The organism is Pseudomonas sp. W4I3 (genome assembly GCF_030816195.1).
GTDB lineage: Bacteria > Pseudomonadota > Gammaproteobacteria > Pseudomonadales > Pseudomonadaceae > Aquipseudomonas.
Genome location: NZ_JAUSXS010000001.1, coordinates 630822 through 687387 on the forward strand (window position 1 = coordinate 630822; position 56566 = coordinate 687387).

The window sequence follows — 56566 nt, forward strand, 5'->3', positions numbered from 1 at the left end:
TGCGGGCATTGGTATGCGTGATCCAGCAACTGACCTGTTTAGGATGCTGTTCCTTGGAGCCCATGAACGACATGACCGGGATCGGTGTATCGCCGGCTTGTTCGGTCATGACCGAGAAATCCACAGAACGCCCGTCAATTCGCGGCGGGGTTCCGGTTTTCAAGCGGCCGACACGCAGTGGCAACTCACGCAGCCGTTTTGCCAAGGCAATCGAGGGCGGATCACCAGCGCGACCACCGGAGTAGTTCTGCATGCCGATGTGGATAAGTCCGCCAAGAAAGGTACCAGTGGTCAACACCACGGATTCTGCGAAGAAACGCAGACCCATTTGCGTGACAACACCGCGCACCTGGTCTTGCTCGACAATCAGGTCGTCCGCTGCCTGTTGAAATATCCACAGGTTCGGCTGGTTTTCCAGGGTTTCGCGCACCGCGGCCTTGTACAGGATGCGGTCAGCTTGTGCCCGAGTGGCGCGTACGGCCGGACCTTTACGGCTGTTGAGCACACGAAATTGAATACCACCTTTGTCGGTAGCCATGGCCATCACGCCGCCAAGGGCATCGATTTCCTTGACGAGATGGCTTTTGCCGATACCACCGATGGCAGGGTTGCAACTCATGGCACCGAGGGTTTCCACGTTATGCGTCAGCAACAGGGTTTTTACGCCCATGCGTGCTGACGCCAGTGCTGCCTCGGTACCGGCATGACCGCCGCCGATGACGATCACTTCAAAACGGGAAGGGAAATCCACCACGCACCTCGTGCCTGCTTATGTAGGTAATCAGGAATTGTTTGTTGAAAGAGTTTTAGAGCTTTGGCGGCAAGTATAGGGACTTAGCCCTTCCTAAAGAACCCTTTGCACAAGATTTAACCAGCTGTGGATGAATCAGGGACAATAGAAATTAAAAGAGAGAAATTTATTAAATCTTTGTTTTTATGTTTATTTATACTGAGCTTACTTTCTGTGGATAGATTGCTACAGGCCTTCATCTACGTAGTGTACAGAGATTCAAAAGTCTGTGGCCATGTAGCAATGAGCGGCTTGGATAAGTGCATTAAGCCTGTGGATTAAAGCGATGGTTATCCACAGGGCGGGTTTTACTCAGGTTTCAGGCGTGGTTATCAACCGGGCACAAGGAGGGTTATTCACAGGGCTTAACCTCGGAAAAAAAGCTGAATCAAGGTCCAACGACCGATGGAATCGATGCTGATTCGTCCTCAAGACATCTATTGTGGGAATACACGCGGGCAGTTAATAATAGCGATTATCATTAACTCACTTGTCGCGCCTATGTCCCCTCCTTCCCACACGGCAGCTGTGCAGCGCATCTACGAGCAACACCATTCGTGGCTGCAAGGGTGGCTCAAAGGCAAATTGCATGACGCCTGCGATGCGGCCGATGTAGCCCACGATACGTTCGTGCGTATTCTGAGTGGACGGAATGCCGTGCAGATTCTCGAACCACGGGATTACCTGGCGACTATCGCGAGGGGTCTTGTGATTGATCGCTATCGCCGGCATGCCATTGAGCAGGCTTATAAACAAACCCTGGCTGAGCGTCCTGAAGCCATTGCCATCAGTGAAGAGGACAAGGCGATCATCATTGAAACCCTGGTGGCTGTGGATAAGGCGCTGTCTGGTTTGGGTGAACGAGCACGCCGGATCTTCATGCTGTCGCAAATCGAAGGCCTGACTTATCAACAGATCGCCGATCAATTGCAGGTGTCGTTGACCACTGTGAAGAAACACATGATTCGCACTTTGACCGAGTGTTCACTGATCATGGCCAGTCTTTAATGTCGGCGCCCGATCGTAAGACATTCGAGGCGGCTGCCAGTTGGTACGTGCAGTTCCAGGCACAATCGCCGACGCCCGCCGAGCGTCGGGCCTGGCAACAATGGCTCAATGGAGACCCTGCCCATCAGGCTGCCTGGAACCAACTGGAGCAGCTTCAGCGCAGCCTCGGCGCCCTGCCCCAGGACTTCACACGCCGCGCACTGACCGCCACGCAACAACGCCGCCAAGTGCTCAAGTGGATGCTGGTACTCGGCGGCACCGGGTATCTGGGCTGGAATATTCAACAACAGACGTCCTTGGGTAACGTATGGGCGGATTACCGGACGCCTGTGGGTAAACGACGACGAGTCGAACTGGTCGATGGCACGCAGGTTGATCTCAATACCAATACGGCCATTGATGTGGTGTTCGACGCGCGCGAGCGCTTGATCCGGCTGCGCGAGGGTGAGGTACTTATCCACAGCGGCAAGCGGGGCGGGCAAAGACCCTTGTATGTAGAGACTCGTCACGGTCGCGTCGAGGCGCTGGGCACTCGGTTTACGGTGCGTCAATTCGCGGATTCCACTCGAGTGGGTGTTCTGGAAGACCGGGTCAAACTGTCCCCGGTTGATGAGCCGGACCACAACCGAACGCTTGGTGCCGGCGAAAGCGCGGATTTTGATCGACGCCACATAAGCGTTACCCAGCGTTATGGCGGCACACAAGCGGCCTGGGTCGACGGCCAATTAGTCGTGCTCGACGCCAGACTGGGCGACGTCATCAATGAATTGGCGCGCTATCGACCGGGCTTGCTGCAATGTGACCAAGCCTCGGCTCGCCTGCGTGTTTCAGGCGCGTTCCGGCTGGATGCCACTGATGCGGTACTGGCCAACCTGCAAGCAACCCTGCCGATCCAGGTGAACTACTTCACGCGCTATTGGGTGTCGGTGAAACGAATCGGTTGAGTGCAAAAATATAATCACAGGGGGTTATCTTTTTTTGGCCTGGTTCGGCCCTGCAGGTAATCACGACGCTACCTTCAGGGCTTACCGACCTATGTGCCTTCCCTCCAAGCTACGCCAGCGGCTTTCCTGTCATGCCATCAGCTACGCATTGCTGCTAACCACCACGGGCGGTGCGTTGTTATCCCCAACTGCCATGGCCGCCAGCACGACGCAACACTATGCTATCGCTCCCGGCCCACTGGACAGAGCGCTAAGCCAGTTTGCCGCCAGGGCCAACGTGATTCTGTCCTTCTCGCCCGAGCAGACTTCGCGCCTGACCACGCCCGGATTGGACGGCGATTATTCGGTGGATCAAGGTTTCGTGCTGTTGCTACGAGACTCTGGTTTGCAAGCAGTTGCCCAGGCGCCCGGCAGCTATGGTTTGCAAGCCGTGCCCACGGGGCCGCTCACCCTGGCACCGACAACCGTGAGTGCCTATCAACAGACGGGATTGAGTCAGGACAGTGCTGGGGACGTAGGCTACAAAGCGCAGAACAGCCGCATTGGCACCAAGACCAGCACGCCACTGTCAGAGACGCCTCGTTCCGTATCGGTGGTGACCGGGCAGCGTATCAAGGACCAGAAATCGCAGACACTGACCGAAGTACTGGGCTATGTGCCCGGCATTTTCGCGCCGCCTTTTGCCGCGGGTGACGGGCTGGCAGGCGATCTCTTTTTCATTCGAGGCTTCAACGCTACGGACTACGGCTACGGTCTGCTCAGAGACGGACTACGCGTGCAAGGCAATCGGTACGACACCACCAGTGAGCCGTATGGCCTGGAGCGCGTCGAAGTGTTCCGCGGTCCGTCTTCGCTGCTCTACGGTGAAAACGCCCCGGGCGGTTTGGTCAATCTGGTCAGCAAACACCCAACCGCCAATCCACAGGGCGAGGTGCAATTGGGGTATGGCTCAAACAACCGACGCCAACTCGGTGTGGATATCTCAGGGCCGCTCAATGACAGTGACAACGTCCTCGGCCGCCTGGTGATGCTTGGCCGCAAATCCGATACCCAGACCGACCACGTACCGGATGATCGTGTTTACATCGCGCCCTCTCTCACCCTGAATTTCGACGATTACAACACCCTGACCCTGTTGGCCAACTACCAGAAAGACCACACTAACCTGGAGCTCGGCCTGCCGGCTGCAGGCACGCTGCTCAGCAATCCCAACGGTAAACTGTCCAAGCACACCATGCTCGGCGATCCGGATTGGAATACTTTCGAGCGCGAATCCTGGAGCACCGGCTACGAGTTCAGCCACAGCTTCAACGACGATTGGCAGTTCCGCCAGAATTCGCGATACATGCAGTCACGCATCAACCGCCATGAAACCTGGCCGAGCGCGCTGAACAACCGCGGCTTCGGCACCCAACTCAACATGACCGCCTACGATCGCTACAACAAGTCGATGGTCTATTCCCTGGATAACCAGCTCGAAGGCAAATTCCAGATTGGCGGCCTGGAAAATACGGTGCTGTTCGGCGCCAGCTACGACCGCACCTCGTTCAGCCAGGACTGGGATGCGGGTTTCGCCGGTACCATCAATGTGTATAACCCGGTGTACCTGCGGGACCCGCTCACGCCAATCGCCGTGCAGAACACCTTGCTTGAGCAGCAGATGAAAGGCGTTTACGCCCAGATCCAGAGCAAGTACGACCACTGGCTGTTCTTGCTCGGTGGCCGACAGGACTGGGTCGACAGCGATTTTCGCGACAAGGTGAACAAGGCCAGCGACATCAGCACCGACGACCGCAAGTTCACCTACCAAGGCGGCGTGATGTACCAGTTCGACAACGGCGTGACGCCGTATGTCAGCTATTCCACCGCGTTCGTCCCGGTACAGCAGATCTCCAACGCCGGCTCGCCGCTGAAGCCGATCACCAGCAGCCAATATGAAGTGGGTGTGAAGTACGAGCCAATCGGTTGGGACACCGCCATGACGCTGTCGGTGTACGACTTGCGCAAACAGGACGATACCTACCTGGACGCCACCACCAACAGCTATCGCCAGGTAGGTGAGAGTCGGGCCAAAGGCGTGGAAGTGGAAGTGAACAGCAACCTTACGCCGAACCTGAATGTGACGGCGGCTTACACCTACACCGACGCACGCATTACCAAGGATTCCGCCACTTCCTTGGTTGAAGGGCACCAGATGACCGGCGTCCCGCGCAACCAAGCGTCGGTGTGGAGCAAGTATCGCTTCCTCGACGGACAACTCAAGGGCCTGTCCGTGGGCGGCGGCGTGCGTTATTTCGACAGCACCTTCTCCTACACGGCACCTACGCTGTACGGGAAGTTGGATGCCGGCAGTGTCACGTTGGTAGACGCATCGGTGGGCTATCAGATCGACCCGCACTGGTCGGTGGATGTGAACGCCAAGAACCTGTTCGACAAGGAATATGTGTCCGGTTGCAACGATGCGGGGCGCTGCTATTGGGGTGACAGCCGTACCTTGCTGGGTACGGTGTCGTACAACTGGTAACGAACAGCCTGGCTATTTGCCGATGCAGAAGCTGGAAAAGATTCGCCCCAGCAAATCATCGGAGCTGAAGGCACCGGTAATCTCACCCAACAGCTGCTGCGCCTGACGCAAGTCTTCGGCCAGCAGCTCCCCTGCGCCCGCCAGGGTCAGCTGTGCCCGCCCATGCTCCAGCGCTGCGCTGGCGTGGCGAAGCGCCTCCAGATGCCTGCGACGCGCACTGAAGCTGCTTTCTGAGGTTTGCTCATAGCCCATGCAGGCCTTCAGATGGTCACGTAGCAACTCCAGGCCATCCCCTGCCGATTTGGCACTGAGGCTGATAGTCACGTGGCCATCCTCGCTGGTTTCCATGGCGATGGCTTCACCTGTCAGGTCGGCCTTGTTACGGATCAAGGTGACTTTGGCCGGGTCTGGTCGCCGTTCGAGGAATTCGGGCCACAACGCGAAAGGGTCCACAGCCTCGGGGGCGGTTGCGTCCACCACCAACAACACTCGATCTGCTTCGCCGATGGCTTTGAGCGCGCGCTCCACGCCGATCTTCTCCACCTGGTCGTCGGTATCGCGCAACCCCGCTGTATCAACGACGTGCAACGGCATGCCGTCGATGTGGATATGTTCGCGCAGAATATCGCGAGTGGTGCCGGCAATTTCAGTAACGATCGCCGCTTCGCGCCCCGCCAAAGCATTAAGCAGGCTGGATTTACCGGCGTTGGGACGTCCCGCAATCACCACGGTCATGCCATCGCGCAACAATGCGCCCTGCCCGGCTTCTCGCAGCACTGTGGATAACTCCTCACGGACTTTATCCAGCATTGCCAGGACGTGGCCATCGGCCAAAAAGTCGATTTCCTCTTCCGGAAAATCAATGGCTGCCTCGACGTAGATGCGCAGGCTGATCAACTGCTCAGTCAAGTTATGCACACGCAAGGAAAAAGCCCCCTGCAACGAACGCAACGCGTTGCGCGCAGCTTGTGCAGAACTCGCTTCGATCAGGTCGGCAATGGCTTCGGCCTGGGCCAGGTCGAGCTTGTCGTTGAGGAATGCCCGCTCGCTGAACTCGCCCGGCCGGGCCAGGCGGCAGCCCAACTGCAGGCAACGCTGCAGCAGCATATCCAGCACCACCGGACCACCATGTCCCTGCAGTTCAAGGACATCTTCACCGGTGAAAGAGTTAGGTCCCGGGAAGTACAGGGCCAAGCCCTCGTCCAACACGCTGTCATCCGCATCGAGAAACGCGCCGTAATGGGCATACCTCGGTTTCAGGTCGCGCCCGCTGATCGCTTTGGCGGCCACGCTCGCGAGCGGCCCGGAAATTCGAACGATACCGACACCGCCGCGACCTTGAGCGGTGGCGACAGCAGCGATGGTTTCACGAGGAGCGCTCATCAGCATGTTCCAGAATTAAAATGTCGGAAAGCAAAACGCCCCACTAGGGGGCGTCTTGAGTGGTTATCCACAGAGTAAATTACGCCTCGGCTTTTTTGGTAGCCGCTTCGATTTTACGTGTGATGTACCACTGTTGGGAGATCGACAACACGTTGTTGACTACCCAGTACAGCACCAGGCCCGCTGGGAACCACAGGAAGAAGAAGGTGAAGATGATTGGCATCATTTTCATCACCTTGGCCTGCATCGGATCCGGCGGAGTCGGGTTCAGGCGCTGCTGGATGAACATGGTCGCGCCCATGATGATCGGCAGGATAAAGAACGGGTCTTTGATCGACAGGTCAGTTATCCACAGCATGAACGGCGCCTGGCGCATTTCCACGCTTTCCAGGAGAACCCAGTAAAGCGACAGGAACACCGGCATCTGCACCAGAATCGGCAAGCAACCGCCCAACGGGTTGATCTTCTCTTTCTTGTACAGCTCCATCATGGCCTGCGACATTTTCTGCCGGTCGTCACCATGTTGCTCTTTCAGCGCAGCCAGTTTCGGCGCGACGGCACGCATGCGCGCCATCGACTTGTAGCTGGCGGCTGACAGTGGGAAGAAGATCCCCTTGATCAGCATGGTCAGGAAGATGATCGAGAAGCCCCAGTTACCCACAATGCTGTGGATATGTTGCAGCAGCCAGAAAATCGGCTGGGCAATGAACCACAGGAAGCCGTAGTCCACAGTCAGTTCCAGACCTGGGGACAACTCCTTCAGCACGGCCTGGCTTTTCGGGCCGGCGTACAGGGTAGCGCTGGTTTCAGCCTTGGCGCCTGGTGCGACGGTCAGCGCCGGGCCAGTAAAGCCAATGATGTAGTTGCCCTGGCTGTCCTTGCGGGTTTGAACCAGGTTCGCGTCACCCTTGTTCGGGATCCACGCGGTCACGAAGTAGTGCTGCAGCCAGGCTACCCAGCCACCTTGAACGGTTTCCTTCAACGCGCCCTTGTCGATGTCTTTCATCGACACTTTTTTGTACGGCTCGTTACTTGTCCACAGGGCGGCGCCCAGGTAAGTCGCGGTGCCGGTGGCGGTGCTGGAGGAAGGATCGGAGCTGGCGTCACGCTTGAGCTGGGCAAACAGGTTGCCGCTCCAGGCTTTATCGCTGGTGTTGTCGATCAGGTAAGTCACCTTCAAATCGTACAAACCACGGGTGAAGCTGAAACGCTTGATGTAATTGACGCCGTCGAGGCTGAATTTCAGGTCGACGTTCAACTGGTTCTGGCCATCAGCCAGTTGATAAGTCTTCTGTTCGGTCGAATAAATCGGACGACCGGTAGCACGTGCATCCGGACCGTTAGTGCCGGTCAGGCCGCTTTGTGCCAGATAAGTACGTTCACCGCCGTTATCGAACAGCTGGAACGGAACATCCGGGTGGTCTTGGCGACGTGGATAAAGCGGCAGCTTCAGCTGTGCGATATCACCACCCTGTGGGTCGATAGCCAGGTCGAGCACATCCGTTTTCACGTGGATGAGATCTTTGTTGGTGACCACTGGCGTTTCTAACGGGGCACTTGTCTCGCCATTCGCGCTGGGAACATCGGCACTCGCGGACGCATTGTTACCCAGCGGGGTGTCCGGAATAGCCGGCGCAGCCTGATTGGTAGCAACATTCTGAGTCGGCAGGGCAGCCTGGCCGTAGTCTTGGTTCCATTTCAGGACCATGACGTAGGACACGATTGCCAGGGCGACGATCAGGATCGTGCGTTTAATATCCATGATTACTCGGCCATCGAAGAAGAACGGGAGGTAGGGATAGGCGGAACCGGGTCATAACCACCGGGATTCCACGGATGACAGCGACCTAAACGACGAAAGGTCAGCCAGCCACCGCGCAGAAGACCATGATTTTCTATGGCCTCTAACGCGTAGCAGGAACAACTGGGGTAGAAGCGACAGTGGCTGGCCATCAGAGGACTAATGGCATAGCGATAAAACTGGATCGGAACGAGGGCCAGTTTACGCATCGGTACTGTCTACCCCTACAGTTTCGGTGCTGACTGCTGGTGCTGGTTTGTGGGTACGCGCCAGACGTTTCCAGAGCTTGCCGAAATGCTGAATCAATTCGGGGTTTTCTACATCCCCCAAGCCTTTGCGCGCGACGATAACAATATCCCAACCAACCAGAGTTTCCTGGTGGAGGCGAAACGATTCGCGCATCAGACGCTTGAGGCGATTGCGCTCAACGGAGAGCTTTACGCTCTTCTTGCCGATCACCAACCCGAGACGGGGGTGATCAAGATCGTTGTTACGCGCAAGGAGCAGGAGATTTTTCCCCGGAACCTTGCCGGTGGGGGAGTCAAAGACTGCCTTGAAGTGCCGGGGGGTTAGCAGACGCTTTTCCCGACTGAAGTCCTGACTCACCACCAGTACCGGATTATCAAACTGCCAGACGCGCACGACCTTTGGCGCGGCGACGCGACAGGACAGCACGGCCGTTCTTGGTAGCCATGCGAGCACGGAAGCCGTGAGTACGGGCGCGTTTGATGGTGCTTGGTTGGAAAGTACGTTTCATGGCGTTGTTACCTGGTTCGTCCACAACGGGCCGGAATGGCCCCCGTTTTAAGAGACCGGCGATTCTAGAGAAAGCAAGCCTCTAGGTCAATTTCCAACCAGCTTTTCCTTGAATTAGATCTGTTGAGGCCACGCTACCCTTTTCTGCTCGCCTGCCGCTCATGAGCAATGCCATAGATATAGAAATAAAGAAGGAAGGTATTTAAAGCTTTTCTGTAAAGCTTATAAAAGCTAGAGAGCCATTAATCTGTGGATAACTGCCTTCAGGCCATATACTTCAAGCTGTACAGAGGATGACAACACGGGGGAGAAACGGTGCTCTGCCTGTGCTGCGCTATCGGATAAGCTGTGTGTGGAATGGGTTGTTATCCACAGGCCAGTTACCCACAGACTTTCACCCCCAGTTGTGCAACGAGCTTACGCGTGGTTATCCACAGAGCTTACCCACTGACCACTGGTCGTCTTTTTTGCGGTTAAGACGTTGATTTTGGCTGCTCTGTGAGCAACCTACATGTGGATAAGTGGGCGGCTGATCGCTACAATGGCGGCTGTTTTTGCCTCACCGGCTTTCAACTTAGGGGATATCCGTGTCAGTGGAACTTTGGCAGCAGTGCGTGGAGCTTTTGCGCGATGAGCTGCCTGCCCAGCAATTCAACACCTGGATCCGTCCGCTACAGGTCGAAGCCGAAGGCGACGAGTTGCGTGTCTACGCGCCCAATCGTTTTGTTCTGGACTGGGTCAACGAGAAGTACCTGAGCCGCGTTCTCGAATTGCTCGACGAACATGGCAACGGCATCGCGCCCGTGCTCTCCTTATTAATAGGCAGCAAACGCAGCTCAGCGCCTCGCGCCGCTCCGAATGCGCCATTGGCTGCCGCTGCATCGCAGTCCCAGCCTGCACCAGTGGCTGCCGCTCCCGCAGCGACGCCCGCCAAATCCTCTGCGCATAAAAACTCAGCGCAGAACGAGGAGCCGTCGCGCGACAGTTTCGATCCCATGGCCGGTGCCAGTTCTCAGCAGGCGCCCGTGCGTGCCGAACAGCGTACGGTGCAGGTCGAAGGTGCGCTCAAGCACACCAGCTACTTGAACCGCACCTTTACCTTCGAGAATTTCGTAGAGGGTAAGTCCAACCAACTGGCCCGTGCGGCCGCCTGGCAAGTGGCCGACAACCCCAAGCACGGTTACAACCCACTGTTCCTTTATGGCGGGGTTGGCTTGGGTAAAACCCACTTGATGCACGCTGTGGGTAACCATCTATTAAAGAAGAACCCGAATGCCAAGGTGGTCTACCTGCACTCGGAGCGCTTCGTCGCCGACATGGTCAAAGCCCTGCAACTCAACGCTATCAACGAGTTCAAGCGTTTCTATCGCTCCGTTGACGCGTTGCTGATCGATGACATTCAATTTTTTGCGCGCAAGGAACGTTCCCAGGAAGAGTTTTTCCACACGTTCAACGCCCTGCTTGAAGGCGGCCAGCAGGTCATCTTGACCAGTGACCGTTATCCAAAAGAGATCGAAGGCCTTGAAGAGCGCCTGAAGTCGCGATTCGGCTGGGGTTTGACCGTTGCCGTAGAGCCACCTGAGCTGGAGACCCGCGTCGCGATCCTGATGAAAAAGGCCGACCAGGCCAAGGTCGATCTGCCCCACGATGCCGCATTCTTTATCGCTCAACGCATCCGTTCCAACGTGCGTGAACTGGAAGGCGCACTCAAGCGAGTCATCGCGCACTCGCACTTCATGGGGCGCGACATCACCATCGAGCTGATTCGTGAATCGCTGAAAGACTTGCTGGCGCTGCAGGACAAACTGGTGAGTGTGGATAACATCCAGCGCACCGTTGCCGAGTACTACAAGATCAAGATTTCCGACCTGCTGTCCAAGCGCCGTTCGCGTTCGGTAGCGCGTCCGCGTCAGGTGGCCATGGCCCTGTCCAAGGAACTGACCAACCACAGCCTGCCGGAAATCGGCGATGTGTTTGGTGGTCGCGACCACACCACGGTTTTGCACGCGTGCCGCAAGATCAACGAACTTAAGGAATCCGACGCGGATATTCGCGAGGACTACAAGAACCTGCTGCGTACACTGACTACGTAATGACACCAGCGCAGCTTATTAAGGCAAGGGACTAGACCATGCATTTCACCATTCAACGCGAAGCCCTGTTGAAACCCCTGCAACTGGTCGCAGGCGTCGTCGAGCGCCGACAGACCTTGCCGGTGCTTTCCAACGTATTACTGGTGGTCGAAGGCCAGCAGTTGTCCTTGACCGGTACCGACCTGGAAGTCGAGCTGGTTGGCCGCGTGCAGCTCGAAGAACCCGCCGAACCCGGCGAGATCACCGTGCCGGCGCGCAAGCTGATGGATATCTGCAAAAGCTTGCCGAACGACGCGCTGATCGACATCAAGGTCGACGAATCGAAACTGGTCGTCAAAGCCGGTCGCAGCCGTTTCACCCTGTCCACGTTGCCAGCCAACGATTTCCCGACGGTGGAAGAAGGCCCGGGTTCGCTGACCTGCAGCCTGGAGCAGAGCAAACTGCGTCGTTTGATCGAGCGCACCAGCTTCGCCATGGCTCAGCAGGACGTGCGCTACTACCTTAACGGCATGCTGCTGGAAGTGTCCGAAGGCATCATCCGCGCGGTTGCGACTGACGGCCACCGTTTGGCGATGTGTTCGATGCGCGCCGATATCGGCCAGCCGGATCGTCACCAGGTCATCGTGCCGCGTAAAGGCATCCTCGAATTGGCGCGCTTGCTCACCGAGCCAGATGGCAACGTCAGCATCGTTCTGGGCCAGCACCACATCCGCGCGACGACCGGCGAGTTCACCTTCACTTCCAAGCTGGTCGACGGCAAGTTCCCGGACTACGAGCGTGTGTTGCCTAAAGGCGGCGACAAGCTCGTACTCGGCGATCGTCAGGCGCTGCGTGAAGCGTTCAGCCGTACTGCCATTCTCTCCAACGAGAAGTACCGGGGTATTCGTCTGCAATTGGCCAACGGTCAGTTGAAGATCCAAGCCAACAACCCGGAACAGGAAGAAGCGGAAGAAGAAGTTGGCGTTGACTACAACGGCGGTTCGCTGGAAATCGGCTTCAACGTGAGCTACCTGCTGGACGTGCTGGGCGTGATGACCACCGAACAGGTTCGCCTGATTCTGTCGGACTCCAATAGCAGCGCGCTGGTACAAGAATCCGATAACGACGACTCGGCTTACGTTGTTATGCCGATGCGCCTGTAATCATGCTCAGCAGAAGCTAGATGTCCCTCAGTCGCGTCTCGGTCACCGCGGTGCGCAATCTGCACCCGGTGACCTTCTCCCCTTCCCCTCGTATCAACATTCTCCATGGCGCCAACGGCAGTGGCAAAACCAGCGTGCTGGAAGCCATCCATCTGCTGGGGCTGGCCCGTTCATTTCGCAGTGCGCGCCTGTTACCGGTGATTCAATACGAGCAACTGGCGTGCACAGTATTTGGCCAAGTTGAATTGGCTGAAGGTGGGCATAGCGCACTGGGGATTTCACGTGATCGCGGCGGGGAGTTTCAAATTCGCATTGATGGGCAGAATGCGCGCAGTGCGGCGCAATTGGCGGAAATTCTGCCATTGCAGTTGATCAACCCCGACAGCTTTCGCCTGTTGGAAGGCGCGCCGAAAATCCGCAGGCAATTCCTCGACTGGGGAGTGTTCCACGTGGAACCGCGTTTCATGGCCACTTGGCAGCGCCTGCAGAAGGCCCTGCGGCAGCGGAACTCGTGGCTGCGGCATGGTACACTTGACGCCGCTTCACAAGCGGCGTGGGACCGGGAACTGTGCCTGGCCAGCGACGAAATAGATGAATACCGCCGTGCCTATATCAAAGCCTTGAAACCAGTCTTTGAGCAGACCTTGAGCGAGTTGTTGGACCTCGAGGGGCTGACGCTGAGTTATTACCGTGGTTGGGACAAAGAACGCGAGCTGAGTGCAGTGCTTGCGACGTCCCTGCAGCGTGATCAGCAAATTGGCCATACCCAGGCCGGACCCCAACGCGCTGATTTGCGCCTTCGATTAGGCGCTCATAATGCTGCGGATATCCTGTCCCGCGGTCAGCAAAAGTTGGTGGTGTGTGCATTGCGTATTGCACAAGGGCACCTGGTTAGCCAGGCGCGACGCGGCCAATGTATTTATCTGGTGGATGATTTGCCGTCCGAACTCGACGAGCAACACCGCCGCGCGCTATGCCGCTTATTGGAAGACTTACGCTGCCAAGTGTTTATCACCTGTGTAGACCACGAATTATTGAGGGAAGGCTGGCAGACGGAAACGCCAGTCGCTTTGTTCCACGTGGAACAAGGCCGTATCACCCAGACCCACGACCATCGGGAGTGAAGGCATGAGCGAAGAAAACACGTACGACTCGACCAGCATTAAAGTGCTGAAAGGTTTGGATGCCGTACGCAAACGTCCCGGTATGTACATTGGCGACACCGATGATGGTAGCGGTCTGCACCACATGGTCTTCGAGGTGGTCGATAACTCCATCGACGAAGCTCTGGCCGGTCACTGCGACGACATCAGCATCATCATTCACCCGGACGAATCCATTACCGTGCGCGATAACGGCCGCGGTATTCCGGTCGATGTGCACAAAGAAGAAGGCGTCTCGGCGGCAGAGGTCATCATGACCGTGCTCCACGCCGGCGGTAAGTTCGACGACAACTCTTATAAAGTTTCCGGCGGTTTGCACGGCGTAGGTGTCTCGGTAGTGAACGCTCTGTCCGAAGAGCTGGTGCTGACCGTACGCCGCAGCGGAAAAATCTGGGAACAGACTTATGTCCACGGTGTGCCACAGGAACCGATGAAGATCGTCGGTGAGAGCGAAACCACCGGCACCCAGATCCACTTCAAGCCCTCGGCTGAAACCTTCAAGAACATCCACTTCAGCTGGGACATCCTGGCCAAGCGGATCCGTGAACTGTCGTTCCTCAACTCTGGTGTCGGCATCGTCCTCAAGGATGAGCGCAGCGCCAAGGAAGAGCTGTTCAAGTACGAAGGCGGCCTGCGTGCGTTCGTTGAATACTTGAACACCAACAAGACTGCGGTCAACCAGGTGTTCCACTTCAACATCCAACGTGAAGACGGCATCGGCGTGGAGATCGCCCTGCAGTGGAACGACAGCTTCAACGAGAACCTGTTGTGCTTCACCAACAACATTCCGCAGCGCGATGGCGGTACTCACCTGGTGGGTTTCCGTTCCGCACTGACGCGTAACCTGAACACCTACATCGAAGCCGAAGGCTTGGCGAAGAAGCACAAGGTCGCCACCACCGGTGATGATGCCCGTGAAGGCCTGACTGCGATTATTTCGGTCAAGGTTCCGGATCCCAAGTTCAGCTCGCAGACCAAAGACAAGCTGGTGTCTTCCGAAGTGAAGACTGCGGTGGAACAGGAGATGGGCAAATACTTCTCCGACTTCCTGCTGGAGAACCCGAACGAAGCCAAGCTGGTTGTCGGTAAAATGATCGATGCCGCACGTGCCCGTGAAGCGGCGCGCAAAGCCCGTGAAATGACTCGCCGTAAAGGCGCGCTGGACATCGCCGGCCTGCCAGGCAAATTGGCTGACTGCCAGGAGAAGGACCCTGCCCTCTCCGAACTGTACTTGGTGGAAGGTGACTCTGCTGGCGGTTCCGCCAAGCAGGGTCGCAACCGCCGTACCCAGGCTATCCTGCCGTTGAAGGGTAAGATCCTCAACGTCGAGAAAGCGCGCTTCGACAAGATGATTTCCTCACAGGAAGTCGGCACCTTGATCACGGCACTGGGCTGCGGTATTGGCCGTGACGAGTACAACATCGACAAACTGCGTTATCACAACATCATCATCATGACCGATGCTGACGTCGACGGTTCGCACATCCGTACCCTGCTGCTGACGTTCTTCTTCCGTCAGTTGCCTGAACTGATTGAGCGCGGCTACATCTACATCGCCCAGCCGCCGTTGTACAAAGTGAAAAAGGGGAAGCAAGAGCAGTACATCAAAGACGACGACGCCATGGAAGAGTACATGACGCAGTCGGCCCTGGAAGATGCCAGCCTGCACTTGAACGACGAAGCTCCAGGTATCTCCGGTGAGGCGTTGGAGCGCTTGGTTAACGACTTCCGCATGGTCATGAAAACGCTCAAGCGTTTGTCGCGCCTGTACCCTCAGGAGCTGACCGAGCACTTCATCTACCTGCCGGCCGTGAGCCTGGAGCAACTGGGCGATCACGCCGCCATGCAGGATTGGCTGGCCCAGTACGAAGTGCGTCTGCGCACGGTGGAGAAGTCTGGCCTGGTGTACAAAGCCAGCCTGCGCGAAGACCGTGAACGTAACGTTTGGCTGCCGGAGGTTGAACTGATCTCCCACGGCTTGTCGAACTACGTCACCTTCAACCGCGACTTCTTCGGTAGCAACGACTACAAGACGGTCGTCACCCTCGGCGCGCAATTGAGCACACTGCTGGATGACGGCGCTTATATTCAGCGTGGCGAACGCAAGAAGCAGGTCAAAGAGTTCAAGGAAGCCCTGGACTGGTTGATGGCTGAAAGCACCAAGCGTCACACCATTCAGCGATACAAAGGTCTGGGTGAAATGAACCCGGATCAGCTGTGGGAAACCACGATGGATCCGGCGCAACGTCGCATGCTGCGCGTCACCATCGAAGACGCTATTGGCGCGGACCAGATCTTCAACACCCTGATGGGTGATGCGGTCGAGCCTCGTCGTGACTTCATTGAGAGCAACGCGTTGGCGGTTTCTAACCTGGATTTCTGATCAGGTACTCGGCAAAAACAAAAGGCCAACGCTAAGCGTTGGCCTTTTTTATGGATGTTTGCTCAGCATTTTATAAATGCTCCACGTGGAACATATCCTTTTTCAGCTCTCAGCCGACGCTGCCACACTCTCCAATCGATACCCGTACCCATAAATCGTCAGCAACTGCCATCCTCGATCCGCCGTCAGCCCGAGCTTGTTACGCAATCTGTAGATATGGGTATCCAACGGCCGAGACGAGACCATTTCCTCATGGCTCCAAAACCGCTCGTACAGATATTCGCGAGACAGCGGACGGGCGAGGTTGGCAAACAAGCAGCTGGCCAAGCGGTATTCGCGTTCGGTGAGGTTGATCGGTTTGCCGGCGCGTGTGACCGTCAGCTCGGCATCATCGAAGGTCAGATCATTGAAGCTTTGGAGTTCATTAGTGGCGGACTTTTGCAGTCCATGCCTGCGCAGGACTGCGGTTACGCGAGCTTTGAGTTCGTTAGGGCGAAAGGGTTTGCTGACGTAATCATCCGCTCCACTGTTGAGCGCCATGACGATATCGCTCTCGGCATCGCGGCTGGTGAGCATGATCACGGCGGGCGGTGACTCCATGTGCTCACGTGTCCAGCGCAACAACGCAATTCCGGTGATATCCGGGAGTTGCCAGTCGAGGATCAACAAATCGAAGGTTTCACGGCGCAGTTGGCGTAGCAGGTCTTCCCCGCGCTCGAAGCAATGCAGAGACCAGGACTGCTCCGAGGTGCTGGGAATTTGTCGCAGTGTCTGTTCCACCCGCCTCAACTCAGCGGGCTCGTCATCCAGTATTGCGACACGCATGAGTGGGTCCTTCCTGCAAAAATACGGCAGCTTAATCAGAGGCACACTGTGCAAGCACAAATAATAGCCTCTGAATCTGAATAATTATGGTGGGATACAACGAGGCTCAAATCTCTCGGTACGCTGATATCAAAGGCCAGTAACCTATCGATACTTCTCGCCCCCTAGAGGAAAGATACCGGCTCCTGCTTATGAGGAAAAGGATCGATGTACGGTATTGTGGCCGCTTGGTCGTCCACTAAGACCGAAATAAGCTTCACTGGTTGCAACACCTCTGATGCGTTTCATCGTGGCCACCTGGAGGGAGACCGGGGCTTATGACACTTTCATCTGACGATCATTGCTGCTTTTTCAGGCCTGTGGCGGTGGCCCTGTGAAACTATGGGGCGAGGCTGAAAAGCGCCAGCCCACCCGGGCGCAGCTGCTGTTTCACGGGCTAGTGCGGGAATGGCTGTTGATCGGCTTGGTTTTGTTGCCTTTTACGGCCTACCTGTCCTTGAGTCCGGGCCTGGCGTTGAACAACCCACTTTATGACAGCCTGCGCCAATGGGCACCGTTACCCGTAGACCCACGCATTGTGCTGGTGACCATTGACGCGCCAAGCCTGGAAGAACTCGGCCCATGGCCCTGGCCTCGCAGTGTGCATGCAGACTTGATCGAACGCCTGAGCGCTGCCCAGCCTGCTGGCATCTTGTTCGATGTGATCTTCAGTGAGCCCAGCGAAGGCGTGGGTGATCACCGATTGGCCGAGGCCGTGTGCAGGGCGGGCAATGTGGTATTGCCCATCGTGACTGATAGCAGCGTGGGGTCGAGGCAGATTGGAGAGTCATTGTCGCCCTTGCTCAAGTGCGCCAAGGGCATCGGGCATATCAACGTCGAATCGGATAACGATGGTGTCGTGCGCAGTCTCTATCTGCGTGAAGGCCCACCGGGAAGCACACTTCCGCAATTGGCCTGGCTGGCATTCGCGTTGAATGGGGAAACATCGGGAATGCCGGGTACGCCCCAAGAGCCCCGAAGTCACCAATGGCATCAGGAGCACGAAATTCGCGTCCCTTTCACCTCTACGGATGATCGCTTTGCGAGTGTGTCCTATGCCAGCGTACTGCGTGGCGAGGTGTCCTCCGAATGGTTACGCGGGCGCCTGATTCTGGTCGGCGCCACCGCCTACGGAATGGGCGAAAGTTTCGTTACGCCGCTCTCCTCTACCGGATCGACGGCGGGCGTCGAGATCCTAGCCAACGTGCTCAACGGCCTACTGCAAGGTCGCAGCATTGTTGACCTGCCGGGTTGGCTGGCGGCGCTGATGGCGACGTCACTGGTGGCGTTGTTGCTGGGCCTGCTGCTGTATCGCCCGCGTTATGCGTTATGGATGACGCTTGGCGGCATGGCTACATCGTTAATGATTTCGTGGGCGCTGCTGAGCTTTGGACACTGGTGGTCGCCGGCGGCCTGTCTGATTGGGTTATTGCTCAGTTACCTGATATGGAACTGGCGGCGCTTGAGTGTGATCCTCGCCTACTTCGGCTGGGAACTGGCTCGGCTGGATAATGAACCCAAAGTCTTGCCAGAGCGCCGCCGCGCACCCGCAAGCAAAGGCGATGTGCTCCAAGGGCGTATCTTCGCCCTGGAGCAGGCAGTCAGCCGCACGCGGGATACCCGGCGCTTTATGGCCGATGGTTTGGAATGCCTGCCGGTAGCGACGCTGATTACCGATCCACAGGGCCGTATCCTGTTGGCCAATCGCGTCGCCCGTGATGTATTCGGCAATGATCTGGTCAGCGAAAACTTCATCGAACAACTCGCCGACCTGGGGTATCCCCCGTTGAATAACGGCATTCGCCCTGCCCTCTCGGAGTTGGAATTAGTCGAGTTCCGTGACATCCACCAGCGCAGTCTGCGAATGGAGCTCGCGCCCTTGCTTCCGGCGGAAGGTGACTTCGCGCTCGGTTGGCTGCTGAGCCTCACGGACCTAAGCAAGGAGCGTGAAGCCCAGCAGCACCGCGAAACCATGCTGCGCTTTCTGTCTCATGACTTGCGAGCACCGCATTCGGCAATTCTCGCTCTGTTGGACGTGCATGGCAGCGAATCGCCAGTCTTTGCCCAGATAGAACAGCAGGTCCGACGCGCTTTGAGCCTCACTGAGTCCTTCGTGCAATTGGCCAAGGCCGAGGCTGACGGTTATCACTTCCAGCCCACCCTGTTCGCCATGCTCGTGATGGATGCTTTCGACCAAGTGGCGGTCATCGCCCAATTAAAGAACATTCACCTGGTTCACGACCTGGATGAAGCAGACGAAGGCATGGTGTATGCCGATCAATCGCTGCTTACCCGTGCGCTCTTCAATGTGCTGGAAAATGCGATCAAATATTCGCCGCCCGATACCACCGTCACGTTAAGCCACGGCAGCGCGCAAGGATGGCTGGAATGCCGCATCAGCGACCAGGGGCCGGGGATTGCGCCTGATGATCTGCCGGAGCTGTTCAACCAATATCGGCGCTTCGATTCGGCGCAGGGCAGTGACGGCCTAGGGTTGGGCCTGACGATGGTAAAGGCCGTCGTAGAACGCCACCGCGGGCGTGTTATCTGTGAAAGTCAGCTGGGCACGGGCTCGACGTTCATCCTGCATTTGCCCCAGTTGGAGGATTGAAAAGCGGGCTTTTCGGCTGTGCATAAAAAACCGGTCTCAAGGACCGGTTTTTTTATGCCATAAAAACTTATGCACGTTTTTCGAGATTTTATGAGCTTCAGAAATATGCAATTAAATCAGAGAGTTATGACCGTAAACGGACAATTCGCCAACAAACCGTGCACAGGTTATCCACAGAAGCTCAAATCTCCGGCGTCTCGACTACCACAGGCTCCGGCGGCAATGAACCCATGGCCCTTTGCTGCGCTTCATTCCATGCAGCGGCACGGTCATTCAATGCGGCAATGGCACGTGGGCCCTCGCCTTCTGCATACATCGGCTCGCCGATCACTACGGTAATGGTGCCTGCACGTTTCGCCCAGCCGGTCTTCGGCCAGTACTTGCCGGCGTTATGGGCAATTGGCAACACCGGCAGGTTGGCGTTGACCGCCAACGCAGTACCACCGCGTGAGAACTTGCCTACGGTGCCAAACGGCACGCGCGTACCTTCTGGGAAGATCAGCACCCAAACGCCATCTTTAAGCAGCTCGTCGCCCTTCTTCGCGACATGCTTGAGCGCCGCCTTCGGATTGTCACGGTCGATCGCGATCGGACGCAGCATCGCCATCGCCCAGCCGAAGAACGGCACGTACAGCAGCTCACGCTTGAGCACCTGGCTCAGGGGCGAAAAGTACGCCGAGAGAAAGAACGTTTCCCAGGTGCTCTGGTGGTTCGACAGAATCACACAGGGCCGGTCCGGGACGTTTTCGGCGCCCTTGACCTCGAAACGGATGTCCAGGAATACCTTGGACAGCCACAACGCGCAGCGGCACCAATACACATTGATGAAGCGATAGCGCGCCTTGAAGGGCAGGAAAGGTGCAATAAAAAAGCTCAGGGTGCACCAGAGAAACGAACTGGTGCCCAGCAGCAGGTAAAAGAAAAAGGTTCTGATGGCCTGCAAGATCGACATGGCGGCATTTACCGTTGCGGGACACGGCCCGCCTGTTAAAAGCGCACTCCCGAACAATCCTTGGTCAGGAAGTCGAGGGCGGCTAGTTGTTAATAAGTTCTGCGGCAACCGCCGCCAGATCGTCAAAAATCAAAGTGCCTACCGGCAGGTTTTTCGCCTGGGTCTTTTCGCCTTTCCCGGTTTTTACCAAAACTGGCTGAGAGTCGACGGCCTTGGCCGCCTCCAGGTCACCGAGACTGTCCCCGACGAACCATATCCCAGCCAAGGGCACCTTGTAATGTTCTGCAATAGTTTTCAACATGCCGGGCTTGGGTTTGCGGCAATCGCAGCCCTCATCCGGCCCGTGGGGGCAGTAGACCACCAGCCCCACGTCGCCGCCCTGCTCCGCCACCAGCGTGCGCAAGCGCGCGTGCATGGCGTCCAGCGTAGCGATGTCGTAATAACCGCGGGCGATGCCGGACTGGTTAGTGGCAATTGCCACGGTCCAGCCGGCTTTACTCAACTGCGCGATGGCCTCGATCGAACCGGGCAATGGAATCCATTCCGCCACCGACTTGATGTAAGCGTCGGAGTCGTAATTGATCACCCCGTCCCGATCGAGAATCAGCAGTTTCAACATGATCAGCCCAGTACGGAAATGTCAGCGATATTGATGAACAGCCCACGCAGACGCGCCAGCATGGCGTAGCGGTTTTTGCGCACGCCGGCATCCTCGGCATTGATCATCACCGCTTCGAAGAACGCATCCACCGGCTCACGCAGCGACGCCAGGCGCGCCAAGGCTTGCGCGTAGTTACGCTCGGCGATCAGCGGTTTCACGGCGTTTTCGGCCTTGGCGATGGCCGAATTCAGCGAGAACTCCTTGGCGTCGGCAAACAGGCCTGGGTCGACTTCGGCAGTGCCGAGGTTGTCGGCCTTGCTCAGCAGGTTCGATACACGCTTGTTCACGGCGGCCAATGCATCGGCTTCCGGCAGCTTGCGGAACGCCTGTACGGCTTGTACGCGTTGATCGAAGTCCAGCGCCGAACCCGGTTGCAGCGCACGAACCGACAGGTAGACGGAAACGTCCACGCCTTCGTCTTCGTAACGTGCACGCAGGCGGTCGAACACGAACTCCAGCACTTGCTCGGCCAGGCCGGCTTGCTTGACCTTGCTGCCGAACTGGCCGACTGCGAACACCACGGCCTGGGTCAGGTCGAGGTCCAGCTTCTTGTCGATCAGGATGCGCAGCACGCCCAAGGCCGCACGGCGCAGGGCATACGGGTCTTTGCTGCCGGTGGGCAGCATGCCGATACCGAAGATACCTACCAGCGTGTCCAGCTTGTCGGCGATGGCGACGGCCGCACCGGTCAGGGTGCCTGGCAGTTCGGCACCGGCGCCACGTGGCATGTACTGCTCGTTCAGCGCCAGGGCCACATCGTTCGGCTCGCCGTCGTTGAGGGCGTAGTAGTAACCGGCCACGCCTTGCATCTCAGGGAACTCGCCAACCATCTCGGTGGCCAGGTCGCACTTGGACAGCAGGCCCGCACGGGCGGCCCAGGCAGCGTCGCCGCCAATGCGTGGCGCAATGTAGGCCGCCAGCTTGGAAACGCGCACGGCCTTGTCGTAGACGCTGCCGAGTTTTTCCTGGAACACCACGTTCTGCAGGCGCAGGTTGAAGTCTTCGAGCTTCTGCTTCTTGTCTTGCTTGAAGAAGAACTCCGCGTCGGTCAGGCGTGGGCGCACGACTTTTTCGTTACCCGCGATGATCTGCTGCGGGTCCTTGCTTTCGATGTTGGCCACGGTGATAAAGCGCGGCAGCAACTTGCCGTCCACGTCCAGCAGGCAGAAGTACTTCTGGTTGTCCTGCATGGTGGTGATCAGCGCTTCTTGCGGCACATCCAGGAAGCGCTCTTCGAACGAGCACACCAGCGGCACAGGCCATTCAACCAGGGCGGTCACTTCGTCGAGCAGACTTGGCGGCACGATGGCGGTGCCTTCCTGCAGGCGCGCCAGCTCTTCGGTGCGCTTGCTGATCAGCTCGCGACGTTCATTGGCATCGGCCAGAACATAGGCGGCGCGCAGGTCATCGAGGTAGTTGGCCGGCGAGGTGATGCGCACGCTCTCTGGATGATGGAAGCGGTGACCACGCGAGTCACGGCCGGCCTTCTGGGCGAGGATGGTGCAATCGATGACTTGGTCACCGAGCAGCATCACCAGCCATTGGGTCGGACGTACGAACTCTTCCTTGCGTGCACCCCAGCGCATGCGCTTGGGGATTGGCAGGTCGTTCAAGGAATCTTCGACGATGGTCGGCAGCAGGCTGGCCGTTGGCTTGCCGGGAATGACCTGGCTGAAACGCAGTTTCGGGCCGCTCTGGTCAATTTCGCTCAGCTCGACGCCGCACTTCTTGGCGAAGCCCAGTGCCGCTTGAGTGGGATTGCCTTCGGCGTCGAACGCGGCCTGACGCGGCGGGCCGTCGAGGTTGATGTTGCGGTCCGGCTGCTGGGTTTCCAGCGCCGTGAGCAATACCGCCAGGCGGCGCGGCGCGGCATAGACCTTCTTTGCGGCGAACTTCAGGCCGGCGCTCTGCAGGCCTTTTTCGATACCGGCCAGGAAGGCATCGGCCAGGGTGTTCAGTGCCTTGGGTGGCAGCTCTTCGGTGCCCAGTTCAACCAGGAAATCTTGAGCACTCATTGTGCAGCCTCCAGCTTAGCCAACACTTCATCACGCAAATCCGGGGTTGCCATCGGGAAGCCCAGCTTGGCGCGAGCCAGCAGGTAGGCTTGGGCGACGGAACGCGCCAGGGTGCGTACACGCAGGATGTATTGCTGGCGCGCGGTCACCGAGATAGCACGGCGCGCATCCAGCAGGTTGAAGGTATGGGAGGCCTTCAACACCATTTCATAGCTCGGCAACGGCAGCGGCTGGTCGAGTTCGATCAGGCGCTTGGCTTCGCTTTCATAGAAGTCGAACAGTTCGAACAGCTTGTCGACGTTGGCGTGTTCGAAGTTGTAGGTCGATTGCTCCACTTCGTTCTGGTGGAACACATCGCCGTAGGTGACTTTACCGAACGGGCCGTCAGCCCATACCAGGTCGTAGACCGAGTCCACGCCCTGCAGGTACATGGCCAGGCGCTCGAGGCCGTAGGTGATTTCGCCGGTCACCGGGTAGCACTCGATGCCGCCCGCTTGTTGGAAGTAAGTGAACTGCGTCACTTCCATGCCATTGAGCCAGACTTCCCAGCCCAGGCCCCACGCGCCAAGAGTCGGCGACTCCCAGTTGTCTTCGACGAAACGGATGTCGTGGACCAGCGGGTCCAGGCCGACATGTTTCAGCGAGCCCAGGTACAGTTCCTGGAAGTTGTCCGGGTTGGGCTTTAATACCACCTGGAACTGGTAGTAGTGCTGCAGACGGTTCGGGTTCTCGCCGTAGCGGCCGTCAGTCGGGCGACGACTGGGCTGCACATAAGCGGCGTTCCAGGTTTCCGGGCCGATGGCCCGCAGGAATGTAGCGGTGTGGAAAGTGCCGGCGCCTACTTCCATATCGTAGGGCTGAAGTACCACACAACCTTGCTCGGCCCAGTATTGCTGGAGGGCGAGGATCAAGTCTTGGAAGGTACGCACGGCTGGCGTAGGCTGGCTCACGAAATTCACCTGTTACTTGGGCTGCGATTTAAAGAGCGGGAGTATACCCGATTCGGCCCCGCCACCACTCCCTGGAGCCTTATGCCACGCTGCTTTTGGTGTTCTGAAGATCCGCTGTACATGGCTTATCACGATCAGGAGTGGGGAACGCCGCTGCGCGATGCGCAGGGTTTGTTCGAGTTGCTTTTGCTCGAAGGGTTCCAGGCGGGCTTGTCCTGGATCACCGTTTTGCGTAAACGCGAGCATTATCGAAAGGTCCTGTTCGGCTTTGATGCGCAGCGCCTGGCGAAGCTGACCGACGCTGAGATCGAGGCGCTGATGCAGGACCCAGGCATTGTGCGTAACCGCCTGAAGCTCAACGCTACACGCCGCAATGCCGCAGCCTGGCTGGCGCTAAAGGACCCTGTGGCTCTGCTCTGGTCGTTTGTGGGCGGCGTGCCCAAGGTCAATCACTTCAAGGATCGCAGCGAAGTCCCGGCGATTACCCCCGAGGCTGAAGCGATGAGCAAAGCCTTGAAAAAGGCCGGCTTCACCTTTGTCGGGCCGACCATCTGCTACGCGTTCATGCAGGCTTCGGGCATGGTCATGGACCACACTCAGGACTGCGACCGTTACGCGGACTTGGTCAACGCCGGTTAGAATGCGCGCTTTGCGCACCACACACGATCAGGAGTGACCTGTGGAAAAGTTTAAAGGCGCCTTGCTGGTAGGCGCTCTTCGGTTGTTTGCGCTGCTGCCCTGGCGCGCCGTACAAGCCGTCGGCACGGCCATCGGCTGGATCATGTGGAAAACCCCCAACCGCTCCCGTGAAACGGTGCGGATCAACCTTTCCAAATGCTTCCCGGACATGGACCCGGCCGAGCGCGAGCGCCTGGTGGGACGCAGCCTGATGGACATTGGCAAGTCCCTGACCGAAAGCGCCTGCGCGTGGATCTGGCCGGCCCAGCGCTCCATCGACCTGGTGCGCGAAGTCGAAGGCCTGGAGGTGCTGCACGAGGCCTTGGCATCGGGCAAAGGCGTGGTGGGCATCACCAGCCACCTGGGTAACTGGGAAGTGCTGAACCATTTCTATTGCAGCCAGTGCAAACCGATCATTTTCTACCGCCCGCCCAAGCTCAAGGCCGTTGATGAATTGCTGCGCAAGCAACGCGTGCAGCTGGGTAACCGCGTGGCGGCGTCCACCAAGGAGGGCATCCTCAGCGTGATCAAGGAAGTGCGCAAGGGCGGCCAGGTGGGCATCCCTGCCGACCCCGAACCGGCTGAGTCCGCCGGGATTTTCGTGCCGTTCTTCGCCACCCAGGCGCTGACCAGCAAGTTCGTGCCGAACATGCTTGCGGGCCACAAGGCGGTGGGCGTGTTCCTGCACGCCCTGCGATTGCCGGACGGCTCGGGCTACAAAGTGATCCTGGAGGCGGCCCCCGAGGACATGTACAGCACCGATACCGCCACGTCCTGCGCGGCGATGAGCAAGGTGGTGGAGCGCTATGTCGGCGCCTACCCGAGCCAGTACATGTGGAGCATGAAGCGCTTCAAGAAACGCCCGCCGGGTGAAGAGCGCTGGTACTGATTCACACCTGACTCAAGACCACCACAAAACCAATGTGGGAGGGGGCTTGCCCCCGATGGCGGTAGTCAGTCAACCATGCATTGACTGATACACCGCTATCGGGAGCAAGCCCCCTCCCACATTTGAGTTTTGCTCAGGCCTGGCGGTCGAGTTTCTTCAGGAACACCGTCATCTCTTTTTCAGCCTGTTTGTCGCCATGGGCCTGTGCCGCTTCAATGCCCTTCTGCCACGCCTGGCGCGCTGCTGCTGTATCGCCCAGCCCTTGCTGCGCCTTACCCAACAACTTCCACGCCGCCGAATACTTCGGATCGAACTCGACGCACCGGTGCAAATGCTCCGCCGCCCTGGCGTGGTCGTTCAGGTCCAGATAACCCTTGCCCAACCCGAAGCGCAGCAGCGAGTTGTCCACACCCTTGGCCAGCATTTTTTCCAGGGACTCCAGCATCGCGTCGCTCCTTGATCAGAAAAAGCTCAACCCTACGTGGAACAGCTTCTCCACATCGCGGATATGTTTCTTGTCCACCAGGAACAAGATCACATGGTCACCGGTAGCGATCACCGTGTCGTCGTGGGCAATAATCACTTCCTCATCGCGAATGATCGCGCCAATGGTAGTACCCGGCGGCAACCCGATATCGCGGATGGCCCTGCCGATCACCTTGCTCGACTTCGAGTCGCCATGGGCAATCGCCTCGATGGCCTCCGCCGCGCCACGGCGCAGGGAGTGCACACTGACGATATCGCCACGGCGTACGTGCGCCAGCAACGTACCGATGGTCGCCAGTTGCGGGCTGATGGCGATGTCGATATCGCCGCCCTGGATCAAATCGACGTAGGCCGGGTTGTTGATGATGGTCATCACCTTCTTCGCCCCCAGCCGCTTGGCCAGCAGCGAAGACATGATGTTGGCCTCGTCATCGTTGGTCAGCGCCAGGAAGATGTCCGCGTCGGCGATGTTTTCTTCCATCAGCAGGTCGCGGTCCGAAGCACTGCCCTGCAGCACCACGGTGCTGTCGAGCGTGTCGGACAAATGCCGGCAGCGTGTGGGGCTCATCTCGATGATCTTCACCTGGTAGCGGCTTTCGATCGCCTCCGCCAGACGCTCGCCAATCTGCCCGCCGCCCGCGATGACGATGCGCTTATACGTCTCATCGAGCCGGCGCATTTCGCTCATCACGGCACGAATGTTCGCCTTGGCCGCGATGAAAAACACTTCGTCATCGGCTTCGATCACCGTGTCGCCCTGGGGCAGGATCGGCCGGTCACGGCGGAAAATCGCCGCGACGCGGGTTTCCACATTCGGCATGTGTTCGCGCAGTTGGCGCAATTGCTGGCCCACCAGCGGCCCGCCGTAGTAGGCCTTTACCGCGACCAGTTGGGCCTTGCCTTCGGCAAAGTCGATTACCTGCAAGGCACCCGGGATTTCGATCAGGCGCTTGATGTAGTGAGTGACCACCTGTTCCGGGCTGATCAGCACGTCCACCGGAATCGCATCGTTGTCGAACAGGCCGGCGCGGGTCAGGTAGGCCGCTTCGCGGACGCGGGCGATCTTGGTCGGGGTGTGGAACAGCGTGTGGGCGACCTGGCAGGCGACCATATTGGTCTCGTCGCTGTTGGTGACCGCGACGAGCATGTCGGCATCGTCGGCGCCGGCTTGACGCAGCACGGTCGGGAACGACGCACGCCCTTGCACCGTGCGGATGTCCAGGCGGTCGCCCAGGTTGCGCAGACGCTCGCTGTCGGTGTCGACCACGGTGATGTCGTTGGCTTCACTGGCCAAATGCTCAGCCAGCGTGCCGCCGACCTGCCCTGCCCCAAGGATGATGATTTTCATCCGGTCACTCCCTTAAGCCCTTCAGCCGCGTGCGGCGGCGATCTTGATCAGTTTGGCGTAGTAGAAGCCGTCGTGCCCGCCTTCCTGCGCGAGCAATTGGCGGCCGTGGGGCTGCTTGATGCCGGCGGTGGTCGCAAGGTCCAGTTCCCGAGCGCCGCTAGTGCGGGCGAGGAAGGCTTCGATGACCTCGGTGTTCTCGGTGGGCAAGGTGGAACAGGTGGCGTACAGCAGCACGCCGCCGACTTCCAGGGTTGGCCACAGCGCGTCGAGCAGTTCGCCCTGCAGCATGGCCAGGGCGGCGATGTCGTCGGCTTGGCGGGTCAGTTTGATATCCGGATGGCGACGGATCACGCCGGTTGCCGAGCACGGCGCATCCAGCAGAATGCGCTGGAACGGTTTGCCGTCCCACCAGGTGGCGGTGTCGCGGCCGTCGGCGGCGATCAGGTCGGCGCTCAATCCCAGGCGTGCGAGGTTTTCCCGCACGCGCACCAGGCGTTTGGCTTCCAGGTCGACGGCCACTACACCGGCGAGGTCTTTTTCGACTTCCAGGATGTGACAGGTCTTACCGCCTGGCGCGCAGCAGGCGTCCAATACGCGCTGACCGGGCGCCAGGTCGAGCAGGTCGGCGGCCAGTTGCGCCGCTTCGTCCTGCACGCTGATCCAGCCATCGGCAAAGCCCGGCAGGCTGCGCACGTCGGCGGCGGCTTCGAGCACGATGCCGTCGATGCTGTACACGCACGGCGTGGCATTGATGCCGGCCTCGCTGAGCAATTGCAGGTAAGCGTCGCGGCTGTGGTGGCGACGGTTGACCCGCAGGATCATCGGCGGATGCGCATTGTTCGCTGCGCAAATCGCTTCCCATTGCTGCGGCCAGAAGGCCTTCAAGGATTTTTGCAGCCAGCGCGGATGCGCGGTACGCACCACCGGGTCATGTTCCAGTTCGGCCAGCAGCGCTTCGCTTTCGCGCTGGGCGCGGCGCAGCACGGCATTGAGCAAGGCCTTGGCCCAGGGTTTTTTCAGCTTGTCGGCGCAACCAACCGTCTCACCGATGGCGGCGTGCGCCGGCACACGGGTGTAGAGCAGTTGATAAAGGCCGACCAGCAGCAGCGCTTCAACATCGGCATCGGCCGCCTTGAAAGGTTTTTGCAGCAGCTTGGCCGCCAGCGCCGACAACCGCGGCTGCCAACGCGCGGTGCCGAAGGCCAGGTCCTGAGTGAAACCGCGATCACGGTCCTCGACCTTATCCAGCTGGACAGGCAGTGAACTGTTCAGAGAAGCCTTGCCGTTGAGTACGGCGGCGAGCGCCTTGGCGGCGGCCAGACGCGGATTCATTGAGCGGTCACTCCAAGGATCGTGCCGGGGGCGAATTTCTCACGGCGGCTGTTGAACAGATCGCTGAAATTCAGCGCCTTGCCACCGGGCAGTTGCAGACGTGTCAGGCACAACGCCTGTTCACCGCAGGCGACCAACAAGCCGTCCTTGCTGGCTCCAATGATTTCGCCGGGTGCGCCTTTGCCATCGGCCAGGGTGGCAGCGAGTACTTTCAAGGCTTCGCCGTTCAGCGTGCTGTGGCATATAGGCCAAGGGTTGAAGGCCCGCACCAGGCGCTCCAGCTCTACGCCGGGGCGGTTCCAGTCAATACGAGCTTCGTCTTTGTTCAGTTTGTGGGCGTAGGTGGCCAGGCTGTCGTCCTGCCCTTCGCCTTCCAGGGTGCCGGCAGCGAGACCGGCGATGGCCTGGATGACGGCGGGCGGCCCCATTTCAGCCAGGCGGTCGTGCAGGCTGCCGCCGGTGTCCTGAGCGGTGATCGGGGTGGTGACTTTGAGCAGCATTGGGCCGGTGTCCAAGCCTGCTTCCATGCGCATGACGGTCACGCCGCTTTCGCTGTCGCCCGCTTCTACCGCGCGCTGGATCGGAGCCGCTCCGCGCCAGCGTGGCAGCAGCGACGCGTGGCTGTTGATGCAGCCCAGACGCGGGATATCAAGCACGGCCTGGGGCAGGATCAAGCCGTAAGCGACGACTACCAACAGGTCCGGCTTCAATGCGGCCAGCTCAGCCTGGGCCTCGGCGTTGCGCAAGGTGGGCGGCTGCAGCACGGGAATAGCGTGCTCGAGCGCCAGTTGCTTGACCGGGCTTGGCATCAGTTTTTGCCCGCGCCCGGCCGGGCGATCCGGCTGGGTGTACACCGCAACGATTTCATAAGGGCTGGCAAGCAGCGCCTTGAGGTGTTCGGCGGCAAATTCGGGGGTACCGGCAAAAACAATGCGCAGTGGCTCGGTCATCGGAGTTCTCGGTTAAAAGCAGTCACAAAAGAAAAAGGCTTGCCGCAGCAAGCCTTTGGAAGGAGGGCATCAAGCTTGCTGGCGATGCTTTTTTTCCAGCTTCTTCTTGATCCGGTCACGTTTGAGCGTGGACAGGTAATCGACAAACAACTTGCCGTTGAGGTGGTCGCACTCGTGCTGGATACACACCGCCAGCAGGCCTTCGGCAATCAGCTCGAACGGCTTGCCGTCGCGGTCCAGCGCCTTGATCTTCACGCGCAACGGGCGTTCGACGTTCTCGTAGAACTCCGGCACCGACAGGCAACCTTCCTGGTATTCGCCCATCTCGTCGGTCAGCGGTTCGAACTCGGGATTGATGTACACCCGGGGTTCGCTGCGATCTTCAGACAGGTCCATGACCACGACGCGCAGGTGCACGTTGACCTGGGTCGCGGCGAGGCCGATGCCCGGGGCTTCATACATTGTTTCAAACATGTCATCGACCAACTGACGAACCTTGTCGTCCACTACGGCCACCGGCTTGGCGATCGTGCGCAGGCGCGAGTCGGGAAATTCGAGGATGTTCAAAATAGCCATAAGCGTAATTGCTGCACATGTGAGGTAGAGGCAAATCGGCGGTGGGATGGACCCAGGCAGCCGGTGTGAAACGTTCGAAAGCCGCGAAGGCCATGGCGTTTCACGCGAACGCACATAATAAAGGAGATTGACCCCATGAGGAAATCGCTACTCGTCTTGCTGCTATGGGCCCCGGTCGCCATGGCGCTGATTCCACCGCCCGACCAGCGCCTGGACGCCATCACGCAAAAGGCTATCCAGGCTTTTTTGGTGCACAACCGCATATTCGAATCGCCCAAGGACCTGGACAACGCTCCCTACATTATCGCCGCCGATGCCGGGCGCGTGCTGGGCGCCAATGGTGAGCGCATCTATGCCAGAGGCGACCTGGACCCGACCCAGCCGACCTATGGAATCTTCCGCCGGGGCAAGGCCTACACCGACCCCAACACCCACGAACTGCTCGGGATCAACGCCGACGACATCGGCACTGCGCGCTTCCTGCGGGCTGACGATCTCACCACCCTGGCCGTGCAAAGAGTCACCCAGGAAATCCGCCCCGGCGACCGTTTGCTTCGCGCCGAACCTGGCATCAGCCTGGCCAGTCCGACAACAGCTGCACCCTTCGTTGAAGGGCACATCATCGACGTCCCCAGGGGCTTATCGCAGGCCGGCCTGCTGGACGCGGTGACCCTGAACAGGGGGCGCCGGGATGGATTGGTCGAGGGCCAGTTGCTGAGCGTGATCAGGGCTGGCGCCTCGGTGCGCGATGCACTGACGGGCGCTCCGACGAGCCTGCCGGATGTTCGAGCCGGCACCCTGATGGTGTTTCGCACCTATGAAAAGCTCAGCTATGGCCTGGTCCTCAGCGCCTCACGCTCCTTGGCGGTGATGGACCGTTTCGAGACGGCCGATCAAGCGCAATAAATAGCCTGCTAAATAAGTTACCAACAGAGTTATCCACAGCTTGTTCCGGTCAAGGATGATCAGATGTTTCCGATAAACAGCAATGAAATTTCCCCGGCAGAGTTGGAAGCACGACTACGCTTGCACAGGCTGCCGGAACTGGGGCCCCAGCGCTTTCGCGTGTTGATCGAGGCGTTCGGCTCTGCTTCCAAAGCCATCAGTGCCCCTGCCAGTGCTTGGCGTTCTCTCGGGTTACCGGCCGTCAGTGCCGATGCCCGGCGCACCCCGGACATCCGTGATGGCGCCAGTGCGGCGCTGGCCTGGCTGGACCGTCCGGCCCAGCATTTACTGATGTGGGACCAGCCTGAGTACCCGGCACTGCTCGCTCAGATCGATGGCGCACCGCCGCTGTTATTCGTGGCTGGCGACCCGACCCTGCTGGAAAAGCCGCAGTTGGCCATGGTCGGTAGCCGTCGTGCTTCGCGCCCTGGCATGGACACCGCAGCCGCCTTTTCCCGTAGCCTGGCAAGCGCTGGTTTTGTCATCACCAGCGGCCTCGCGCTGGGTATCGATGGTGCGGCCCATCAGGCGGCATTGGATGTGGGCGGTCACACCATCGGCGTGCTCGGCACTGGCCTGCAAAATTTTTATCCACAGCGCCATAAGAAGCTCGCCGACGCGATGATCGCCCAAGGCAGCGCGGTCGTTTCCGAGTTTCCGTTGGATGCCCCGCCCCAGGCCGGCAACTTTCCACGGCGCAATCGCATCATCAGCGGTTTGTCCCTGGGGGTTCTGGTAGTGGAAGCCAGCACGGCCAGCGGTTCGCTGATCACCGCACGGCTGGCTGCCGAACAAGGGCGTGAAGTCTATGCCATTCCTGGTTCCATTCATCACCCGGGGGCCAAAGGCTGTCATCAGTTGATCCGCGATGGCGCGGTGCTGGTGGAAACCATCGAGCACATCCTTGAAGGCTTGCGCGGATGGCAGGCGTTGTCACGCCCGGCACCGGTGCCGGTGGTTCATCCGCTGGTGGCCTTGCTGCACGCGGCTCCGCAGACCAGCGAAGCCCTGGCGATTGCCAGTGGCCGGCCGCTGTCCCAGGTGTTGGCGACCCTTACCGAGCTGGAACTGGAGGGCCAAGTGATTTGTGAAAGCGGGCGCTGGCTAGCGCGGTGCGCACTGGTGTAGGGAGCTTTTCTAGCTGGGTTTTGTAACGAAGATCGGTAAACTGCCCAGAGCTTTAGTTCGGAGAGTAAACAATGGTCAACAGGTGGCGTGTGCTGGAAGCCGCACGAGAAATTCGCGCAGGTGCGGTGATTGCCTATCCGACCGAAGCGGTCTGGGGCCTGGGCTGCGATCCGTGGAACGAAGAAGCGGTGGACCGTCTGCTGGCGATCAAGAACCGCTCGGTGGATAAGGGCCTGATCCTGGTAGCGGATAACATTCGCCAGTTCGACTTCCTGTTCGAGGATTTCCCTGACACCTGGATCGAGCGCATGGCCAGCACCTGGCCTGGGCCGAATACCTGGCTGGTGCCCCACCAGGACTTGCTGCCGGAATGGGTCACGGGTATGCATGACACCGTGGCGCTGCGGGTCAGTGACCACCCATTGGTGCGGGATTTGTGCGCCCAGGTCGGGCCGTTGATTTCCACCTCGGCCAACCCCCAGGGCCGCCCGGCGGCGCGCACGCGGATCCGGGTGGAGCAGTATTTCCGTGGGCAAGTTGACCTTGTGCTGGGTGGCGCCTTGGGTGGGCGCAAGAACCCGAGCCTGATCCGTGACCTGGTGACGGGGGATGTGGTGCGACCGTCTTGAGACCCCGTCGCGCCCATCGGGGGCAAGCCCCCCTCCCACATTTGATCGGTGTTTGTCATGACAACTCGGTCAAGGGTGGGAGTGGGCTTGCCCGCGATGACTTGCTTAAGGCAGCAGAATGGTTGAGCCGGTCGTGCGCCGCGCTGACAACTCTGTCTGCGCTTTGGCCGCGTCCGCCAGTGCATAACGCTGGTTGATGTCGATGCGCACCTTGCCGGTTTTGATCATCGAGAACAGGTCATCGGCCATCGCCTGCAAATCCTTTGCATTGCTCGCGTAGGTCGCCAGCGTCGGGCGGGTGACGTACAACGAACCCTTGGCCGACAGAATCCCCAGGTTCACCCCGTCCACCGCACCCGATGCATTACCGAAGCTCACCACCAACCCACGCGGTGCCACGCTGTCCAGCGAGGTCAGCCAGGTGTCCTTGCCGACGCCGTCATACACCACCGGCACCTTTTTACCGTCGGTCAATTCCAGTACGCGTTGTGCGACATTTTCCTTGCTGTAATCGATGGTTTCCCAGGCGCCCAGGGATTTGGCCAAGGCGGCTTTCTCCGGGGAGCTCACCGTACCGATCAACTTGACGCCCAACGCCTTGGCCCATTGGCAGGCCAGGGAGCCCACGCCGCCGGCAGCAGCGTGGAACAGAATGGTTTCGCCGCCCTTCAGCTCATACGTCTGGCGCAACAGGTACTGCACGGTCAGGCCTTTGAGCATGGCGCCAGCAGCCTGTTCGAAGCTGATGTCGTCGGGCAGGTGCACCAGGTTGGCGGCGGGCAATACGTGCAACTGGCCGTAGGCGCCCAGCGGGCCGCTGCCATAGGCGACGCGGTCGCCGACCTTGAACTGGCTGACTTCACTGCCCACGGCGTCGACCACACCGGCGCCCTCGGCGCCCAGCCCCGATGGCAGGGCCGGTGGTGCGTAAAGACCGCTGCGAAAGTAAGTGTCGATGAAGTTCAGGCCAATGGCTTCGTTACGCACCCGAACTTGCTGTGGGCCAGGCTCCGCTGGCGTGTAGTCCACATACTCGAGCACTTCGGGGCCGCCATGGGCGCTGAACTGGATACGTTTGGCCATTTACCTTCTCCTTGGGTCGACTGTACAAAGGTCCCTATCGGACTCCTAAGCTTGATCTTCGTCAACTGCGACGGCACCGGGTGCGGTGGTATCCTGTGCGCCCATTTGCCGCCGACGCCCAATGGCCTCGCGTAGCTTTGCTCGATTCAAGGTGATGCCATGACTACCCGCACCGAGGCTGTTAAAGCCTACCTGCTTGACCTGCAAGACCGTATTTGCAGCGCCCTGGAAGCCTTCGAGACGGACACGCGCTTTATCGAAGACGCCTGGACCCGGCCTGCCGGTGGCGGCGGTCGCACCCGTGTGATTGAAAACGGTTCGGTCATCGAAAAAGGCGGCGTTAACTTTTCCCACGTGTTCGGCAGCGGCTTGCCACCGTCCGCCAGTGCGCACCGCCCTGAACTGGCCGGTCGCGGTTTCGAGGCGTTGGGGGTGTCGCTGGTGATTCATCCTCACAACCCCCATGTGCCGACGTCCCACGCCAATGTGCGTTTTTTCAGCGCTGAAAAAGAAGGCGAAGAGCCGGTGTGGTGGTTTGGTGGCGGCTTTGACCTCACGCCGTATTACGCCAACGAAGAGGATTGCATCCACTGGCATCGCGTGGCCGAGCAGGCTTGTGCGCCGTTTGGCCCGGACGTCTACTCGCGCTACAAAGCCTGGTGCGACACCTATTTCCACATCAAGCATCGCAATGAACCGCGTGGCATCGGCGGCCTGTTTTTCGATGATTTGAACGAGTGGGGCTTCGACACCTGCTTCGCCTTCATCCGCGCCATCGGTGATGCCTACATCGACGCCTACCTGCCGATCGTGCAACGCCGCCAGGCGATGGCCTACACCGAACAGCAGCGCCAGTTCCAGGAGTTCCGCCGGGGCCGCTACGTCGAGTTCAACCTGGTCTATGACCGTGGCACCCTGTTTGGCCTGCAATCGGGCGGGCGTACCGAGTCGATCCTGATGTCGCTGCCGCCCCAGGTGCGCTGGAGCTACGACTGGAAAGCCGAAGCCGGCAGCGATGAAGCGCGCCTTACCGACTATTTTCTTCAGGACCGGGACTGGCTCGGCCTTGCCGCGCCCAAGGCGGCGGTGTGATGGATCGTTATGTTGTCTTCGGCAACCCCATCGGTCACAGCAAGTCGCCGTTGATTCACCGGATGTTCGCCGAGCAGACCGGTGAGCAGCTGGACTACAGCACACTGCTCGCGCCGCTGGAGGATTTCACCGGCTGCGCCCGTGAGTTCTTTCAACACGGCCGTGGTGCGAACGTCACGGTGCCGTTCAAGGAAGACGCTTTCCGGCTGGCCAACACCCTCACCGAGCGTGCCCGGCGCGCCGGTGCGGTGAATACCCTGAGCAAGCTGGCCGACGGCACATTGCTGGGCGATAACACCGACGGCGCCGGACTGGTGCGCGATCTCACGGTGAACGCCGGGCTGAAGCTGCACGGCAAGCGCATCCTGCTGCTGGGCGCCGGGGGCGCGGTACGCGGGGTGCTGGAACCGCTGCTCGCCGAAAAACCGGCCTCGCTGATTATCGCCAACCGCACCGTCGAAAAGGCTGAAGTACTGGCTGAGCTGTTCGACGATCTGGGCCCGGTGTCTGCCAGTGGTTTCGACTGGCTGCGTGAGCCGGTGGACGTGATCATCAATGCCACCTCCGCCAGCCTGTCAGGCGATATGCCGCCGATTGCCGCGAGCCTGATCGAGCCGGGCAACACGGTCTGCTACGACATGATGTACGCCAAGGAACCCACCGTGTTCTGCCGCTGGGCTGAAGAACAGGGTGCTGCGGTAGCGATAGACGGCTTGGGCATGCTGGTGGAGCAAGCAGCGGAAGCGTTCTTCCTGTGGCGCGGCGTGCGCCCGGATTCGGCGCCGGTGCTGGCCGAACTGCGCCGCCAACTGGCCTGACGCCATTCAAACTGTGGGAGGGGGCTTGCCCCAATGCCACTGCTTTTTGTAGGAGCGAGCTTGCTCGCGAAGAACTCAGGGCCACCGCGTTTATCCAGAATGAACGCGTTGCCTGGGCGTTTTTCGCGAGCAAGCTCGCTCCTACAGTGACCTCGCTCGCTTAACTGACTGGCGTTGGAGCCAGTTTTTTGACCGTGTTCAGTCTTGGAAATGGATGGGGCAGTTGTCGGCGCCTTCCAGTTTCCTCAGTTCTTCAACCACTTGTGGCCGGGCCCCGCGCAACGTCAGGCTGCGCCCCAACCCCGCCAACCGCCGTGCTTCCTGGTGCAGCATCTCCACCCCGGAGTAGTCGATGAAGTTGATCTGCTGCGACTCGATCACCACCCGCTCGCCCTGCAAGCGTTGCAGGCGCACTTGCAGGTAGTGGCTGGCGCCAAAAAAGATCGAGCCGCCTACCCTCAATACATCCTCGTCACCGTCGCGCCAGTGCTGAACCCGTGGTTGCGAGGTGCGCTTGAGGTAGAAAAACAGCGACGCGAGCACCCCCGCATAAATCGCCGTCTGCAGTTCCAGCAGCAAGGTGGCGACGCACGTCAGGCCCATCACCACGAACTCGGCGCGGCTCACGCGGAATAACGCACGGATGGCTCGGTGGTCCACCAGCCCCCAACAGATCAGCAGAATACTCGCCGCCATGCTGGGGATCGGAATGTGTGCGATCAACCCCGCGCCAAACAGCGCGAACAGCGCCACCCAGAGCGCGGAAAACACGCCTGCCAGTGGTGAGCGGGCGCCCGCCTCATAACTGAGGCCGGAGCGGGTGAAGGAACCCGCCGACAAATACCCGGAGAAAAACCCGCCGATGATGTTGGATAAACCTTGGGCGCGAACCTCCTGATTCGCGTCGAGCACTTGCTGTGACCGCGCCGACAGGGAGCGCGCAATCGACAGGCTGGTCACCAGGCCCAACATGCCCACTGCCACGGCACTGGGTAGCAAACGCAGGATCGTCTCCAGGTCCATCGGCAGCGCGCGCAAGGGTGGCAGCTTGCCGACAAACGAGCTGACCAGCGCCACATGCCCGAACAGCGCTGGGCACAACCATGCGGCCAGGCTGCCCAGGGCCAGGGCGATCAACAGGGTCGGCCAGCGTGGCATCAGGTATTTGAGCAGCACGCCCACCAGCAAGGTGCCCAAGCCCAGGGCGAGCGAGGCATGGTCCCATTCGCCGGCATGCTCGAGCAGCGCCAGCAGGCTGTCGATGGCGGTGGCCTGGCTCGGAACGTCCAGCCCCAGCAGGTTGGGCACCTGACCGAGGGCGATTACCACGGCGGCACCGAGGGTAAAACCGAGCACCACCGAATGGGAGACAAAATTGACCAGCGCGCCGAAACGCAGCAGGCCCAGTAACCACTGAAACACGCCGGCGAGAAAGGTCAGCAGCAGGATCAAAGTGATGTAATCCTGGGTACCCGGCACCGCCAGCGGGCTGACACTGGCGTAGAGCACGATGGAGATCGCTGCGGTAGGGCCGCAGATCAGGTGCCATGACGAGCCCCACAGGCAAGCGATCAATACGGGAACAATCGCCGCGTAGAGCCCGTATTCCGGTGGTAGCCCTGCGATCAGTGCGTAGGCAATCGACTGCGGCAGTGCGAGCACTGCGCCACTCAGACCCACGATGGCATCGCGACCGACGCTGGCGCGGGTTTGGCGTGGCAGCCAGTTGAGGAAGGGGAACAGTGTGTGGCGGTTGGGCCGGGACATCGCAGGCTCGGATTTGAAGATTGGGCTCAGGTTATCAGTACACACAGGCCTTTGTGGGAGGGGGCAAGCCCCCTCCTACATTTGGATCGTGGTGTGTCTTAGAGTTTGGCTTTTACAGCGGCCAAGGCATCCTGCCCGTCCAGGGTTTTAACCCCGTCCAGCCACTTGTCCAACACCGCAGGATTGGCCTTGATCCAGGCCTTCGCGGCATCGGCATTGCTGAGTTTTTTGTTCGCCACTTCAGCCATGATGCTGTTCTCCATGTCTTGAGTAAAACTCAGGTTGGTCAGCAGTTTCCCCACATTCGGACAGGCTTGCGCATAACCCTTGCGGGTCAGGGTGTAGACGCTGCCGGTGTCGCCAAAATACTGCTCGCCGCCTTTGAGGTAGTGCATTTTCAACTGCACGTTCATCGGGTGCGGCGTCCAGCCGAGGAAGGTGACGAAGCGCTGTTTCTTCACCGCCCGCGAGACTTCGGCGAGCATCGCCTGTTCACTCGACTCGATCAGCTTCCACTGGCCAAGCTCGAAGTCATTCTTCTTGATGATCTCCTGCAGCGAGATATTCGCCGGTGCGCCGGAGCCGATGCCGTAGATCTTCTTGTCGAACTTGTCGGCGAATTTATTCAGATCGGCAAAATCATGCACGCCGGCATCCCACACATAGTCCGGCACAGCGAGGGTGAACTCGGTGCCGTCGAGGTTCTTGGCCAGTTGCACCACATCGCCATTGGCCACGAACTTGTCATAAAAGCCTTGCTGCGCCGGCATCCAGTTGCCCATGAACACATCAACCTGGCCTTCCTTGAGACCGCCGAAGGTAATCGGCACCGCCAGCGTGTCGACCTTGGCCTTGTAACCCATGCCGGTCAGCAGGAAGCCGGTAATGGCGTTGGTCGCCGCAATGTCGCTCCAGCCGGGATCGGCCATTTTCACCGTTTCACAACTGGCGTCGGCGTAGGCGTTGGCGCTGCTCAACGCCAGAATGCCCAGCACTACCGTTAACTTTTGCATGGCCTTCCCTCTGTATTTATTGGTTTTGGCAGGGTTGTGGATAACGTGCCTTGCGCTCCAGGTCGTCGAGGTCGATATGGTTGCGCATGTACTGCTGACTGGCGTCTACCAGCGGCTGGTGGTCCCAGCTCTTGAGCTTGCCCTGGGTCAGTGCTTCGAACACCAGGCGACGGCGGCGTTGGCTGGCGAGCACCTGTTGGTGGATCGCCGGGATGTCCCATTTGGCCCGCGCCTCGTTCAAAAATGCCTCGAACAGTGCCTGGTGTTCCGGTGACTGGCTGAGGTTCTCCCGTTCATGCGGGTCGTTGTGCACATCGAACAGTAGACAAGGGTCGTCTTCGCTGTAGATGAATTTGTAGGCGCCGCGGCGAATCATCATCAGCGGGCTGATGGTGCCTTCGGCCATGTATTCGCCAAAGACTTCGTCGTGCCCGCCCTCGCCTTGCAAGTGCGGCAGCAGCGAGTGGCCGTCCAGTGGCAGGCGCGGGTCCAGCTCGCCGCCGGCCAATTCCACCAGGGTGGGCAGCAGGTCGGCGGTCGAGACGGCCTGGGTCACACGGCGCGCTGCGAATTGCCCCGGTGCGCTGATCAGCAGCGGCACGCGGGCGGCCATTTCGAACCAGTGCATTTTGTACCAGAGGCCGCGTTCGCCCAGCATGTCGCCGTGGTCACCCGAGAAGATGATCAGGGTGTCATCGGCCAGCCCGGTGTCTTCCAGAGTTTGCAGCAGCTTGCCGACGTTGCTGTCGATGTAGCTGCAGGCGCCGAAATAGGCACGGCGGGCATCGCGGATCTTATTTACGGGCAGCGGTTTGTCCCACAGATCGTAGACCTTGAGCAAACGCTGGGAATGCGGGTCGAGATCACCCTGCGCTGGTGTTTCAGGCAAGGGGATGTCGTGGTCGTCGTACAGGTCCCAGAACGGCTTGGGAATGGTGTACGGATCATGCGGATGGGTCATCGACACGGTCAGGCAGAACGGTTGCTCGCCGCCCTCGCGAATATGATCGAAGAGGTATTGCTGGGCCTTGAACACCACCTCTTCGTCAAAATCCAGCTGATTGGTGCGCACGCACGGCCCGGCTTGCAGCACCGAGGACATGTTGTGATACCAGGTGGGGCGCACATCCGGTTCATCCCAGTTCACCGCCCAACCGTAGTCGGCCGGGTAGATATCGCTGGTCAAGCGCTCTTCATAGCCATGCAACTGGTCGGGACCGCAGAAATGCATCTTGCCCGACAGCGCGGTGCGGTAGCCGAGGCGACGCAGGTAGTGGGCGTAGGTGGGCACATCGGCTGGGAAGTCCGCCGCGTTGTCATAAGCGCCAATCTTGCTCGGCAGCTGGCCGCTGACCAAGGTAAAGCGCGATGGCGCGCACAGTGGGCTGTTGCAGTAAGCAGCGTCGAACACCACAGCGTTTTCGGCGAGGCGGCTCAGGTTCGGTAACTTGATCGGGGAAGGTCCGTAGAACGGCAGCATCGGCGCGGCCATTTGATCGGCCATGATGAAAAGAATGTTCTTGCGCTTCATGGTTTCTCGGCATTCCATAGGCAGTGTTTATGTCAATGAGCATGCGGCCCACTGAAAACGCGGTAAAGCCCATGCAAAACAATGTCTAGGATAAGCTCCGCTTATGTATGAAGCGCTTGGTGACCTCTCCCTTGACCTGTTGCGCGCGTTTGAAGCGGCTGCGCGCCAACGCAGTTTCACCGCCGCCGCGATGGAGCTGGGCACCACCCAGCCAGCGATCAGCCAGCAGATCAAACGGTTGGAAGAACAACTGGCGATCCGCTTGTTCGATCGCATCTACCGTGGCATCGAATTGACCGATGCGGGCGCCCTGCTGTTCGAACAGGTGCAAGCTGGCCTGCAAACCATCAACCTGGGCCTGAGCACGGTCACCCAGCAGGACCAGCACGAAGTACTGCAAGTGGCCACCGACTTTGCCTTCGCCGCCTACTGGCTGATGCCGCGTCTGCATCGCTTCCATGAGGCCAACCCGCAGGTCGACGTCAGCCTGGTGACCAGTGAGCGCAACCACGCCAGCCTGCGCAGCGACATTGACGTGGCGGTGCTGTTTGGTGAGGGGCGCTTCAAGCAGGGCGACAGCCTGTGGCTGTTCAACGAAGAAGTGTTCCCGGTGTGCAGCCCGCAGTGGCTGAAGAACCAGACCGCCCCGCTGACGGTGCAGACACTGCCGGACTATCCCTTGCTGCACCTGCGCCAGGAAAACAACAGCCAGTGGTTCGACTGGGCCGGTGTCTTTCGCGAGCTGGGTATCAGCGCCGCGCCCACGCCTGGGCAATTGCGTTTCGACAATTACACCCTGCTGATTCAGGCGGCGATTGCCGGCCAGGGCGTCGCCATCGGCTGGCGCCACTTGGTGGACAATCTGCTGGAGCAGAACTGGCTGTGCCGGCCGATCAGCGACACGGTGATCTCGCGTTTCGGCTATTACGTGGTGCAACCCCAGCGCAAGCGTCGCGGGCAGTTGGTCGAACGGTTTGTCGAGTGGCTGGTGGCGGAGCAGGCCAGCAGTGCGCAGTCATTGACCGGGCTGGCCCTGCCGTCGATTGCGGTCTAGGATCGGCGCACAGTGGATCCGGAGTCCGTCATGCAACGTATCAAGGGCTATCACGCCCATATCTACTTCGACGCCAGTACGATCGATCAGGCGCGCACCTTGTGTGAAGACGCGGCGGCGCTCTTCCCGCTGCGCATGGGCCGCGTGCATGAACGCCCTGTGGGCCCTCACCCGGACTGGAGCTGCCAGTTGGCGTTCGAACCGGAATACATTGGCGTGGTGCTGCCGTGGCTGGCGCTGCATCGCAATGGCCTGGTGGTATTCCTGCATCCCGAAACGGGCGATGACTTGAAGGATCACACCGACTACGCGATCTGGATGGGCGCGATGCGCACGCTGGATTTGTCTATTTTTTAACCTATTTGCGTCGACGCAATAGTCATCTTCCCAAGAAGGTGTCAGGCTTTTCATGCCGTATTCCCATTATGTGGGACTGTTATTTATATATTGAGATTTCGCCAGGCATAGGTTTATATTCGCCCATCTGCTTTTTTCAGCACCCACTCATTTCAGGTGAAGCGATGCAGGCGCAATTAATCGCGCTCGATTGGGGAACAAGCTCCCTTCGTGCTTACAAACTCGGCCCCGCAGGCGTGGTGCTGGAACAACGCTCACTGGCGTCGGGCATCATGCATTTGCCCAGCGAACCGCGTGACATCGCCGGTGTTCGCTGCAGCAACGGTTTCGAATTGGCCTTTGATACCGCCTGTGGCGATTGGCTCGACGCCCAGCCTGAACTGCCGGTGATCGCCTGCGGCATGGTCGGCAGTGCCCAGGGTTGGAGCGAAGCGGCTTATCGCGCCACCCCGGTCGATGTCGCTCGACTAGGCCAGGCGCTGCACAAGGTGCGCAGCGTGCGTGGCGTCGATGTGCATATCGTGCCGGGCGTGATCGAACAGGTCGGCCTGCCCAATGTGATGCGCGGCGAAGAAACCCAGGTGCTCGGCGTGCTGCACGGGCTTGCGACCGACGTGCTGATCGGCCTGCCGGGCAGCCATTCAAAATGGGTCGAGGTGGTCGAGGGCTGTATCACGCACTTCGACACGTTCATGACCGGTGAGCTGTTCGCGGTATTGAGCAGCCACAGCATCCTGGGGCGTACCCAGAAACCATCGGAACATTTCCAGACCGAGGCATTCGATCGGGGCGTGGGTGTCGCGCTGTCGTCAGACGGCCAACGCGGCGTGCTCTCGACCCTCTTCAGTGCCCGCACCCTCGGGCTCACCGCCGAACTTACCCCAGAGCAGCAGCCTGACTACCTGTCCGGCCTGCTGATTGGCCATGAGCTCGCCGGTTTACCCGACAGCGCGAAACGCAAGCCGATCATCCTGGTCGGCGCCGCCGCCCTCTGCGCCCGCTATCAACGCGCCCTCGCCCTTTGCGGCTTTGCCCACGTCAGCCTGGCGCAGGAAGCCAGCGAGCGCGGCTTGTGGCAACTGGCCGTGGCGGCCGGGCTCACTCAACCTGTAACGGAGGCCTGACATGCTCAAGACAGCACTCGCACAAAACGGTTTGATCGCAATCCTGCGCGGTGTGCGCCCGGACGAAGCCGAAGCCGTCGGCCAGGTGTTGTACCAGGCCGGCTTTCGCGTGATCGAAGTGCCGCTGAACTCGCCCGATCCCTACACCAGCATCCGTACCCTGCGCGACAGCCTGCCTGCTGATTGCGTGATCGGTGCCGGTACGGTGTTGACACCCGAGCAGGTCGAGCAGGTCAAGGCCGCCGGCGGGCAAGTGATCGTCATGCCCCACAGCGATGCCAAGGTGTTGCGTGCGGCCAAAGCGGCGGGCTTGTACCTGTCGCCGGGCGTCGCCACGCCGACCGAAGCGTTTGCCGCACTGGCCGAAGGCGCCGACGTATTGAAGCTGTTCCCGGCCGAGCAAATGGGCCCGGCGGTGATCAAGGCCTGGCTGGCGGTATTGCCGGCGGGCACGTTGTTGCTGCCGGTCGGCGGTATTACCCCGGACAACATGCAGGTGTTCACCGACGCCGGTGCCAAAGGCTTCGGCCTGGGCTCGGGCCTGTTCAAACCGGGCATGAGCGTGGAGCAGGTTGCGAGCCGCGCCCAGGCGTATGTCGCGGCCTGGAAAGCCCTCGGCTGATTTCAAGTTTCGCGCCTGCTGGCGCCGCATCTACAAGAGAGATAACAGATGAAAATCACCAAACTGACGACCTTCATCGTCCCGCCGCGCTGGTGCTTCCTCAAGGTCGAAACCGACCAGGGCGTCACCGGCTGGGGCGAGCCCGTGGTTGAAGGTCGCGCCCACACCGTGGCCGCTGCCGTCGAAGAATTGTCCGACTACCTGATCGGCAAAGACCCACGCAATATCGAAGACATCTGGACCGTGCTCTACCGTGGCGGTTTCTACCGCGGTGGCGCGGTGCACATGAGCGCCCTCGCCGGTATCGACCAGGCGCTGTGGGACATCAAGGGCAAGGCCCTGGGCGTTTCCGTCAGTGACCTGCTGGGCGGCCAGGTGCGTGACAAGATCCGCGTGTATTCGTGGATCGGTGGCGACCGCCCGGCGGACACCGCCCGCGCCGCCAAAGAAGCCGTGGCGCGAGGTTTCACTGCGGTGAAAATGAACGGCACCGAGGAGCTGCAGTTCGTCGACAGCTTCGAAAAAGTCGACCTGGCCCTGGCCAACGTCGCTGCGGTGCGCGATGCGGTCGGGCCCAACGTGGGCATCGGCGTTGACTTCCATGGCCGCGTACACAAGCCCATGGCCAAGGTCCTGATGAAGGAGCTGGACCCGTACAAGCTGATGTTCATTGAAGAACCGGTGCTCAGCGAAAACTACGAGGCCCTCAAGGAACTGGCACCGCTCACCAGCACGCCGATTGCCCTGGGCGAGCGCCTGTTCTCGCGCTGGGACTTCAAGCGCGTGCTCAGTGAAGGCTATGTCGACATCATCCAACCGGATGCGTCCCACGCCGGCGGCATCACCGAGACCCGCAAGATCGCCAACATGGCCGAAGCCTACGATGTGGCGCTGGCCCTGCACTGCCCGCTGGGCCCGATTGCCCTCGCCGCCTGCCTGCAACTGGATGCCGTTTGCTACAACGCGTTCATCCAGGAGCAAAGCCTGGGCATTCACTACAACGAGAGCAACGACCTGCTCGACTACGTGCGTGACCCGGGTGTGTTCGATTATGACCAGGGCTTCGTAAAGATCCCCAACGGGCCGGGCCTGGGCATTGAGATCAACGAGGAATACGTGGTTGAGCGCGCGGCCATCGGCCATCGCTGGCGCAACCCGATCTGGCGCCATGCCGACGGCAGTTTCGCCGAGTGGTGATTTCCAGCTGAAACAACTGGGTTAAAAAATGTGGGAGGGGGCTTGCTCCCGATAGCGCAGTGTCAGGCGACACGTTGGCGGCAGGTTCACCGCTATCGGGGCCAGCCCCCTCCCACATTTGATCCGGTTTCCTCAGTCAGTCTTGTTTCAGACCTCAATAAACATAAAAAGAGGCACCTCCCATGCAACCTGAATCCTTGACCGGGCAGGCTTCTTTAGTCACGCCTAGCCGAAAGCGCTTTTTCATCATGGTGCTGCTGTTCATCACCGTGGTGATCAACTACCTCGACCGCAGCAACCTGTCGATTGCCGCCCCTGCGCTGACCAGCGAACTGGGCATCGACCCTGTCCATGTCGGGCTGATTTTCTCCGCATTCGGCTGGACCTACGCCGCGATGCAGATCCCTGGCGGATGGCTGGTGGACCGTGTTCCGCCGCGCATTCTCTACACCGCCGCCCTGCTGCTGTGGTCCATCGCTACCGTGATGCTGGGCTTTGCCGCCAGTTTCATCGCGTTGTTCGTGTTGCGCATGGCCGTCGGCGCGCTGGAAGCCCCGGCCTATCCGATCAACAGCCGCGTTGTGACCACCTGGTTCCCCGAGCGCGAGCGCGCCACCGCGATTGGCGTCTACACCTCCGGGCAGTTTGTCGGGCTGGCATTTCTTACGCCCGTGCTGGCCTGGCTGCAGCATGCATTCGGCTGGCACATGGTGTTCGTTGTCACCGGTGGCGTGGGCATTCTGTGGGCGGTGATCTGGTATGCGGTGTACCGCGAGCCGAAAGATTTCAAAGGCGTCAACGCCGCCGAAATCGAGCTGATCCGCGAAGGTGGCGGCCTGGTGGACATGCAGGAAAAAGCCGCCAAGACGCCGTTCAGTTGGGTCGACCTCGGCATTGTGCTGAGCAAGCGCAAACTCTGGGGCATCTACCTTGGCCAGTTCTGCCTGAACTCCACGCTGTGGTTTTTCCTGACTTGGTTCCCGACCTACCTGGTGAAATACCGCGGCATGGACTTCATCAAGTCCGGCCTGCTGGCCTCGCTGCCCTTCTTGGCGGCGTTCGTCGGTGTCCTGTGTTCCGGGATTTTTTCCGACTGGCTGATTCGCCGGGGCGCCTCGGTGGGCTTTGCACGCAAGTTGCCGATCATTGGCGGGCTGCTGATTTCCACCGCGATCATCGGCGCCAACTACGTGGACTCGACAGCCTGGGTCATTGCATTCCTGGCAATCGCGTTCTTCGGCAATGGCCTGGCGTCGATCACCTGGTCGTTGGTGTCCACCCTTGCACCTGCGCGTTTGCTGGGGCTGACCGGTGGCGTGTTCAACTTCATCGGTAACCTGTCGGCCATTGCCACGCCGATCGTGATTGGTTTTCTCGCCAGCGGTGATTCGTTTGCGCCAGCGATAACCTATATCGCGGTGCTGGCGTTGCTTGGCGCGCTTTCCTACGTGTTGCTGGTGGGCAAGGTCGAGCGGATCGAGCTGTGACATCGGGCGACCTTGAGGTCGCCCTTTTTTATGACGTTATGGCACGGACATCTCGTTACGGAACACATTGTGCGGGTCCCAATGCTGCTTGGTGCGGCGCAGGCGGCTTTCGATCATGAGGTCGGGGACGAAAATCTTGTACCAGTACGGGTTTTTCGGATTGGCCGGGTTGCCGCCCAGATGGGTCATGTCCAGGTCGGGGTAGTTGATGTAACAACCCTCGAACTGGTCATTCAGCGGGATCCCCTGATCATTGGCGAAGGCTTGGAAAAACAGCCCCTGAATCCAGCGGGCGGGGGCCTGGTCTGCTGCCTCGCTGGCATCGTGCCAATAGCATTGCGGTTGCCACTTCAGATAGGACGAGCGCTGTGAGGCCGACGACTCTCGGCGAACCGCCGGTGTGGGCTCGTTGATACGCCCGCCAAACGACTGGATTTGTATCAGGCTTTGGGTCAAGTGTTCATCAGGGTCGTACAGGTGCAGGGTGTCCCAGATTGCCTGGAGCACCTGGGGGGTGAATTCACCCTTTTGGTAAGCAGACTTGTAGCGCCCACGCAGGTTGTCCCCCGAGCCATTCAAGGTTTGCTGGCACACCAGCCAATCCAGGCGTCGTGTGGCCGCCAGCGCGTCCGGCAAAGCGTTGATGGTACGTCCGCGGGCGCCGCCGCTTGGCATATGCACGACGTGAAACGGCACCAGGCATTCGGTCGCGGGCAGGCCAATGGCACCCAGCATACTGGCGACGAAATCTTCGAAGGGTGCCTGGTCCGCCAGCCCACCGTCCCGATCGACGTAATGGATGCCCAGGGTCACATTCCCGGTGTGCTGATGGCGCATCTCAAGTTTGGTGGCCAAGCCCCACGTGTCGGGATTGCCCTGGTTGCGGGCGAACCAGGCCTGGTACGCGACAAGCAAGTCGTCGAGCCTGGTTTTTTCGGTCAGCAGCGACCAATCCCATTCCAGCACCAGCCAGAGCACTTCCTTCGGCGCGTCGGGCAATGCCTTGAAGTAGTAACTGGTGATGATGCCGAACTGACCGCCTCCCGCGCCGCAACACGCCGCGAAGAGATTCAGCTCGTCAGGGTCTGTGCTGTCTCGCGACACATGCACCGGTTTCAGGCCGGTGCCCTCTGCGTTTGGCACCAACATATCCACACCGTGCAGCCAATCGCACACCAGGCCGTGTTTGCGTGACAGCAACCCATAGCCGCCGCCGCAGATATGCCCGCCCAGGCCCACCGAATAGCACGAGCCGCCGGGCAGTGTTTTGTTGGCCAGTTTGTACAGGCTGACGTAGGCATCCCAATTCTGCCCACCCGCCTCCAGGCGGAAGCTGTAGCGCTCAGGCCGTTCGTTTACCAACTGCGAAGGAATATTCCCGTCGGCATCGTAGACCACTTGGTTCAACGCGCTGATATCCAGGATCGACAGCACCTCGCTGGCGTGGCCGGGCATCCTGTTGGAGACAAAGCCTTCGTAGCAATGGCCGCCGCTGCGCACCGTAATGCGGCCAGAGTCGAGCGACAGCGCCTGGGCAGCCGCCGCCATGATGTCGTCCGAACTGTGGCAGATATAGATGAAGTCAGCGCCATTGGGCGAAGACTCGCCCTGCACATTGCCCAATGGCCAGCGCAGGTTGAAGCCCTTCTGCAGGGTGGAATGACGGGGGTCCGAAGACGTGATGAGATCAAATGCCATGATGTACTCCTGAGAGCCAAAGATGACTTCTGATGCAGCTAACTTAACGACCGGGAGGCAAGAACGGCGCAAGGCTTGCAGAGGCGGTTAGACGGCAATAGGCATGAAGTGCTTGTGGGTGACGGAATGTCACCCACAAGCCTAGCGTCAGGAATCGGAACCGGCGTGCTTACCGACGAGCGTTACGCACGCCTTCGGCCAGCGCCGCGCAATGGCTCAATACGCCATCAATGGCTTGCTCGTTGCTACCGGCATTGGCGATGTGATCGATCAGCGCAGAACCTACCACTACACCGTCCGCCAGGCGCGCGATGGCTGCCGCTTGTTCGGGTGTACGGATACCGAAGCCAATGCTGATCGGCAGGTCGGTGTGGCGACGCAGGCGGGTCACGGCCTCTTCGACATGCTCCAGGGTCGCTGCACCGGCACCGGTCACGCCAGCCACCGACACGTAGTACACAAAGCCTGAGCTGCCATTGAGTACCGTCGGCAGGCGGGCGTCGTCGGTGGTCGGCGTGGTCAGGCGGATAAAGTCGATACCGGCGGCCTGGGCCGGGTCGCATAGCTCGCCGTTATGCTCGGGCGGCATGTCCACCACGATCAGGCCATCTACGCCCGCTTCCTTGGCATCGGCAATAAACTGCGGCACGCCGTATTTGTGGATCGGGTTGAAGTAACCCATTAACACCAGCGGCGTGTCGTTGTTGTCCTTGCGGAACTCGCGGACCATTTGCAGGGTTTTCGTCAGGTTCTGCTTGGCTTCCAGCGCACGGATGTTGGCCAACTGGATCGCCGGGCCGTCGGCCATCGGGTCGGTGAAGGGCATGCCCAGCTCAATCACATCGGCGCCGGCGGCGGGCAGGCCCTTGAGGATAGCCAGCGAGGCGTCATAACCCGGGTCGCCGGCGGTGACGAAGGTCACCAGGGCGGCGCGATTTTGTTCTTTCAGCTGCGCAAAGCGGGTTTGCAGGCGGCTCATCAGTGTTTCCCCTGCTGGCTGGTTTCCATATGGTGCATCACGGTCTGCATGTCTTTGTCGCCACGGCCGGACAGGTTGATCACCATCAGGTGATCCTTGGGCAAGGCCGGTGCACGCTTGAACACTTCGGCCAGGGCGTGGGCGCTTTCCAATGCCGGAATAATCCCTTCCAGACGGCAGCATTTGTGGAATGCCTCGAGGGCTTCATCATCCGTCACCGAGGTGTACTGGACGCGGCCGATGTCGTGCAACCAGGCGTGTTCAGGGCCGATGCCGGGGTAGTCCAGGCCTGCGGAAATCGAGTGGGCATCGATGATTTGCCCATCATCGTCCTGCAGCAGGAAGGTGCGGTTGCCGTGTAATACACCGGGCACCCCGCCGTTGAGGCTGGCGGCGTGTTTGCCGGTTTCGATGCCATGTCCGGCCGCTTCAACGCCGATGATCTCGACGCTGGTGTCGTCCAAAAACGGGTGGAACAAGCCCATGGCGTTGGAGCCGCCACCGATGCACGCCACCAGGCTGTCTGGCAGGCGGCCTTCCTGGGCTTGCAGCTGGTCGCGGGTTTCCTTGCCGATGACGGCCTGGAAATCGCGCACCATGGCTGGATACGGGTGCGGGCCGGCCACGGTACCGATCAGGTAGAACGTGCTGTCGACGTTGGTCACCCAGTCACGCAGGGCTTCGTTCATCGCGTCTTTGAGCGTGCCGGTGCCAGCGACCACCGGGATCACTTCGGCACCCAGCAACTTCATGCGAAATACGTTGGCTTGCTGGCGCTCGATGTCGGTGGTGCCCATGTAGATCACGCATTGCAGGCCAAAGCGCGCGGCGACGGTGGCGGTGGCCACGCCGTGCATGCCGGCGCCGGTCTCGGCGATGATGCGTTTCTTGCCCATGCGCCGCGCCAGCAGGATCTGGCCGATGCAATTGTTGATCTTGTGCGCGCCGGTATGGTTGAGCTCTTCGCGCTTGAGATAGATCTTGGCGCCGCCGCAGAACTCAGTCAGGCGTTCAGCGAAGTACAGCGGGCTTGGACGTCCGACGTAATCGCGCTGGAAGTAGGCCAATTCTTCATTGAACGACGGATCGATTTTGGCGGCCTCGTATTCACGGGCCAGCTCGAGGATCAACGGCATCAGGGTTTCAGCGACGTAGCGGCCGCCAAACGCGCCAAACAGGCCGTTGGTGTCAGGGCCGTTGCGCAGATCGGACTGGGACTGAGTCATGGGACGCTCCAGGAAAGAATGGGTGCAGAAAGCAATGAGGGCCACTCTACCCCTGCCGCTGCCGGCTGAAAACCGATAAGATCGCCGCAACCTGTCAGGAAAACTCACAGATGAGCCGAGACCTTCCGCCGCTCAATGCGCTGCGCGCGTTTGAAGCCACCGCCCGCCTCGGCAGCGTAAGCCAGGCTGCCGAGCAACTGCACGTCACCCATGGCGCCGTCAGTCGCCAGTTGAAAGTGCTGGAAGAACACTTGGGGGTCAGCCTCTTTGTGAAGGAAGGTCGCGGCCTTAAACTCACAGATGCGGGCACCAGGTTGCGCGATGCCAGTGCCGAGGCGTTTGAACGGCTACGGGACGTGTGCGCCGAACTCACCCAAAACAGCGCCGATGCACCTTTTGTACTCGGCTGTTCAGGCAGTTTGCTGGCGCGCTGGTTTATCCCACGGTTGGGACGCTTGAACGCTGACCTGCCTGACTTGCGTCTGCACCTGTCGGCGGGTGAAGGCGATCTGGACCCGCGTCGCCCAGGGCTGGACGCGCTGCTGGTGTTCGCCGAGCCACCGTGGCCGGCGGATATGCAGGTATATGAACTGGCCAGCGAGCGTATCGGCCCGGTGATGAGTCCGCGATTTGCCGGCTACGCAAGCATGCGCAACGCGCCTGCTGCTGCGCTGAGTGGCGAAGCACTGCTGCACACTACTTCGCGCCCGCAAGCCTGGCCCAGTTGGGCGCAGCAACACGGGATCGAGCCCGACGCACTGAAACTCGGTCAGGGGTTTGAGCATTTGTATTATTTGCTGGAAGCGGCGGTGGCAGGGCTTGGAGTGGCCATTGCACCAGAACCGTTGGTGGCAGAGGACCTGCGAGCGGGTCGCCTGGTGGCGCCATGGGGCTTCAGTGAAACCCCGGCGCGCCTGGCGTTGTGGCTACCCAAGCGCGCCGCGGATGGGCGCGCCGGGCAATTGGCGCAATGGCTCAAGGCTGAGCTGGCGCGCCAACCGGTTTAGTCACCGCGTTTGCACAGCAGGTAAGCCGCCAGCAAACCCAGTGCGCCGACAGCCACGCCAGCTGTGGTCCATGGGTGCTCTTGTGCGTAGTCTCGGGTGGCAACACCGGTTTCGCGAATTTTGACTTTGCTTTCTTCATAGGCGTCGCTGATCAGGTGACGGGAGTGCTTGAGGGCATTCTCGGCATTGCTTTTCAGGGCCTTCAGCGTTTTGCGCGACTCATCGGATGCGTCGTCCTTAAGGCTCTCAAGGGATTTGAGCAGGCTCGAAATCTCGGCTTCCATGCTTTCCAGCGACGCTTTGCGTAAAGAAGTGTTGGCCATGTGGACATCTCCTGAAGTGATTGAGTGGCGTGTGTAGATACCGACTGCGGCGGTTTCAGAAAGTGCATTAAATCTGAACTTTCGTAGCCAAGCGGTCGCCTCAAGCAGTACGAATATTCACTGCTAGTCTTGATTGACGACCCACAGGAGAAACGCCATGAGTGATCATCACACCTACAAGAAAGTCGAACTGGTAGGTTCTTCCACCACCAGCATCGAAGACGCGATCAATAACGCCCTGGCTGAAGCCAACAAAAGCATCAAGCATCTGGAGTGGTTCGAAGTGACCGAAACCCGTGGTCATATTGAGGACGGCAAGGCCGCGCATTTCCAGGTCACGCTCAAGGTGGGATTCCGAATCGCCAGTAGTTGATCGAGCGCGTGGAACTTTGATCGCTGGCCGATTGCCATAACCTGCGCTACACCCAACACGTGCCGACGCCTCAAGCGTCGGCACGCTCTTTTCAACCAGCGCAAGGAAAGTATCGGATGAAGAAGTTTCTGTTAGCGGCAGGTTTGTTGAGCATCGCAGGCACGGCCCTGGCGGCGGGCAAGCCTTGTGACGAGCTGAAAAGCGAAATTGCAGCGAAAATCGACGCCAAGGGCGCTTCGGGTTATTCGCTGGAAGTGGTGGACAAAGGCGCAGCGGTCGATGGCAAGGTAGTCGGTAGCTGTGAAGGCGACACCAAGGAAATCGTCTACAAGCGCGGATAATCCCGTGTTGCAGACATGCACCGGCGCACTTGTGGCCAGGGAACAAACCCCTGGCCACAGGCGCGTCGGTTTTTTTCGGCCCCGGTTTAGCCCTTCATCACCTGCGCCAGCAGTTCGTAGGAATGAATCCGGTCGGCATGCTCGTACAGGTCACAGGTGAAGATCAGTTCATCGGCGCCGGTCTGTTCGATCAGCACCTCCAGTTTGGCGCGGATTTTCGCCGGGCTCCCCACCATTGCCAAGCCGAGGAAACTGCCCACCGCCTCTTTTTCGTGGGGCAGCCACAGGCCGTCCATGGTTTTCACCGGTGGGCGCTGCACCAGGCTTTGCCCACGCATCAGCGCGAGAATGCGCTGGTACACCGAGGTCGCCAGGTAGTCGGCTTGTTCATCGGTGTCAGCGGCGACCAGCGGAATGCCGAGCATGACGTAGGGCTTGTCCAGCACGGCCGAAGGCTTGAAGTGATTGCGGTACACGCGAATCGCTTCATGCATCAGGCGCGGTGCGAAATGCGAGGCGAAGGCGTAGGGCAAGCCACGTTCACCGGCCAGTTGCGCGCTGAACAGGCTCGAACCCAGCAGCCATACCGGTACGTTGGTGCCGGTGCCTGGTACCGCGATCACGCGTTGATCGGGCGTGCGTGGGCCGAGGTAGGCCATCAGCTCGGCCACGTCTTCAGGAAAGTCGTCCGCGCTGCCGGAGCGTTCACGGCGCAGAGCGCGGGCAGTCATCTGGTCGGAGCCGGGCGCACGGCCCAGGCCCAGGTCTATACGGCCCGGGTACAAGCTTTCCAGGGTGCCGAACTGCTCGGCGATCACCAGCGGCGCATGGTTGGGCAGCATCACCCCACCGGAGCCGACACGGATAGTCGAGGTGCCACCCGCCAGATAGCCGAGCAACACCGACGTGGCCGAGCTGGCGATACCGTCCATATTGTGGTGTTCAGCTACCCAGAAACGGTTATAACCGAGCTTTTCCACGTGCTGGGCAAGGTCCAGGGAATTGCGCAGTGACTGCGCCGGACTGCCATTGGCGCGCACGGGCACCAGGTCGAGCGTCGAGAATTTTACGTCGGACAGTGATTTCATAGCCTGCTTCTCCGATAGGGGCGCAGGCTTCTTAGACGAACCAAAACCTGCCGCTTCATGTGCATGTACCAAGCAATGAGGGCATATACCCGAGATTCAATAGCAGTCGTGAAATTTCCTACTTAATTGGTAGATTTTTCCGACAAGGTGAACTTTGCCACGGCGTCTATCCTCAGAAGCTTACTGACGCAAAACCACCGTTCGAGGAGAAAGCTATGAGTATCGTTAAAAAGGCATCCGCGCATTGGGAAGGCGATCTGAAGACCGGCCTGGGTTCCATTTCCACCGAGACCGGTGTGATGCGCGAAGCGCCCTACGGTTTCAAGGCCCGTTTCGAAGGCGGCAAGGGCACCAACCCTGAAGAGCTGATCGGTGCGGCCCACGCCGGCTGTTTTTCCATGGCGTTTTCCATGATCCTCGGCGATGCCGGCCTCAAGGCTGACAGCATCGACACCCAGGCCGAAGTGACCCTCGACCAGGTCGACGGTGGGTTTGCGATCACCGCGGTGCATCTGGTTCTGAAAGCCAAGATCCCTGGCGCCAGCCAGGCGCAGTTTGACGAACTGAGCAAAAAGGCCAAGGAAGGGTGCCCGGTGTCCAAGGTGTTGAATGCAACCATCACTCTGGATGCCACGCTGGTTAACTGACCACCTTCCATGTGGGAGGGGGCTTGCCCTAATGCCAGTCAGTTAAGCGTACACTCTGTAGGAGCGAGCTTGCTCGCGAAAAACGTCAACGATAACGCGTGCTGCCTGAATAAACGCGGTGCCTGTGAGTTTTTCGCGAGCAAGCTCGCTCCTACAAAAAGCCTTAACTGACTGGCATTAGGGCTTGCCCCCTCCCACATTTAGTTCTGCGTTAAATCAGAACTCGTGTTTCATAAATGTGGTCCTATAGCCTATGCAGCCTTAGCCGCACATCCGTGCGAATGCATTCAGGGAGCTACACACATGAAACGTTTTGCCTTGGCAATCATCTGCGGTGTATTGGCCACTTCGGCCGTGGCCGCGCCAAAAGATTGTGAAGAGCTCAGGAAGGAAATCGAAGTGAATATTCAGGCCAAGGCGATCCCGTCCTACACCCTGGAAATCATCACTGCCGAAGAAGCCAAGAACCACGACAGCGCCATGATTGTCGGCTCGTGCGAAAACGGCACCAAGCGCATCCTCTACCAGAAAAACAACGACTGATCAGATGCAGTTCACACTGCGCTCTTCGGCCAGCAACTGACGCGCCGAGTCATACAGGCGGATGTTGGGCGTGAAGGCCAGTGAGCGCCCTTCCAGTACGTAGCGTTGCCCGGCCTGGAAGCGGTCGTACTGCAAGGTCATGAAGCAGGTTCGATACATCATCTGGCTGAGTCCTCCCAACCCACCGCCGGCGGGCACTTCGAAGTCGAAGCGCACCATCAGTTCGTGGGGCCCGGGTGGCATCTGGAAATAACGCCCATCCTCGAGGTTTTTCCCGTCCAGCCGTTGCGCCATGACCATTTTGGCGCCCGGTGTCGGCGTGGTGAAGTCGACCCAGGCCTGCTGCGGGTCGACGGGTGGGATGGGTGTCGATGTACAGGCGCTGAGGAACAGGGCGGCAACGGGAAACAGGAACTGGCGCATGGCAAGTACTCAATGCGAGAAGGTATTTTGAGTATAAACACGCCATCACGCGGAAAATTCAAATTCAATTCGAGCGTATCCGTCTGGCGGACACACCACCCAGGAGCAGTCGCGGCATGATCAGACGTTTTCTTCCAGCGCTGATGGTTGTGCTGCTCAGCGGCTGCTCCAGCGTCAGCTATTACAGCCAGTTGGCGAGCGGCCAGTGGCAGCTGCTGCGGGCGCGGGAACCGGTGGCCGAGGTCATCGCCGACCCATCCCGACCGCAACGGTTGCGCGAGCATCTCGTCCAATCCCAGAAAGCTCGCACGTTCGCCAGCGAGCAACTGCACCTGCCGGATAATCAAAGCTACCGGCTCTATGCCGATATTGGCCGACCCTATGTGGTCTGGAATGTCTTCGCCACGCAGGAATTTTCTCTATCTCCTGAAAACCACTGCTTCCCCATCGCCGGTTGCGTCGCCTACCGCGGCTATTACAGCCAGGGCGCAGCGCGTGGCGAGGCGGCGTTGCTGCGCCAACAGGGCATGGACGTGTCGATTGGCGGCGTCGAGGCGTATTCCACGTTGGGCTGGTTCAACGACCCGATCATCAGTTCGATGATGAACTGGGGCGATGAGCGCCTGGCGACATTGATCTTTCACGAACTGGCCCACCAGCGTTTCTATGTGAAAGACGATACTGAATTCAATGAGTCATTCGCCTCCTTCGTCGAGCAGGAAGGTACGCGCCAATGGCGAGCCGCCCGTGGCCTGGCGCCCGTCAGCGATGCAGCGTTGCAGCAGCGTGATCAGTTCATCCGGCTGATTCTCGATACCCGCAAGCGGTTGGAAGACCTCTACGCGCAGCCTCTGCCCGCCGAGGCAATGCGGCTGGGTAAAGCGGCAGCGTTCGAGCGTTTGCGCAACGATTACCAGCAACTGCGCGACAGCCAATGGGGCGATGATAAGCGCTATGACGCCTGGATCAACCAGCCGATGAACAACGCCCGGCTGTTGCCTTTCGGGCTGTATGACCAATGGGTGCCGGCGTTTGCCGCCTTGTTTCGGCAGGAGGGCGCAGATTGGGTCAGGTTTTATCGGGCGGTGCAGGTGTTGGGAGGTTTGGCTGCGCCGGAGCGCAAGGCCCGTTTGCGGCAATTGATGGACGAGCACGAGGCGATGGCCGCTGAGGCGCCTGGATACAACTGATATTTACGTATCGCACTGCTCTGAGACGCGGTCATTAGAGTTTCCTGACCTTTACAGTGTCAGGTTTACCTCATGTCTCTACCCTTGCATCAAAACACACCCACGTTAACGGCGATCGATCCACGCGGGTTGGCTGTGCGTACGGTCGCTTATTACCGACCGACTGCCCAGGTCGAGCTTGAGGCGCGTATTACCCGTCAAGCATTCAACGCCTCGGGTTTCGTCGTGCAGCAGTACGGGTCACGTCAGTGGATGGCAAGTGACTCGCAAGGGATGAAAAAAGCCTGTCACGTGACGGTCTACAGCCTTGGCGGTCAGCCGATCTACAGCGATAGCACGGATGCGGGCTGGCGCTTGACGTTACTGGGGGGCGCGGGCCAATGGCTGCACAGGTGGGACGGTCGCGGCGCCCACCGTCAGTGCAACTATGACGCTTCGCTGCGGCCCGTGGCGGTGTATGAGCAAGCGGCCGATGATTCATCTGAGCGATGTGTAGAAAGGTTGGAATATGCCGGTAATTCAACGGCTGAGGCGGTGAATAATCGCTGCGGCCGGCTGGTGTTGCATGACGGCGAATGCGTC

At 59.7% G+C, this 56566-nt stretch carries 54 protein-coding genes (2 of these 54 only partly in view); 28 read left to right on the forward strand and 26 right to left on the reverse strand.

What is annotated here, in order from left to right; genetic code table 11:
* Positions 1-751 carry the 5' portion of a tRNA uridine-5-carboxymethylaminomethyl(34) synthesis enzyme MnmG gene (gene mnmG, locus QF045_RS02905; RefSeq protein ID WP_306490979.1) on the reverse strand. 1142 nt of this gene lie to the left of the window's left edge, so only the first 751 of its 1893 coding nucleotides appear in the window; the start codon lies at positions 749-751; its stop codon lies beyond the left edge, outside the window.
* 540 nt (positions 752-1291) lie between these two features.
* Here mnmG and QF045_RS02910 point away from each other — a divergent pair.
* From QF045_RS02910 to QF045_RS02920, 3 genes are all read left to right on the forward strand, one after another.
* Positions 1292-1798: a sigma-70 family RNA polymerase sigma factor gene (locus tag QF045_RS02910; protein ID WP_306494845.1), complete on the forward strand. Its 507-nt coding sequence runs from the start codon at positions 1292-1294 to the stop codon at positions 1796-1798.
* Positions 1798-2742: a FecR domain-containing protein gene (locus QF045_RS02915; protein WP_306490980.1), complete on the forward strand. Its 945-nt coding sequence runs from the start codon at positions 1798-1800 to the stop codon at positions 2740-2742. The genes QF045_RS02910 and QF045_RS02915 overlap by 1 nt, the downstream gene beginning before the upstream one ends.
* Positions 2743-2833: 91 nt before the next feature.
* Positions 2834-5266, forward strand: coding sequence for a TonB-dependent siderophore receptor (locus QF045_RS02920; protein WP_306490981.1), 2433 nt, complete (start codon positions 2834-2836; stop codon positions 5264-5266).
* Between the two features lie 12 nt (positions 5267-5278).
* Here the strand turns inward: QF045_RS02920 and mnmE are convergent, their stop codons facing one another.
* The 5 genes from mnmE to rpmH form a co-directional block, all read right to left on the reverse strand.
* Positions 5279-6649, reverse strand: a complete 1371-nt coding sequence (gene mnmE / locus QF045_RS02925; RefSeq protein WP_306490982.1) for a tRNA uridine-5-carboxymethylaminomethyl(34) synthesis GTPase MnmE — start codon at positions 6647-6649, stop codon at positions 5279-5281.
* Between the two features lie 79 nt (positions 6650-6728).
* Positions 6729-8411 (reverse strand): membrane protein insertase YidC, encoded by a 1683-nt coding sequence (gene yidC, locus QF045_RS02930; RefSeq protein WP_306490983.1) that lies wholly within the window; start codon positions 8409-8411, stop codon positions 6729-6731.
* Between the two features lie 2 nt (positions 8412-8413).
* A complete protein-coding gene (yidD, locus tag QF045_RS02935) occupies positions 8414-8659 on the reverse strand; it encodes a membrane protein insertion efficiency factor YidD (RefSeq protein WP_010207715.1) in 246 nt (81 codons plus the stop codon).
* Complete coding sequence (rnpA, locus tag QF045_RS02940; protein ID WP_372240907.1) at positions 8652-9059, reverse strand: ribonuclease P protein component; 408 nt, start codon at positions 9057-9059, stop codon at positions 8652-8654. The genes yidD and rnpA overlap by 8 nt, the downstream gene beginning before the upstream one ends.
* 13 nt (positions 9060-9072) lie before the next feature.
* A complete protein-coding gene (gene rpmH, locus QF045_RS02945; RefSeq protein ID WP_003213577.1) occupies positions 9073-9207 on the reverse strand; it encodes a 50S ribosomal protein L34 in 135 nt (44 codons plus the stop codon).
* Between the two features lie 586 nt (positions 9208-9793).
* Here rpmH and dnaA point away from each other — a divergent pair.
* The 4 genes from dnaA to gyrB are packed head-to-tail and all read left to right on the forward strand — an operon-like array spanning position 9794 to position 15987.
* The gene (gene dnaA, locus QF045_RS02950) at positions 9794-11299 is read left to right on the forward strand and encodes a chromosomal replication initiator protein DnaA (RefSeq protein ID WP_306490984.1); all 1506 of its coding nucleotides are present in this window, start codon (positions 9794-9796) and stop codon (positions 11297-11299) included.
* A 38-nt stretch (positions 11300-11337) separates the two neighbouring features.
* The gene (dnaN, locus tag QF045_RS02955) at positions 11338-12441 is read left to right on the forward strand and encodes a DNA polymerase III subunit beta (RefSeq protein WP_306490985.1); all 1104 of its coding nucleotides are present in this window, start codon (positions 11338-11340) and stop codon (positions 12439-12441) included.
* A 20-nt stretch (positions 12442-12461) separates the two neighbouring features.
* Entirely contained in the window at positions 12462-13565 is a 1104-nt protein-coding gene (gene recF / locus QF045_RS02960) for a DNA replication/repair protein RecF (protein WP_101265038.1), read from the forward strand.
* Positions 13566-13569: 4 nt separating this feature from the next.
* The gene (gene gyrB / locus QF045_RS02965; protein WP_124384433.1) at positions 13570-15987 is read left to right on the forward strand and encodes a DNA topoisomerase (ATP-hydrolyzing) subunit B; all 2418 of its coding nucleotides are present in this window, start codon (positions 13570-13572) and stop codon (positions 15985-15987) included.
* A 102-nt stretch (positions 15988-16089) separates the two neighbouring features.
* Here gyrB and QF045_RS02970 read toward each other — a convergent pair whose 3' ends face one another.
* The gene (locus QF045_RS02970; RefSeq protein WP_306490986.1) at positions 16090-16812 is read right to left on the reverse strand and encodes a response regulator transcription factor; all 723 of its coding nucleotides are present in this window, start codon (positions 16810-16812) and stop codon (positions 16090-16092) included.
* 373 nt (positions 16813-17185) lie between these two features.
* Here QF045_RS02970 and QF045_RS02975 point away from each other — a divergent pair, with 373 nt between their 5' ends.
* Entirely contained in the window at positions 17186-19462 is a 2277-nt protein-coding gene (locus tag QF045_RS02975; protein ID WP_306490987.1) for a CHASE2 domain-containing protein, read from the forward strand.
* A 181-nt stretch (positions 19463-19643) separates the two neighbouring features.
* On the opposite strand, the gene QF045_RS02980 is transcribed toward QF045_RS02975, so the two are convergent.
* The 4 genes from QF045_RS02980 to glyQ all read right to left on the reverse strand — a co-directional run bounded on the left by QF045_RS02980 (position 19644) and on the right by glyQ (position 24040).
* Entirely contained in the window at positions 19644-20414 is a 771-nt protein-coding gene (locus tag QF045_RS02980) for a 1-acyl-sn-glycerol-3-phosphate acyltransferase (RefSeq protein WP_306490988.1), read from the reverse strand.
* An 82-nt stretch (positions 20415-20496) separates the two neighbouring features.
* Positions 20497-21036 carry a D-glycero-beta-D-manno-heptose 1,7-bisphosphate 7-phosphatase gene (gene gmhB / locus QF045_RS02985; protein WP_306494846.1) on the reverse strand — a complete coding sequence of 180 codons (540 nt, stop codon included), beginning with the start codon at positions 21034-21036 and terminating at the stop codon, positions 20497-20499.
* A complete protein-coding gene (gene glyS, locus QF045_RS02990; RefSeq protein ID WP_306490989.1) occupies positions 21036-23090 on the reverse strand; it encodes a glycine--tRNA ligase subunit beta in 2055 nt (684 codons plus the stop codon). The genes gmhB and glyS overlap by 1 nt, the downstream gene beginning before the upstream one ends.
* Positions 23087-24040, reverse strand: a complete 954-nt coding sequence (glyQ, locus tag QF045_RS02995; protein WP_003187265.1) for a glycine--tRNA ligase subunit alpha — start codon at positions 24038-24040, stop codon at positions 23087-23089. The genes glyS and glyQ overlap by 4 nt, the downstream gene beginning before the upstream one ends.
* Positions 24041-24121: 81 nt before the next feature.
* Between glyQ and QF045_RS03000 the strand changes: the two genes are divergently transcribed.
* Together QF045_RS03000 and QF045_RS03005 are read left to right on the forward strand one after the other, a co-directional pair.
* Positions 24122-24679: a DNA-3-methyladenine glycosylase I gene (locus tag QF045_RS03000; protein ID WP_306490990.1), complete on the forward strand. Its 558-nt coding sequence runs from the start codon at positions 24122-24124 to the stop codon at positions 24677-24679.
* A 40-nt stretch (positions 24680-24719) separates the two neighbouring features.
* On the forward strand, positions 24720-25607 hold the full coding sequence (locus QF045_RS03005; protein ID WP_306490991.1) for a lysophospholipid acyltransferase: 888 nt from the start codon (positions 24720-24722) through the stop codon (positions 25605-25607).
* A 133-nt stretch (positions 25608-25740) separates the two neighbouring features.
* Here the strand turns inward: QF045_RS03005 and QF045_RS03010 are convergent, their stop codons facing one another.
* From QF045_RS03010 to def, 5 genes are all read right to left on the reverse strand, one after another.
* Positions 25741-26052, reverse strand: coding sequence for a tetratricopeptide repeat protein (locus QF045_RS03010; RefSeq protein ID WP_306490992.1), 312 nt, complete (start codon positions 26050-26052; stop codon positions 25741-25743).
* 15 nt (positions 26053-26067) lie between these two features.
* On the reverse strand, positions 26068-27441 hold the full coding sequence (gene trkA / locus QF045_RS03015; protein ID WP_124384441.1) for a Trk system potassium transporter TrkA: 1374 nt from the start codon (positions 27439-27441) through the stop codon (positions 26068-26070).
* Positions 27442-27462: 21 nt separating this feature from the next.
* A complete protein-coding gene (gene rsmB, locus QF045_RS03020; protein ID WP_306490993.1) occupies positions 27463-28773 on the reverse strand; it encodes a 16S rRNA (cytosine(967)-C(5))-methyltransferase RsmB in 1311 nt (436 codons plus the stop codon).
* Entirely contained in the window at positions 28770-29723 is a 954-nt protein-coding gene (gene fmt, locus QF045_RS03025) for a methionyl-tRNA formyltransferase (RefSeq protein WP_306490994.1), read from the reverse strand. The genes rsmB and fmt overlap by 4 nt, the downstream gene beginning before the upstream one ends.
* Before the next feature lie 69 nt (positions 29724-29792).
* Entirely contained in the window at positions 29793-30299 is a 507-nt protein-coding gene (gene def, locus QF045_RS03030; protein ID WP_005783383.1) for a peptide deformylase, read from the reverse strand.
* A gap of 135 nt (positions 30300-30434) precedes the next feature.
* On the opposite strand from def, the gene QF045_RS03035 reads away from it, so the two are divergent.
* The 3 genes from QF045_RS03035 (at position 30435) to QF045_RS03045 (ending at position 33001) form a co-directional block, all read left to right on the forward strand.
* Complete coding sequence (locus tag QF045_RS03035) at positions 30435-31205, forward strand: peptidoglycan-binding protein (protein WP_306490996.1); 771 nt, start codon at positions 30435-30437, stop codon at positions 31203-31205.
* 63 nt (positions 31206-31268) lie between these two features.
* Positions 31269-32372: a DNA-processing protein DprA gene (gene dprA / locus QF045_RS03040; RefSeq protein WP_306490997.1), complete on the forward strand. Its 1104-nt coding sequence runs from the start codon at positions 31269-31271 to the stop codon at positions 32370-32372.
* A 71-nt stretch (positions 32373-32443) separates the two neighbouring features.
* Positions 32444-33001: an L-threonylcarbamoyladenylate synthase gene (locus QF045_RS03045; protein WP_306490998.1), complete on the forward strand. Its 558-nt coding sequence runs from the start codon at positions 32444-32446 to the stop codon at positions 32999-33001.
* A 105-nt stretch (positions 33002-33106) separates the two neighbouring features.
* Here QF045_RS03045 and QF045_RS03050 read toward each other — a convergent pair whose 3' ends face one another.
* The gene (locus QF045_RS03050) at positions 33107-34084 is read right to left on the reverse strand and encodes an NADPH:quinone reductase (protein WP_306490999.1); all 978 of its coding nucleotides are present in this window, start codon (positions 34082-34084) and stop codon (positions 33107-33109) included.
* A gap of 159 nt (positions 34085-34243) precedes the next feature.
* On the opposite strand from QF045_RS03050, the gene hemF reads away from it, so the two are divergent.
* Together hemF and aroE are read left to right on the forward strand one after the other, a co-directional pair.
* Positions 34244-35176, forward strand: a complete 933-nt coding sequence (gene hemF, locus QF045_RS03055) for an oxygen-dependent coproporphyrinogen oxidase (RefSeq protein ID WP_306491000.1) — start codon at positions 34244-34246, stop codon at positions 35174-35176.
* The gene (gene aroE, locus QF045_RS03060; RefSeq protein ID WP_306491001.1) at positions 35176-35994 is read left to right on the forward strand and encodes a shikimate dehydrogenase; all 819 of its coding nucleotides are present in this window, start codon (positions 35176-35178) and stop codon (positions 35992-35994) included. Before hemF ends, aroE begins: the two co-directional genes overlap by 1 nt.
* Positions 35995-36192: 198 nt before the next feature.
* Here the strand turns inward: aroE and QF045_RS03065 are convergent, their stop codons facing one another.
* The 3 genes from QF045_RS03065 to betC all read right to left on the reverse strand — a co-directional run bounded on the left by QF045_RS03065 (position 36193) and on the right by betC (position 40305).
* Positions 36193-37761: a SulP family inorganic anion transporter gene (locus tag QF045_RS03065; protein ID WP_306491002.1), complete on the reverse strand. Its 1569-nt coding sequence runs from the start codon at positions 37759-37761 to the stop codon at positions 36193-36195.
* A gap of 98 nt (positions 37762-37859) precedes the next feature.
* Positions 37860-38774: a choline ABC transporter substrate-binding protein gene (gene choX / locus QF045_RS03070; protein ID WP_306491003.1), complete on the reverse strand. Its 915-nt coding sequence runs from the start codon at positions 38772-38774 to the stop codon at positions 37860-37862.
* Positions 38775-38790: 16 nt separating this feature from the next.
* Positions 38791-40305, reverse strand: a complete 1515-nt coding sequence (gene betC, locus QF045_RS03075; protein WP_306491004.1) for a choline-sulfatase — start codon at positions 40303-40305, stop codon at positions 38791-38793.
* Between the two features lie 103 nt (positions 40306-40408).
* Between betC and QF045_RS03080 the strand changes: the two genes are divergently transcribed.
* The 6 genes from QF045_RS03080 (at position 40409) to QF045_RS03105 (ending at position 46146) form a co-directional block, all read left to right on the forward strand.
* Positions 40409-41359 (forward strand): LysR family transcriptional regulator, encoded by a 951-nt coding sequence (locus QF045_RS03080; protein WP_306491005.1) that lies wholly within the window; start codon positions 40409-40411, stop codon positions 41357-41359.
* Positions 41360-41389: 30 nt separating this feature from the next.
* Positions 41390-41716, forward strand: a complete 327-nt coding sequence (locus QF045_RS03085) for a DOPA 4,5-dioxygenase family protein (protein ID WP_306491006.1) — start codon at positions 41390-41392, stop codon at positions 41714-41716.
* 164 nt (positions 41717-41880) lie between these two features.
* Entirely contained in the window at positions 41881-42840 is a 960-nt protein-coding gene (locus tag QF045_RS03090) for a 2-dehydro-3-deoxygalactonokinase (protein ID WP_306491007.1), read from the forward strand.
* Position 42841: 1 nt separating this feature from the next.
* Complete coding sequence (locus tag QF045_RS03095; protein ID WP_306491008.1) at positions 42842-43462, forward strand: 2-dehydro-3-deoxy-6-phosphogalactonate aldolase; 621 nt, start codon at positions 42842-42844, stop codon at positions 43460-43462.
* A gap of 48 nt (positions 43463-43510) precedes the next feature.
* Complete coding sequence (gene dgoD / locus QF045_RS03100) at positions 43511-44659, forward strand: galactonate dehydratase (RefSeq protein WP_003187297.1); 1149 nt, start codon at positions 43511-43513, stop codon at positions 44657-44659.
* Positions 44660-44841: 182 nt separating this feature from the next.
* Positions 44842-46146 (forward strand): MFS transporter, encoded by a 1305-nt coding sequence (locus tag QF045_RS03105; protein ID WP_306491009.1) that lies wholly within the window; start codon positions 44842-44844, stop codon positions 46144-46146.
* Positions 46147-46182: 36 nt separating this feature from the next.
* Here the strand turns inward: QF045_RS03105 and QF045_RS03110 are convergent, their stop codons facing one another.
* The 3 genes from QF045_RS03110 to trpB form a co-directional block, all read right to left on the reverse strand.
* Positions 46183-47844, reverse strand: a complete 1662-nt coding sequence (locus QF045_RS03110) for a BBE domain-containing protein (protein WP_306491010.1) — start codon at positions 47842-47844, stop codon at positions 46183-46185.
* Positions 47845-48013: 169 nt separating this feature from the next.
* Positions 48014-48823, reverse strand: a complete 810-nt coding sequence (gene trpA / locus QF045_RS03115) for a tryptophan synthase subunit alpha (RefSeq protein ID WP_306491011.1) — start codon at positions 48821-48823, stop codon at positions 48014-48016.
* Entirely contained in the window at positions 48823-50049 is a 1227-nt protein-coding gene (gene trpB / locus QF045_RS03120) for a tryptophan synthase subunit beta (RefSeq protein ID WP_306491012.1), read from the reverse strand. Before trpB ends, trpA begins: the two co-directional genes overlap by 1 nt.
* Positions 50050-50159: 110 nt before the next feature.
* On the opposite strand from trpB, the gene QF045_RS03125 reads away from it, so the two are divergent.
* On the forward strand, positions 50160-51056 hold the full coding sequence (locus QF045_RS03125; protein WP_306491013.1) for a LysR family transcriptional regulator: 897 nt from the start codon (positions 50160-50162) through the stop codon (positions 51054-51056).
* On the opposite strand, the gene QF045_RS03130 is transcribed toward QF045_RS03125, so the two are convergent.
* Positions 51053-51379: a YqjD family protein gene (locus tag QF045_RS03130; protein WP_003170746.1), complete on the reverse strand. Its 327-nt coding sequence runs from the start codon at positions 51377-51379 to the stop codon at positions 51053-51055. The two genes, QF045_RS03125 and QF045_RS03130, sit on opposite strands and share 4 nt — an antisense overlap.
* A 157-nt stretch (positions 51380-51536) precedes the next feature.
* Between QF045_RS03130 and QF045_RS03135 the strand changes: the two genes are divergently transcribed.
* Positions 51537-51752: a dodecin gene (locus QF045_RS03135; protein ID WP_306491014.1), complete on the forward strand. Its 216-nt coding sequence runs from the start codon at positions 51537-51539 to the stop codon at positions 51750-51752.
* Between the two features lie 116 nt (positions 51753-51868).
* Positions 51869-52093, forward strand: coding sequence for a DUF1161 domain-containing protein (locus tag QF045_RS03140; RefSeq protein WP_306491015.1), 225 nt, complete (start codon positions 51869-51871; stop codon positions 52091-52093).
* Between the two features lie 86 nt (positions 52094-52179).
* Here the strand turns inward: QF045_RS03140 and QF045_RS03145 are convergent, their stop codons facing one another.
* Complete coding sequence (locus tag QF045_RS03145; RefSeq protein ID WP_306491016.1) at positions 52180-53181, reverse strand: LLM class flavin-dependent oxidoreductase; 1002 nt, start codon at positions 53179-53181, stop codon at positions 52180-52182.
* Between the two features lie 215 nt (positions 53182-53396).
* On the opposite strand from QF045_RS03145, the gene QF045_RS03150 reads away from it, so the two are divergent.
* Positions 53397-53828 carry an OsmC family protein gene (locus tag QF045_RS03150; RefSeq protein WP_306491017.1) on the forward strand — a complete coding sequence of 144 codons (432 nt, stop codon included), beginning with the start codon at positions 53397-53399 and terminating at the stop codon, positions 53826-53828.
* Positions 53829-54131: 303 nt separating this feature from the next.
* Positions 54132-54371: a DUF1161 domain-containing protein gene (locus QF045_RS03155; protein WP_124360609.1), complete on the forward strand. Its 240-nt coding sequence runs from the start codon at positions 54132-54134 to the stop codon at positions 54369-54371.
* Here QF045_RS03155 and QF045_RS03160 read toward each other — a convergent pair whose 3' ends face one another.
* Positions 54372-54794, reverse strand: a complete 423-nt coding sequence (locus QF045_RS03160) for a hypothetical protein (protein WP_306491018.1) — start codon at positions 54792-54794, stop codon at positions 54372-54374. It lies immediately after the preceding gene.
* Between the two features lie 116 nt (positions 54795-54910).
* On the opposite strand from QF045_RS03160, the gene QF045_RS03165 reads away from it, so the two are divergent.
* Both QF045_RS03165 and QF045_RS03170 read left to right on the forward strand, forming a co-directional pair.
* Positions 54911-55984 (forward strand): aminopeptidase, encoded by a 1074-nt coding sequence (locus QF045_RS03165; RefSeq protein ID WP_306491019.1) that lies wholly within the window; start codon positions 54911-54913, stop codon positions 55982-55984.
* A 72-nt stretch (positions 55985-56056) separates the two neighbouring features.
* On the forward strand, positions 56057-56566 hold the 5' portion of the coding sequence (locus tag QF045_RS03170; RefSeq protein ID WP_306491020.1) for a hypothetical protein. It continues 315 nt past the right edge of the window; only the first 510 of its 825 coding nucleotides appear in the window; its start codon is at positions 56057-56059; the stop codon falls past the right edge of the window.

Bases quoted from the DNA above. Each gene is read 5' to 3' on its own strand.
- QF045_RS03155 (WP_124360609.1), top strand. From the start codon at position 54,132: ATGAAACGTTTTGCCTTGGCAATCATCTGCGGTGTATTGGCCACTTCG.
- QF045_RS03050 (WP_306490999.1), bottom strand. From the start codon at position 34,084: ATGGCCAAACGTATCCAGTTCAGCGCCCATGGCGGCCCCGAAGTGCTC.
- def (WP_005783383.1), bottom strand. From the start codon at position 30,299: ATGGCTATTTTGAACATCCTCGAATTTCCCGACTCGCGCCTGCGCACG.
- gyrB (WP_124384433.1), top strand. From the start codon at position 13,570: ATGAGCGAAGAAAACACGTACGACTCGACCAGCATTAAAGTGCTGAAA.
- QF045_RS03110 (WP_306491010.1), bottom strand. From the start codon at position 47,844: ATGGCATTTGATCTCATCACGTCTTCGGACCCCCGTCATTCCACCCTG.
- QF045_RS03140 (WP_306491015.1), top strand. From the start codon at position 51,869: ATGAAGAAGTTTCTGTTAGCGGCAGGTTTGTTGAGCATCGCAGGCACG.
- QF045_RS03000 (WP_306490990.1), top strand. From the start codon at position 24,122: ATGCCACGCTGCTTTTGGTGTTCTGAAGATCCGCTGTACATGGCTTAT.
- QF045_RS03095 (WP_306491008.1), top strand. From the start codon at position 42,842: ATGCTCAAGACAGCACTCGCACAAAACGGTTTGATCGCAATCCTGCGC.
- QF045_RS02915 (WP_306490980.1), top strand. From the start codon at position 1,798: ATGTCGGCGCCCGATCGTAAGACATTCGAGGCGGCTGCCAGTTGGTAC.
- trpA (WP_306491011.1), bottom strand. From the start codon at position 48,823: ATGAGCCGCCTGCAAACCCGCTTTGCGCAGCTGAAAGAACAAAATCGC.
- QF045_RS02970 (WP_306490986.1), bottom strand. From the start codon at position 16,812: ATGCGTGTCGCAATACTGGATGACGAGCCCGCTGAGTTGAGGCGGGTG.
- rsmB (WP_306490993.1), bottom strand. From the start codon at position 28,773: ATGAATCCGCGTCTGGCCGCCGCCAAGGCGCTCGCCGCCGTACTCAAC.
- aroE (WP_306491001.1), top strand. From the start codon at position 35,176: ATGGATCGTTATGTTGTCTTCGGCAACCCCATCGGTCACAGCAAGTCG.
- hemF (WP_306491000.1), top strand. From the start codon at position 34,244: ATGACTACCCGCACCGAGGCTGTTAAAGCCTACCTGCTTGACCTGCAA.
- QF045_RS03125 (WP_306491013.1), top strand. From the start codon at position 50,160: ATGAGCCGAGACCTTCCGCCGCTCAATGCGCTGCGCGCGTTTGAAGCC.
- QF045_RS03090 (WP_306491007.1), top strand. From the start codon at position 41,881: ATGCAGGCGCAATTAATCGCGCTCGATTGGGGAACAAGCTCCCTTCGT.
- dgoD (WP_003187297.1), top strand. From the start codon at position 43,511: ATGAAAATCACCAAACTGACGACCTTCATCGTCCCGCCGCGCTGGTGC.
- QF045_RS03065 (WP_306491002.1), bottom strand. From the start codon at position 37,761: ATGTCCCGGCCCAACCGCCACACACTGTTCCCCTTCCTCAACTGGCTG.
- QF045_RS02910 (WP_306494845.1), top strand. From the start codon at position 1,292: ATGTCCCCTCCTTCCCACACGGCAGCTGTGCAGCGCATCTACGAGCAA.
- yidD (WP_010207715.1), bottom strand. From the start codon at position 8,659: ATGCGTAAACTGGCCCTCGTTCCGATCCAGTTTTATCGCTATGCCATT.
- mnmE (WP_306490982.1), bottom strand. From the start codon at position 6,649: ATGAGCGCTCCTCGTGAAACCATCGCTGCTGTCGCCACCGCTCAAGGT.
- fmt (WP_306490994.1), bottom strand. From the start codon at position 29,723: ATGACCGAGCCACTGCGCATTGTTTTTGCCGGTACCCCCGAATTTGCC.
- dnaN (WP_306490985.1), top strand. From the start codon at position 11,338: ATGCATTTCACCATTCAACGCGAAGCCCTGTTGAAACCCCTGCAACTG.
- trkA (WP_124384441.1), bottom strand. From the start codon at position 27,441: ATGAAAATCATCATCCTTGGGGCAGGGCAGGTCGGCGGCACGCTGGCT.
- QF045_RS03160 (WP_306491018.1), bottom strand. From the start codon at position 54,794: ATGCGCCAGTTCCTGTTTCCCGTTGCCGCCCTGTTCCTCAGCGCCTGT.
- yidC (WP_306490983.1), bottom strand. From the start codon at position 8,411: ATGGATATTAAACGCACGATCCTGATCGTCGCCCTGGCAATCGTGTCC.
- QF045_RS03150 (WP_306491017.1), top strand. From the start codon at position 53,397: ATGAGTATCGTTAAAAAGGCATCCGCGCATTGGGAAGGCGATCTGAAG.
- glyS (WP_306490989.1), bottom strand. From the start codon at position 23,090: ATGAGTGCTCAAGATTTCCTGGTTGAACTGGGCACCGAAGAGCTGCCA.
- dprA (WP_306490997.1), top strand. From the start codon at position 31,269: ATGTTTCCGATAAACAGCAATGAAATTTCCCCGGCAGAGTTGGAAGCA.
- QF045_RS03080 (WP_306491005.1), top strand. From the start codon at position 40,409: ATGTATGAAGCGCTTGGTGACCTCTCCCTTGACCTGTTGCGCGCGTTT.
- QF045_RS03035 (WP_306490996.1), top strand. From the start codon at position 30,435: ATGAGGAAATCGCTACTCGTCTTGCTGCTATGGGCCCCGGTCGCCATG.
- QF045_RS03145 (WP_306491016.1), bottom strand. From the start codon at position 53,181: ATGAAATCACTGTCCGACGTAAAATTCTCGACGCTCGACCTGGTGCCC.
- rpmH (WP_003213577.1), bottom strand. From the start codon at position 9,207: ATGAAACGTACTTTCCAACCAAGCACCATCAAACGCGCCCGTACTCAC.
- QF045_RS03105 (WP_306491009.1), top strand. From the start codon at position 44,842: ATGCAACCTGAATCCTTGACCGGGCAGGCTTCTTTAGTCACGCCTAGC.
- QF045_RS03085 (WP_306491006.1), top strand. From the start codon at position 41,390: ATGCAACGTATCAAGGGCTATCACGCCCATATCTACTTCGACGCCAGT.
- QF045_RS03165 (WP_306491019.1), top strand. From the start codon at position 54,911: ATGATCAGACGTTTTCTTCCAGCGCTGATGGTTGTGCTGCTCAGCGGC.
- QF045_RS03010 (WP_306490992.1), bottom strand. From the start codon at position 26,052: ATGCTGGAGTCCCTGGAAAAAATGCTGGCCAAGGGTGTGGACAACTCG.
- QF045_RS02980 (WP_306490988.1), bottom strand. From the start codon at position 20,414: ATGTCGATCTTGCAGGCCATCAGAACCTTTTTCTTTTACCTGCTGCTG.
- choX (WP_306491003.1), bottom strand. From the start codon at position 38,774: ATGCAAAAGTTAACGGTAGTGCTGGGCATTCTGGCGTTGAGCAGCGCC.
- QF045_RS03045 (WP_306490998.1), top strand. From the start codon at position 32,444: ATGGTCAACAGGTGGCGTGTGCTGGAAGCCGCACGAGAAATTCGCGCA.
- trpB (WP_306491012.1), bottom strand. From the start codon at position 50,049: ATGACTCAGTCCCAGTCCGATCTGCGCAACGGCCCTGACACCAACGGC.
- QF045_RS03135 (WP_306491014.1), top strand. From the start codon at position 51,537: ATGAGTGATCATCACACCTACAAGAAAGTCGAACTGGTAGGTTCTTCC.
- QF045_RS03130 (WP_003170746.1), bottom strand. From the start codon at position 51,379: ATGGCCAACACTTCTTTACGCAAAGCGTCGCTGGAAAGCATGGAAGCC.
- recF (WP_101265038.1), top strand. From the start codon at position 12,462: ATGTCCCTCAGTCGCGTCTCGGTCACCGCGGTGCGCAATCTGCACCCG.
- betC (WP_306491004.1), bottom strand. From the start codon at position 40,305: ATGAAGCGCAAGAACATTCTTTTCATCATGGCCGATCAAATGGCCGCG.
- QF045_RS02920 (WP_306490981.1), top strand. From the start codon at position 2,834: ATGTGCCTTCCCTCCAAGCTACGCCAGCGGCTTTCCTGTCATGCCATC.